This window comes from Undibacterium sp. YM2 (genome assembly GCF_009937975.1).
Taxonomy (GTDB): Bacteria; Pseudomonadota; Gammaproteobacteria; order Burkholderiales; family Burkholderiaceae_D; genus Undibacterium.
In genome coordinates, this window is the sequence record NZ_AP018441.1 from 5,579,447 (window position 1) to 5,636,070 (window position 56,624).

Annotated in this window: 58 protein-coding genes (2 of these 58 running past the window's edge); 23 read left to right on the forward strand and 35 right to left on the reverse strand. The window is 52.0% G+C overall.

The window, feature by feature from the left end:
* The 6 genes from UNDYM_RS25635 to UNDYM_RS25660 all read right to left on the reverse strand — a co-directional run.
* A protein-coding gene (locus tag UNDYM_RS25635) for a glycoside hydrolase family 2 protein (protein WP_162043664.1) crosses the window boundary here: on the reverse strand, positions 1-1,961 show its 5' portion. The gene continues 577 nt to the left of window position 1, outside the view; 1,961 of the gene's 2,538 nt are visible here — the first part of the coding sequence; its start codon is at positions 1,959-1,961; its stop codon lies off the left edge, out of view.
* A gap of 9 nt (positions 1,962-1,970) precedes the next feature.
* Positions 1,971-2,957: a DUF1839 family protein gene (locus UNDYM_RS25640; RefSeq protein WP_162043665.1), complete on the reverse strand. Its 987-nt coding sequence runs from the start codon at positions 2,955-2,957 to the stop codon at positions 1,971-1,973.
* Positions 2,954-3,865, reverse strand: a complete 912-nt coding sequence (locus tag UNDYM_RS25645) for an amino acid--[acyl-carrier-protein] ligase (RefSeq protein WP_162043666.1) — start codon at positions 3,863-3,865, stop codon at positions 2,954-2,956. The genes UNDYM_RS25640 and UNDYM_RS25645 overlap by 4 nt, the downstream gene beginning before the upstream one ends.
* A gap of 10 nt (positions 3,866-3,875) precedes the next feature.
* Complete coding sequence (locus tag UNDYM_RS25650) at positions 3,876-5,045, reverse strand: acyl-CoA dehydrogenase family protein (protein WP_162043667.1); 1,170 nt, start codon at positions 5,043-5,045, stop codon at positions 3,876-3,878.
* 1 nt (position 5,046) lies between these two features.
* Entirely contained in the window at positions 5,047-5,286 is a 240-nt protein-coding gene (locus UNDYM_RS25655) for an acyl carrier protein (protein WP_162043668.1), read from the reverse strand.
* A 344-nt stretch (positions 5,287-5,630) separates the two neighbouring features.
* Entirely contained in the window at positions 5,631-6,839 is a 1,209-nt protein-coding gene (locus UNDYM_RS25660; RefSeq protein WP_162043669.1) for an ABC transporter substrate-binding protein, read from the reverse strand.
* A 183-nt stretch (positions 6,840-7,022) separates the two neighbouring features.
* On the opposite strand from UNDYM_RS25660, the gene UNDYM_RS25665 reads away from it, so the two are divergent.
* On the forward strand, positions 7,023-7,862 hold the full coding sequence (locus UNDYM_RS25665) for a Sir2 family NAD-dependent protein deacetylase (RefSeq protein WP_162043670.1): 840 nt from the start codon (positions 7,023-7,025) through the stop codon (positions 7,860-7,862).
* 2 nt (positions 7,863-7,864) lie between these two features.
* On the opposite strand, the gene UNDYM_RS25670 is transcribed toward UNDYM_RS25665, so the two are convergent.
* Positions 7,865-9,037 carry an alpha-D-ribose 1-methylphosphonate 5-triphosphate diphosphatase gene (locus UNDYM_RS25670; protein WP_162043671.1) on the reverse strand — a complete coding sequence of 391 codons (1,173 nt, stop codon included), beginning with the start codon at positions 9,035-9,037 and terminating at the stop codon, positions 7,865-7,867.
* Positions 9,038-9,317: 280 nt separating this feature from the next.
* On the opposite strand from UNDYM_RS25670, the gene UNDYM_RS25675 reads away from it, so the two are divergent.
* Together UNDYM_RS25675 and UNDYM_RS25680 are read left to right on the forward strand one after the other, a co-directional pair.
* On the forward strand, positions 9,318-10,202 hold the full coding sequence (locus UNDYM_RS25675) for an amino acid ABC transporter substrate-binding protein (protein ID WP_232063594.1): 885 nt from the start codon (positions 9,318-9,320) through the stop codon (positions 10,200-10,202).
* Positions 10,203-10,220: 18 nt separating this feature from the next.
* The gene (locus UNDYM_RS25680) at positions 10,221-10,898 is read left to right on the forward strand and encodes a DUF1045 domain-containing protein (RefSeq protein ID WP_162043673.1); all 678 of its coding nucleotides are present in this window, start codon (positions 10,221-10,223) and stop codon (positions 10,896-10,898) included.
* A gap of 16 nt (positions 10,899-10,914) precedes the next feature.
* Here the strand turns inward: UNDYM_RS25680 and UNDYM_RS25685 are convergent, their stop codons facing one another.
* Entirely contained in the window at positions 10,915-11,796 is an 882-nt protein-coding gene (locus UNDYM_RS25685; RefSeq protein WP_162043674.1) for a LysR family transcriptional regulator, read from the reverse strand.
* A gap of 123 nt (positions 11,797-11,919) precedes the next feature.
* Here UNDYM_RS25685 and UNDYM_RS25690 point away from each other — a divergent pair, with 123 nt between their 5' ends.
* From UNDYM_RS25690 to UNDYM_RS25705, 4 genes are all read left to right on the forward strand, one after another.
* Positions 11,920-12,564 carry an NAD(P)-dependent oxidoreductase gene (locus tag UNDYM_RS25690; RefSeq protein ID WP_162043675.1) on the forward strand — a complete coding sequence of 215 codons (645 nt, stop codon included), beginning with the start codon at positions 11,920-11,922 and terminating at the stop codon, positions 12,562-12,564.
* 20 nt (positions 12,565-12,584) lie between these two features.
* Entirely contained in the window at positions 12,585-13,784 is a 1,200-nt protein-coding gene (locus tag UNDYM_RS25695) for an MFS transporter (protein WP_162043676.1), read from the forward strand.
* A 101-nt stretch (positions 13,785-13,885) separates the two neighbouring features.
* Entirely contained in the window at positions 13,886-14,188 is a 303-nt protein-coding gene (locus UNDYM_RS25700) for a hypothetical protein (RefSeq protein WP_162043677.1), read from the forward strand.
* 20 nt (positions 14,189-14,208) lie between these two features.
* On the forward strand, positions 14,209-14,946 hold the full coding sequence (locus UNDYM_RS25705) for an alpha/beta fold hydrolase (protein ID WP_162043678.1): 738 nt from the start codon (positions 14,209-14,211) through the stop codon (positions 14,944-14,946).
* On the opposite strand, the gene bchE is transcribed toward UNDYM_RS25705, so the two are convergent.
* Positions 14,943-16,520 (reverse strand): magnesium-protoporphyrin IX monomethyl ester anaerobic oxidative cyclase, encoded by a 1,578-nt coding sequence (gene bchE, locus UNDYM_RS25710; protein ID WP_197740955.1) that lies wholly within the window; start codon positions 16,518-16,520, stop codon positions 14,943-14,945. The two genes, UNDYM_RS25705 and bchE, sit on opposite strands and share 4 nt — an antisense overlap.
* Positions 16,521-16,556: 36 nt before the next feature.
* Positions 16,557-17,948, reverse strand: coding sequence for a CoA transferase (locus tag UNDYM_RS25715; RefSeq protein WP_162043679.1), 1,392 nt, complete (start codon positions 17,946-17,948; stop codon positions 16,557-16,559).
* A 119-nt stretch (positions 17,949-18,067) separates the two neighbouring features.
* On the opposite strand from UNDYM_RS25715, the gene UNDYM_RS25720 reads away from it, so the two are divergent.
* Both UNDYM_RS25720 and UNDYM_RS25725 read left to right on the forward strand, forming a co-directional pair.
* On the forward strand, positions 18,068-18,442 hold the full coding sequence (locus tag UNDYM_RS25720) for a helix-turn-helix domain-containing protein (protein ID WP_162043680.1): 375 nt from the start codon (positions 18,068-18,070) through the stop codon (positions 18,440-18,442).
* Positions 18,443-18,558: 116 nt separating this feature from the next.
* Positions 18,559-19,284, forward strand: coding sequence for a citrate synthase (locus tag UNDYM_RS25725; protein ID WP_162043681.1), 726 nt, complete (start codon positions 18,559-18,561; stop codon positions 19,282-19,284).
* A gap of 1 nt (position 19,285) precedes the next feature.
* On the opposite strand, the gene UNDYM_RS25730 is transcribed toward UNDYM_RS25725, so the two are convergent.
* The 9 genes from UNDYM_RS25730 to UNDYM_RS25770 all read right to left on the reverse strand — a co-directional run bounded on the left by UNDYM_RS25730 (position 19,286) and on the right by UNDYM_RS25770 (position 28,656).
* A complete protein-coding gene (locus tag UNDYM_RS25730) occupies positions 19,286-19,519 on the reverse strand; it encodes a helix-turn-helix transcriptional regulator (RefSeq protein WP_162043682.1) in 234 nt (77 codons plus the stop codon).
* A gap of 7 nt (positions 19,520-19,526) precedes the next feature.
* Positions 19,527-20,114: a DUF2975 domain-containing protein gene (locus UNDYM_RS25735; RefSeq protein WP_162043683.1), complete on the reverse strand. Its 588-nt coding sequence runs from the start codon at positions 20,112-20,114 to the stop codon at positions 19,527-19,529.
* A 181-nt stretch (positions 20,115-20,295) separates the two neighbouring features.
* On the reverse strand, positions 20,296-22,689 hold the full coding sequence (locus tag UNDYM_RS25740; protein ID WP_162043684.1) for a TonB-dependent siderophore receptor: 2,394 nt from the start codon (positions 22,687-22,689) through the stop codon (positions 20,296-20,298).
* A 135-nt stretch (positions 22,690-22,824) separates the two neighbouring features.
* Positions 22,825-23,688, reverse strand: coding sequence for an STM4011 family radical SAM protein (locus UNDYM_RS25745; RefSeq protein WP_162043685.1), 864 nt, complete (start codon positions 23,686-23,688; stop codon positions 22,825-22,827).
* On the reverse strand, positions 23,685-25,025 hold the full coding sequence (locus UNDYM_RS25750) for an STM4012 family radical SAM protein (RefSeq protein WP_162043686.1): 1,341 nt from the start codon (positions 25,023-25,025) through the stop codon (positions 23,685-23,687). The genes UNDYM_RS25745 and UNDYM_RS25750 overlap by 4 nt, the downstream gene beginning before the upstream one ends.
* The gene (locus UNDYM_RS25755) at positions 25,022-25,828 is read right to left on the reverse strand and encodes an STM4013/SEN3800 family hydrolase (protein ID WP_162043687.1); all 807 of its coding nucleotides are present in this window, start codon (positions 25,826-25,828) and stop codon (positions 25,022-25,024) included. Before UNDYM_RS25755 ends, UNDYM_RS25750 begins: the two co-directional genes overlap by 4 nt.
* Complete coding sequence (locus tag UNDYM_RS25760; RefSeq protein ID WP_162043688.1) at positions 25,816-26,481, reverse strand: HAD family hydrolase; 666 nt, start codon at positions 26,479-26,481, stop codon at positions 25,816-25,818. Before UNDYM_RS25760 ends, UNDYM_RS25755 begins: the two co-directional genes overlap by 13 nt.
* On the reverse strand, positions 26,474-27,583 hold the full coding sequence (locus tag UNDYM_RS25765) for an STM4014 family protein (protein ID WP_162043689.1): 1,110 nt from the start codon (positions 27,581-27,583) through the stop codon (positions 26,474-26,476). Before UNDYM_RS25765 ends, UNDYM_RS25760 begins: the two co-directional genes overlap by 8 nt.
* A 5-nt stretch (positions 27,584-27,588) precedes the next feature.
* Positions 27,589-28,656, reverse strand: coding sequence for an STM4015 family protein (locus tag UNDYM_RS25770; RefSeq protein WP_162043690.1), 1,068 nt, complete (start codon positions 28,654-28,656; stop codon positions 27,589-27,591).
* A 483-nt stretch (positions 28,657-29,139) separates the two neighbouring features.
* Here UNDYM_RS25770 and UNDYM_RS25775 point away from each other — a divergent pair, with 483 nt between their 5' ends.
* Together UNDYM_RS25775 and UNDYM_RS31180 are read left to right on the forward strand one after the other, a co-directional pair.
* The gene (locus tag UNDYM_RS25775) at positions 29,140-29,352 is read left to right on the forward strand and encodes a cold-shock protein (RefSeq protein WP_162043691.1); all 213 of its coding nucleotides are present in this window, start codon (positions 29,140-29,142) and stop codon (positions 29,350-29,352) included.
* A gap of 417 nt (positions 29,353-29,769) precedes the next feature.
* Positions 29,770-29,901, forward strand: coding sequence for a hypothetical protein (locus tag UNDYM_RS31180; protein ID WP_255456508.1), 132 nt, complete (start codon positions 29,770-29,772; stop codon positions 29,899-29,901).
* A gap of 217 nt (positions 29,902-30,118) precedes the next feature.
* Here UNDYM_RS31180 and UNDYM_RS25780 read toward each other — a convergent pair whose 3' ends face one another.
* The 10 genes from UNDYM_RS25780 to UNDYM_RS25825 all read right to left on the reverse strand — a co-directional run bounded on the left by UNDYM_RS25780 (position 30,119) and on the right by UNDYM_RS25825 (position 40,087).
* Entirely contained in the window at positions 30,119-30,568 is a 450-nt protein-coding gene (locus UNDYM_RS25780) for a TerB family tellurite resistance protein (RefSeq protein ID WP_162043692.1), read from the reverse strand.
* Between the two features lie 26 nt (positions 30,569-30,594).
* Positions 30,595-32,424 (reverse strand): ATP-binding protein, encoded by a 1,830-nt coding sequence (locus UNDYM_RS25785; protein WP_162043693.1) that lies wholly within the window; start codon positions 32,422-32,424, stop codon positions 30,595-30,597.
* A gap of 74 nt (positions 32,425-32,498) precedes the next feature.
* A complete protein-coding gene (locus tag UNDYM_RS25790) occupies positions 32,499-33,215 on the reverse strand; it encodes a PspA/IM30 family protein (protein WP_162043694.1) in 717 nt (238 codons plus the stop codon).
* A 65-nt stretch (positions 33,216-33,280) separates the two neighbouring features.
* Positions 33,281-34,138 carry a hypothetical protein gene (locus UNDYM_RS25795; RefSeq protein WP_162043695.1) on the reverse strand — a complete coding sequence of 286 codons (858 nt, stop codon included), beginning with the start codon at positions 34,136-34,138 and terminating at the stop codon, positions 33,281-33,283.
* Between the two features lie 33 nt (positions 34,139-34,171).
* Positions 34,172-35,065: a hypothetical protein gene (locus UNDYM_RS25800; RefSeq protein ID WP_162043696.1), complete on the reverse strand. Its 894-nt coding sequence runs from the start codon at positions 35,063-35,065 to the stop codon at positions 34,172-34,174.
* 35 nt (positions 35,066-35,100) lie between these two features.
* Positions 35,101-36,018, reverse strand: coding sequence for an ABC transporter ATP-binding protein (locus tag UNDYM_RS25805; protein WP_232063595.1), 918 nt, complete (start codon positions 36,016-36,018; stop codon positions 35,101-35,103).
* Entirely contained in the window at positions 36,000-36,797 is a 798-nt protein-coding gene (locus tag UNDYM_RS25810) for an ABC transporter permease (RefSeq protein WP_162043697.1), read from the reverse strand. Before UNDYM_RS25810 ends, UNDYM_RS25805 begins: the two co-directional genes overlap by 19 nt.
* A 5-nt stretch (positions 36,798-36,802) precedes the next feature.
* Entirely contained in the window at positions 36,803-38,500 is a 1,698-nt protein-coding gene (locus UNDYM_RS25815; protein WP_162043698.1) for a phosphate ABC transporter substrate-binding/OmpA family protein, read from the reverse strand.
* A 70-nt stretch (positions 38,501-38,570) separates the two neighbouring features.
* The gene (locus UNDYM_RS25820) at positions 38,571-39,305 is read right to left on the reverse strand and encodes a hypothetical protein (RefSeq protein WP_162043699.1); all 735 of its coding nucleotides are present in this window, start codon (positions 39,303-39,305) and stop codon (positions 38,571-38,573) included.
* Positions 39,306-39,544: 239 nt separating this feature from the next.
* Entirely contained in the window at positions 39,545-40,087 is a 543-nt protein-coding gene (locus tag UNDYM_RS25825) for a GNAT family N-acetyltransferase (protein ID WP_162043700.1), read from the reverse strand.
* A 99-nt stretch (positions 40,088-40,186) separates the two neighbouring features.
* Between UNDYM_RS25825 and UNDYM_RS25830 the strand changes: the two genes are divergently transcribed.
* The 3 genes from UNDYM_RS25830 to UNDYM_RS25840 are packed head-to-tail and all read left to right on the forward strand — an operon-like array spanning position 40,187 to position 42,212.
* Positions 40,187-40,798: a GyrI-like domain-containing protein gene (locus UNDYM_RS25830; RefSeq protein WP_162043701.1), complete on the forward strand. Its 612-nt coding sequence runs from the start codon at positions 40,187-40,189 to the stop codon at positions 40,796-40,798.
* A gap of 28 nt (positions 40,799-40,826) precedes the next feature.
* Positions 40,827-41,309, forward strand: a complete 483-nt coding sequence (locus UNDYM_RS25835) for a GyrI-like domain-containing protein (RefSeq protein ID WP_162043702.1) — start codon at positions 40,827-40,829, stop codon at positions 41,307-41,309.
* 30 nt (positions 41,310-41,339) lie between these two features.
* The gene (locus UNDYM_RS25840; protein ID WP_162043703.1) at positions 41,340-42,212 is read left to right on the forward strand and encodes a GyrI-like domain-containing protein; all 873 of its coding nucleotides are present in this window, start codon (positions 41,340-41,342) and stop codon (positions 42,210-42,212) included.
* Here the strand turns inward: UNDYM_RS25840 and UNDYM_RS25845 are convergent.
* A complete protein-coding gene (locus tag UNDYM_RS25845) occupies positions 42,209-43,117 on the reverse strand; it encodes a LysR family transcriptional regulator (RefSeq protein ID WP_162043704.1) in 909 nt (302 codons plus the stop codon). The two genes, UNDYM_RS25840 and UNDYM_RS25845, sit on opposite strands and share 4 nt — an antisense overlap.
* A 141-nt stretch (positions 43,118-43,258) precedes the next feature.
* Between UNDYM_RS25845 and UNDYM_RS25850 the strand changes: the two genes are divergently transcribed.
* The 4 genes from UNDYM_RS25850 to UNDYM_RS25865 all read left to right on the forward strand — a co-directional run bounded on the left by UNDYM_RS25850 (position 43,259) and on the right by UNDYM_RS25865 (position 47,035).
* Positions 43,259-43,915 (forward strand): hydrolase, encoded by a 657-nt coding sequence (locus UNDYM_RS25850; protein ID WP_162043705.1) that lies wholly within the window; start codon positions 43,259-43,261, stop codon positions 43,913-43,915.
* A 69-nt stretch (positions 43,916-43,984) separates the two neighbouring features.
* Entirely contained in the window at positions 43,985-45,862 is a 1,878-nt protein-coding gene (locus tag UNDYM_RS25855; RefSeq protein WP_162043706.1) for an amidohydrolase, read from the forward strand.
* Positions 45,859-46,269: a hypothetical protein gene (locus UNDYM_RS25860; RefSeq protein WP_162043707.1), complete on the forward strand. Its 411-nt coding sequence runs from the start codon at positions 45,859-45,861 to the stop codon at positions 46,267-46,269. Before UNDYM_RS25855 ends, UNDYM_RS25860 begins: the two co-directional genes overlap by 4 nt.
* 28 nt (positions 46,270-46,297) lie before the next feature.
* Positions 46,298-47,035, forward strand: coding sequence for a YoaK family protein (locus UNDYM_RS25865; protein WP_232063596.1), 738 nt, complete (start codon positions 46,298-46,300; stop codon positions 47,033-47,035).
* 50 nt (positions 47,036-47,085) lie between these two features.
* On the opposite strand, the gene UNDYM_RS25870 is transcribed toward UNDYM_RS25865, so the two are convergent.
* Together UNDYM_RS25870 and UNDYM_RS25875 are read right to left on the reverse strand one after the other, a co-directional pair.
* Complete coding sequence (locus UNDYM_RS25870; RefSeq protein ID WP_162043708.1) at positions 47,086-47,847, reverse strand: head GIN domain-containing protein; 762 nt, start codon at positions 47,845-47,847, stop codon at positions 47,086-47,088.
* A 66-nt stretch (positions 47,848-47,913) separates the two neighbouring features.
* The gene (locus UNDYM_RS25875; protein ID WP_162043709.1) at positions 47,914-48,117 is read right to left on the reverse strand and encodes a DUF4124 domain-containing protein; all 204 of its coding nucleotides are present in this window, start codon (positions 48,115-48,117) and stop codon (positions 47,914-47,916) included.
* Between the two features lie 186 nt (positions 48,118-48,303).
* Here UNDYM_RS25875 and UNDYM_RS25880 point away from each other — a divergent pair, with 186 nt between their 5' ends.
* Together UNDYM_RS25880 and UNDYM_RS25885 are read left to right on the forward strand one after the other, a co-directional pair.
* A complete protein-coding gene (locus UNDYM_RS25880) occupies positions 48,304-49,098 on the forward strand; it encodes a class I SAM-dependent methyltransferase (RefSeq protein WP_162043710.1) in 795 nt (264 codons plus the stop codon).
* Between the two features lie 75 nt (positions 49,099-49,173).
* Positions 49,174-49,737, forward strand: a complete 564-nt coding sequence (locus UNDYM_RS25885) for a YceI family protein (RefSeq protein WP_162043711.1) — start codon at positions 49,174-49,176, stop codon at positions 49,735-49,737.
* A gap of 5 nt (positions 49,738-49,742) precedes the next feature.
* On the opposite strand, the gene UNDYM_RS25890 is transcribed toward UNDYM_RS25885, so the two are convergent.
* Both UNDYM_RS25890 and UNDYM_RS25895 read right to left on the reverse strand, forming a co-directional pair.
* On the reverse strand, positions 49,743-50,594 hold the full coding sequence (locus UNDYM_RS25890; protein WP_162043712.1) for a DMT family transporter: 852 nt from the start codon (positions 50,592-50,594) through the stop codon (positions 49,743-49,745).
* A gap of 11 nt (positions 50,595-50,605) precedes the next feature.
* A complete protein-coding gene (locus UNDYM_RS25895) occupies positions 50,606-52,063 on the reverse strand; it encodes a hypothetical protein (RefSeq protein ID WP_162043713.1) in 1,458 nt (485 codons plus the stop codon).
* Between the two features lie 236 nt (positions 52,064-52,299).
* On the opposite strand from UNDYM_RS25895, the gene UNDYM_RS25900 reads away from it, so the two are divergent.
* On the forward strand, positions 52,300-52,776 hold the full coding sequence (locus UNDYM_RS25900) for a GNAT family N-acetyltransferase (protein WP_162043714.1): 477 nt from the start codon (positions 52,300-52,302) through the stop codon (positions 52,774-52,776).
* Positions 52,777-52,782: 6 nt separating this feature from the next.
* Here the strand turns inward: UNDYM_RS25900 and UNDYM_RS25905 are convergent, their stop codons facing one another.
* Positions 52,783-54,498 (reverse strand): alkaline phosphatase, encoded by a 1,716-nt coding sequence (locus UNDYM_RS25905; protein ID WP_162043715.1) that lies wholly within the window; start codon positions 54,496-54,498, stop codon positions 52,783-52,785.
* 191 nt (positions 54,499-54,689) lie between these two features.
* On the opposite strand from UNDYM_RS25905, the gene UNDYM_RS25910 reads away from it, so the two are divergent.
* Both UNDYM_RS25910 and UNDYM_RS25915 read left to right on the forward strand, forming a co-directional pair.
* Positions 54,690-55,301, forward strand: coding sequence for a glutathione S-transferase family protein (locus tag UNDYM_RS25910; RefSeq protein WP_162043716.1), 612 nt, complete (start codon positions 54,690-54,692; stop codon positions 55,299-55,301).
* Positions 55,302-55,556: 255 nt separating this feature from the next.
* Positions 55,557-56,624, forward strand: partial view of a reverse transcriptase family protein gene (locus tag UNDYM_RS25915; RefSeq protein ID WP_162043717.1) — the 5' portion only. The gene runs 276 nt beyond the window's last position; only the first 1,068 of its 1,344 coding nucleotides appear in the window; it begins with the start codon at positions 55,557-55,559; the stop codon falls past the right edge of the window.

A 56,624-nucleotide genomic window follows, 5' to 3' on the forward strand; every position in this document is an offset into this window, starting at 1 on the left:
ATGACGTGCAGGCAGAGTCCATTCAAACCTTCGTCAGTGATCAGCACGGTCAGCGCTGCCATGGCGCGCTTCAGATAATAATAGGCCGCCTTGGGTTTGCCATGCGCATCAATGATGCCCCAGCCTGCACCTGGCCGCAGGTCCCGCCAAAACCAGATCAGGGCACCATGACAGGTCGAACCACTGCGACGCCATTCAGCGATAGTTTTCGCCATCACTTCACCGGTCGTACTACGTGCCAGTGACAGATAGCGTTCACGTTCAGCATAGCGCAGGCTGGCTGGATTTACCTTATACAGCTCTGCCATATAGTGATCGCGCACGTCTTCAAAATCCCAGCCCGTGCCATTGTCACGTGGAATGCCTTGCTTCCATGCCGGATGCGGACCTGGTGTTTCGCCATTGTTGAGCATGCTGTCGATCAGATCGTCGTCGGGCATATTCGAAAAACCCAGGCATTCTGAGGTAAAGCGCACTACACTGCGGCGTGCATCATCAAGTGGCCGCAGATAGGCACCAACACCAAAGTAATGAGCAACGCCAGTATCAAGCTGGAAAGGCATCACACCACCACTGGGGCTGGAAGGCCAGTACTGCACATCGGGCCTGTATTGCTCACACAGCGCAGGCAGGGTCTCTGCAAAAAATGCATTACGCCAGAGTTCTGCAGGCTGGCCCAGCATGGCTGCCTGTTGTTCCACTTCGCTATTGCCGCAAACAATGGCAATGCAGGGAGAGTGCTGCGTACGCTGCAGGAATTGTTGCACTTCGCTTGTGATACTTGCTGCAAAGGCCTCATCACTGACCGGGTAATCCATGTTGGCAAACATGCAGTCTTGCCAGACCAGGATGCCGAGTTCATCGCATAGCTGGTAAAACTCTGTGCTCTCATACACCATGGTGCCGACCACACGCAGCATATTCATCCCTGCATCGCGTGCCAGCGTCAGCATGTGACGTAAATCAGCGGCTTCATTTTGCAGGGAGATGATATCAACAGGCGTCCAGCAGGCACCACGACAAAATACAGAAACCTGATTCACATGCAGATGAAAATCGCCATCACGCTGATCCAGCTTTATATGACGGAAACCCGTATGTCCAAGATCAATAACACACTGATGATCAGCAGAATGGATGTGCAATTCCAGTGCATATAAAACCGCATCACCATGCGTATGAGGCCACCATTTTTTAACTTCTGCTATGTGGCACAGGCCAAGAATGCGGTACTGGTTCTGACCCAGACTTTGCCAGTTCAGTGCGTAGTCTTGCCCGCTTATCTTGATGGTACAAGATGACAAGGCTTGCCTGCTTTGCACAAGTAATTCGATTTCCAGTACACCATCTGCACCAGCAATCCTGGAGCTTATATTTTTTTGTGTAAGTTGTATGGCACTTTGCAATTCCAGCAGGATGGGCCGGTATGGGCCGACTGGCGCAACCAGTGGTGACCAGCCCGGCATGCGTCCCAGCAGGCTGGTGCGCATCCAGCGTAATTGCTGTTGTTCGACCAGCCGCGTTTTCCAGCGCGGGCGCGGGCGGCGTTGTGCCAGTTGGGTATTCAAGGCCAGGAAGCGCAGGCTTAAACGACCTTTGCCACTGATGGCATGCGCAGCCAGATCAAGTCTGTGGGCGATGAACATATTCTCGCTACGCAATATCAGGCTGTCATTCCAGTAAACTTCTACATGCGTAGCCAGACCTTCAAAATGCAGGCGGGCAGCATTGTCAGGCAAATCCAGATCGCAGAAATACCAGACATCAACCTCATCGAAATTGTCTTTGCCGTATTCAAACTGCCCCGCAACACGCAATGCGCTGGCAATAGTGCCAGGAACTTGCGCCGGTATTTGCACAAACAATGCAGCAGGCAAAGTGGATGGCGAAATCATGCTGCCGCCAGTCACCTGTACGGCATGCCAGCCAGTATTAAGTGGAATGAATATTTTTTCTGTCATGTATGCAATTCACTGGCCAGCCAAACTGTTATCAAGTGCTGTCATACCCTGTTGCCAATGCACCGCCAGTTGTTCCACCAGCGGTGCCAGGTCCACCGCTTTTTTACCCATGACTGCTCTGGCGGTTTTCAACAGGAGGGTCTTGGTGACTTCGGAAATGGCATCAAATTCTATTGCTGCCTGTTCAAACTGCAAGCCCTGATGTTGCTGCAGCCAGCGCAGGTAATGCGCACCCAGGCTAAAGCCTGCACCGAGTTGACGCAGGCAGGCAAATGCATAGGCATGATAAGCCGCCATGCCCTCTTCTTTCAATTGTTCTACATCGCGGATAAAGACCGGCAGGAACAGGCTGACAGGGTTATTGCGCGGGCGCCTTGCCAGGTATTTGCGCAGGAGTGGCAAAGAAATCGCGGCCAGTTCTGCATCCGTCTTTTTCTGCACCTGATCAAGGCGTACAAACTCGGCAAACAATGGCATGAATGCCGCATCATGCGGCTTGCCTATCCTGAAGGTTTCTACAAAATCTTCGCCCTGTAATTCATGATAGCTGCTGTTATGGAAGTAACCGAGCTTTTGCTGTTCAAGATCGATTTCCTGTATCGCTATCGTGGTCTTGACGTGATTCGTGCGGTAGTCTGTGCCTGCGGTATCCGGCAGGTAAAATGAATCTGTTTCTGTCAGCACCAGGCGGCCACGGTCCAGCTGTACCATGGCATTGCCGAGCAGGCCGCGCCAGACATTGAGTTCCTGCACATCAATGCCATACAGGGCAAACAAGTCTTCATGCGGTGGTTTGTAAAACGTCCACTGATCACCATCAAAATCATTGGCAAATACCATGGGCAGGCATGCCAGCGGGTTCAGTCCCTGCGCATGCAAGACTTCTATCCAGACATCGATATAGCAATTGGTTTCTGCCCAGGCGCGGTCGGCACCATGCAGGGCATGAGGCTGATAGGTACTGGCAATAATCGGCTGTAAAGCGTGCAGGCTCATGACCACAATATGTCGCGAGCAGTTTGGGGCCAGTTCTCTGGCTGCATGCCATGCGTCTTGAACAAGGCCATGACTATGCGTTCCAAGCCAAAACCCAGGCAGGCAGTGTGAGCCAGTTCACCATTCTGCTGATAAATCTCAAACAGTTTGCCGAAATGATCCTGGTGATAATTGAAGGAACATACCGCGGTCGGTTTGGCTTCGGAGATCACTGGCACCAATACTTCAAACTTCAATTGCTGTTCACGCTGGTTTGCTGCCAGCATGCGGCCACCACGGCCAAAAAAAGGATCGGAGGCGACATCTGAATGCGCAGGCAAACCCAGGGATTTTAAAATATCCAGGCCGCGCTGCAACCAGACATCGCGCCAGGCTACGACCATGTCGGGCGTGCCGACACGGACAAATTCACGCACGCGGAAAGACTGCATGCGGGTAGGCTCAGGCGAGGGCTCATTCCTGAATACCCAGTTTTGCATATCCACCAGACGGCCTTCTGCCGGAATAGTGCCGGTGAAGCTTGGATACACCGGGTAGCAGGCAGCGGGCGTCAGGCAGACTGCAGTCATGGTTTGCAAATGCGTCCATGGGCGGCCTTCATGGACGTTTTCCATGAGTTCTTTATGCTGTGCTTCATTGCCGGTAAAACTGAAAATGGTGCCCGCCAGTTGCGGGAAAGAATCCAGGTATTCACTACGTTCCAGCACCTTGCGGTCCAGACAGGGCGGGAAAGAAATTTTGACCGCACCATCATTAGCAGCCACGCGGCTGACATAATCATCAAAACGGTGCAGCACATCTTCAAACACCGGGCCGCGACCAAAAATGCCTTGCACACCGACGGGGATGATATGCCCGGCGGCGACCAGATCATCGGTCAGGCCTTCAGGAGAAAAATCGATAGACATGGTGTCCTTCCTAATCGTCTTTAAGTACCAGCAGCAAGTTGGCATTGGTGGCAAGGATGCGGTCATTGCCGACCATGATGGCGGCTGAATGTGCATCGCGCAGGTGGCGGCTCATGCTGAACTTGCTGTCGTTCTTGTAGCCAAGGATGCCGCAGATGGACAAGGCCTTGGTGACTATATTCGGCAAGGCCTGGGTTGCATCTATCTTCAGGTTATTCATTTTCAGTGAATAACCCATGGAAGTCAGCGTGCCAACCGCCGCGTCATCTGCCACAGACAAAGTTTCATACTCGGTCAGACAGGCCTGTACTGAAGTACGCAGGCTTTGCATCATGCTGACCAGTTCTGCCAGGCGCAGCGCTGTCGGCGGCACTGTGCCTGGATTGGCACGGGCCTGGCCACGTACAAAGGCCCTGGCTTTATTGACTGCGGCTGCGGCACAGCCCATCCAGCAACCACCCCATAGCAGATGCGATACCGGCACCACGGTTTGTGCTGACATGTCACCAAAGGGGACATCGATAATCTGCGCCACATCGCCAACAGAGCTCATGAGGAAGGGCGGGCTGCAAGTGCCGCGCATGCCCATGGTGTCCCAGCCACCTTTTTGTTCCAGCGTGTAATCGGCTTTGCGTACCAATATCAATGATTGATCGCTATGGGCCGCATCGGGATTGCGTCTCGCAGTCACCAGTAAATCATCGGCCTGAGCACCGTAAGAAATCGTGGTCGCATCCTTGACTAGCGTGAAGCTCTGGCCATCCACCTCCACCGCACAATGACTGCGGCGCATTTCACCACCGACACCAACTTCTGAAGTCACAGAAGCAATCAGATACTGATGCTGCACCAGTTCGCGCAAATAATTCTGGTACCAGGGATTATCCAGCGCATGACGGACTATGCTGATCACCTGTATCTGGTGCATGGCATAGATCATCGCTGTCGATGCACATTCACGCGCGAGGGTTTCAACGATTTCTACCAGTTCACTCAGGCTCGATCCGGCACCACCCAGCGCCACCGGTACATAGGCGCTCAGTAATTTCTCTCGCTTGAGGGCAGTCACCGCCTCCAGCGGGAAGCGCGCGTCCTGATCAACTGCATTGGCATGGGGGGCGGCAAATTCTTTGGCGACCAGTCTGGCCGCCAGTATCATGGGAGTGGCCGGGGTATCCATATCATGCCGTCAATTCTTGTATCGCTGCGTGGATGGCGTTGATGCTTTCAAACACGCTGCGCTTGAGCATGCGGTCGGGGAATTCGAGATCAAAAGCATCTTCCAGTGCCAGCATGACATTCACGCTGGCATGTGATGTCATTCCTGCTTCATACAGGTCGGCATCCTCTGCGAGGGCATCAATATCGGCAGAAAATTTGCCATGCTCTTTTAATACCTGGCGTATCTGTTCTTTGCTCATGGTGACCTTTCTTATCTTTTTTTAGCGAACAAATTTTTTCGAAATTAATTCGAAAATAACTCGCAAACGCGCTTGAACGGCACACCTGTCACAGGAAAAGAACTGAAGGAAAACATTCTCATCCATGGTCGCAATGAGACAGCAGCGGGCATGCCTTAAAGTTAACAGGATAGCCGAATGCCTATACAACCGAAGTTAAATTTGGTTACGTTTTACTTGCCACAAAGAAAGAGAAAATACAGGAAACTCTGTACTGAAAATTGTCCACCCCACCTGCACCTGCAGGGGGCGGACAAAGAAAAACTTGAGGTCGGTATGTAGAATAAAACTGAAGAAAAAGCGATTTATTTGGTGCGCAGGATCAGGCTGTTATTGGCGTCTTCCTTGTATGCATACGAGACCTTGCCGCGCCTGATTTCCCCTATGAAAAGCATGTTCCTGGCGACTGCTTCATGATCGTTTTTCGAGAAGGGCTTTTTATAGCGCGAGATGACGGTGGAAGTAGTGTCGTACTTCATGTCTTCGAGTGCCATTTTGATCTTGTCACCATCCGTAGAATTTGCTTGCATGAGTGCCAGGGTCAGCATTCTCAGGGCATCATAAGTCTGTGCGGCTGATACAGCAGACGGGATGGATTTAACATTATTTATACGGAAGTAGTTGAGGACAAATTCATTACTGCGGCTGCTGGCGTCATTTTCTATGAAGGTCACCGGCATGCGCGCACCTTCGGCATTATTACCAGCGAGTTCAACAAAGCTACGTTGCGACAGGGTCCAGGAACCTGTCAGCGGCACATTGAACTTGATCTTGCTCATGCCATTGGCAACCATGGCAGCCTCAGAACTCAGGCAGTACAGCATGACCACTTGCGCACCAGCCTGCTTGGCCTTGGCCAGTTGTGCACTCATGTCCTGGTCACCGACCTTGAAACTCTCGACCGCGACGGGTGTGATTTTACGATTCTGCAATTCAGCCATCAGGTTTTCCTTGCCAAAACTGCCGTAAGGGCTGTCATCATGCAGGATGGCGATCTGGGTCAGCTTGCGCTTGTCGATGACGTCGGCCAGTATCACTGATGGCTGCAGATTATCACTGCCAGCGAGACGGAATACATAACTGTCAGGGATGGCTGGTGGCATGAATTGCTTGGTCACGGCAGCACCGGTGGCGGCGCTGATGATCAGCGGCTTTTTACTTTCCTGGAAAACCTTGGCCGCCTGCAGCACCACGCCGGTATTGGCATAGCCGACGACAGCGACGACCTTTTCCTTGTCTATCAGTTCTTTTGCCATGGCGGCACCGATGTCAGGCTTGGCCTGGTCATCACGCTCGACCAGTTCTATGCGCCGTCCCATGACACCACCTATCTGGTTGATGTCTTGCAGGAACACCCTGGCACCACCGCGTATGCTTTCACCCATATCGGTAGAAGATTTACCGGTAAACGGGCCTATGATGCCTATGCGTATAGGCGCTTCTTCAGCATGAGAAGTCGCTGGCAAGGCCAGTGTCAGAAAAAGTCCAGCTATGAGTGCAGAAGTAATACGCATACCTGAGTCTCCAAAATAATTGTCTGTTTGCAATAGTTTGCATCAACTTGGCCTGTTAAGTATGAGATTTTCATGCTTGCTTACAATTTTCAGACAGACTTGCCTGAAATTGAGAGAAATGGCACATTACACAGGCAAGCTTGGCTTATTCGTCCATTGAAGCACCTTTCCCCAAAATTCATCATGCATCCAGCCCATCTGATACACCAGGCAGCAGAGCTCATCACCCAGGCAGACAGCCTGGTGATTGCGGCTGGTGCAGGCATGGGTGTCGATTCCGGCCTGCCTGATTTTCGCGGCAGCGAAGGCTTCTGGAAAGCCTATCCGGCGCTGGGCCAGGAAGCCATCCCCTTCTATGAAATTGCCAACCCGGCAGCTTTTCGCCGCCGTCCTCTGCAAGCCTGGGGCTTTTATGGTCACCGGCTGGCGCTCTACCGCCAGATCCGGCCCCATGCGGGCTTTGACCTGCTCAGGCAATGGGGAGCCAGCAAACCCCACGGACAAAGCGTGTATACCAGCAATGTAGATGGGCATTTCCAGCAAGCCGGGATGGACAATGCGTTGATCCATGAATGCCATGGCTCCATCCATTATCTGCAATGCCTGCTACCTTGCCGTGACAGCATCTGGCAAGCAGACCAGTTTATGCCAGAAGTCGATGAAGTCAATTGCCAGCTCATGAATACTGCGCCGGTCTGCCCGCATTGTGGCGGCATGGCCAGGCCGAATATCCTGATGTTTGACGATGCCGACTGGAATTCACAAAGGCAGCAGCAACAGGCAGAGCGGCAATCAAACTGGCTAAGCAAGGTCAAACGTCCTCTGGTCATAGAAATCGGGGCAGGCACGGCTGTGCCCAGCGTGCGCAATTTCAGCCAGCGCATGCAAGCCCATTTTGGCTGCCGCCTGCTGCGTATCAACCTGCGCGAACCGCAAGTACAGTATGCCCAGGATGTAGGCCTGGCCATGGGTGCGCTGGAAGCACTCAGTGCGATACAGGCGGTGCTGCAGCAAGAAGAATAAACTCAGGCGATTTGCCTGCCGTCACGCCATGCAGCGATGACAACGGGCAAGTTATCCAGCATGCGCACGCGGATAAAATCTGCCTTCAACCCCACTGCGATCTCGCCCCTGTCATGCAAGCCCAGTGCCCGCGCAGGGGCACGGCTGACGGTGGCAATTGCCTTGGGTAAAGCATAGCCATCTTCCTGCAACATGAAAGCTGCCTGCAACAGACTGGCCGGTACATAGTCGGAAGACAGGATATCGAGCAAATCATGCCTGGCCAGTTCGCCAGCCGAGACATTGCCTGAATGCGAGCCACCGCGCACGCGGTTGGGTGCACCCATGACGATGGCAAGGCCTTGCTGCCGCGCCATCTGCGCCGCCAGCAGGCTGGTCGGGAATTCTGAAATACTGACACCGTCAGCCACGCCTTCATGCACATGCTCTGCGGTCGTATCATCATGTGAAGCCAGCGGGATAGGTTGCGCATGTTGCTGGCATCGTTGTATGACGAGCTGGCGGTTTTCTGCCACATGACGCTGCTGGCGTTCCAGCAATATGCCCAGCATCTTGTCGACTTTCTGTTCACTCCAGCCGCGCTTGCCAGTCACATAAGTACGGTAATGCGCGAGGTCTGTCCATTGACGCTGGCCAGGCGTATGGTCCATCAGCGATACCAGTTTGAGCCTGTCATCCTGCAGGAAGGGAGAGAAAAGGTCCAAGAGATCCGGCTCTGCCAATTCCAGCCGCATGTGCAAAAAATGCTGAGCACGCAATAAGCCAGCCTGTTCTGCAAGCCGCAAGCCTTCTACACAGGGTTTCAGGGTTTGCATGCGCACACTGTCAGGGTCGATGTCACCTACCGCTATTGCGTCAAGCACGGTAGTAATACCTGAGGCTGCGATTTGCGCATCATGCGCGAGTATCGCGGGCATCACGGGCCAGTGCACCTTGGGGCGTGGCATCAGGTGCTTTTCCATATTGTCGGTATGCACTTCGACCAGGCCGGGCAACAGATAATCGCCCTGCCAGTCTTCACCTGCCAGACCTGCTGCACCATCCGCCAGTTCACTGATCTTGCCATGATGGACGAGCATGGAGCCACTAAACATATTATCGGCGGTGACGATGCGCGCGTTGCGTATTGTTAACATTGCGGTGGAAATGAGACTGGAATCAGGGGAAGAATTCATGGTGATAATGAGCTGTCGGTATGCCGTCACATTAGCATGATTTTGCCCATGAGCCAGCAAGGCCAGACACAATTACAGGCTGTTCAGCAATCCATATCAAGAAAACATCTTGTTAGCTTAATCATCACATTTAAGCAATATAATTTTACTTTTTTTACTAAATCTTGTTTAGCTGATGCGCCTCAATTTCATACTTTGTCTTGTACCATGACTGTTAGAGTTAATTTGCAAGATGCGTAGACTCTCGATGTTGATCACATAATAACGGGTGGAAAATATGATGCGAAAAGCAATTGGTGGCATGACCGCCATGATGTGCCTGGCCCTGCCCCTGCTGGCACAAGCAGGCGATACCTTAGGCAAAATACGCAAAACCCAGACCCTGGTGATAGGTATACGTGAAACTGCACCATTTTCCTATACGGATGAAAACAAGCAGCCTCTCGGCTACTCTGTCGATCTTTGCATGAAGGTCGCAGATGCCATCAAAAAAGAACTCAAGATGCCAGCGATGAAAATACAGTTTTACTCTGTAGATTCAACGACACGCTTCAGCGCCCTGCTGGAAGACAAGATAGACCTGGAATGTGGCAGCACGACCAATAATGCAGAAAGACGCAAGAAAGTCGCATTTACGATTCCACATTTCTTTTCCAGCGTACGCGCTCTGGTGAAAGCCGACAGCGGCATCAAGAACTGGCCGCAATTACGCAACCGCACTGTAGTCACGACCAAGAGCACCACCACCGTCAAACTGCTCAATGACAGGAACGACACCAGCTCACTGAACATCAAGCTGGTAGAAGGCAATAGCGACCAGGATTCATTCAGGATGGTAGAAGAAGGCAAGGCCGATGCCTTCCCCATGGATGATGTCTTGCTGTACAGCCTGCGCGCTGAATCCAAGGCACCAGCATCCTTCGCCATTGTCGGCGACCCTCTGTCTATCGAGCCTTACTCCATCATGATGCGCAAGGATGATCCTGCTTTCAAGAAAATCGTCGATAACGAGATGCTGAGGCTCATCCATGAAAATGAAATCTACCGCATCTATGAAAAATGGTTTACCAAACCGATCCCACCGAAGAACATCAACATGAATATGTCCATGGGCTTCTTGCTCAGGGATTCTTTGCGCTTCCCTACGGATCAGGTTGCTGACTGATCTACGGTAAACATAGGCATGACAAGATATGCCCTGTATTTTGCCCCGGAAGCCAGATGGTGGCAGCAAGGCAGTAACTGGCTGGGGCGCGATGCCGCCAGCGGCCAGTTACTGGCCCAGCCCATTATTGTCGGCCTGGATGCAGGCTTGCAACGACAACTGAGCAGCGACGCACGTCGCTATGGTTTTCATGCCACGCTGAAAGCACCTTTCCAGCTTGCAGAAGCTTTGACAGAAGCAAACTTGCGCCAGGCCCTGCAAGAATTTTGCGCTCAGCAAAGCATCATCCAGATAAATGCGCCACAGGTGCAATGGATGGGCAAATTCCTGGCTTTGCGAGCTACTGGCGACCAGACCGTGCTGAACGATTTTGCCTTTGCCTGCGTCCGCCACTTCGATCATTTTCGTGCGCCCATGAGTGCGGCTGAACTGGCACGCCGTCAGAAAATGCCATTGAGCGCCCGACAAAATGAATTGCTGCTGGAATGGGGCTATCCGTATACTGCAGAAGAATTCCGCTTCCACATGACGCTGACGGACAGGCTGGATGCAGGGGCAATTGCAGACAGTCTGCATACTGCTGCGATCCAGCATTTCAGTCTGTCAGAACCCCTGGTCATTGATGGTATTGCCCTGTTTATAGAGCATGAGGCTGGTGCAGATTTTGAGCTGCTGGCGCGCTTTCCATTTGGATGAATCGCGAATATCCCCCTCACATTGCGTATCTGGCGACATGCTCAGCCAATAAGGCCAGCGCATGGCGCACCTTGGCAGGCTGCTCATCACGACGTGGCGTAATTGCATGCATCACCAGGTCAGGCAATTTCCAGTCCGGCAAAACCGCTACCAGGCTGCCATTCGCCAAAGCCTGGTGGTCATCTTCACTGACTGCAATGCTGATCCCCCAGCCAGCTACACATAGCGCATGCAAGGCAGTGACCTGGGTAGCCCTGATCCTGACTGGCAGCTTCATTTCAATGTTGGCCCTGTCTGGGCCTGACAACTGCAAATGACGGCTAGATGCGCCACCGAGCCAGACATGTTGCTCCAGGTCCTGAGGATGCTGCGGCCAGCCATGTTCATTCAAATAGGAAGGCGCTGCGCATAACTGGGCAGGCATGCTGCCCAGCTTGCGTGCCACCAGACTGGAATCGGGCAAATTGCCTACCCGCAGCGCAATGTCTATACGTTCATCAATCAGGTCAACCACGGCATCATCCACCAGCAGGCACAAACTCAGCTTCGGGTATTTTTGCAGCGGTGCCAGCGCTTGCGCCAGCATGCCACCAAAGCCTATCGGTGCGGCGATACGCAATTCACCCTGCGGCTCATCCCTGTGGCGGGCCAGCGCCTGCTCGGCAGAACGGGCAGCGGCCACCATGGCGGCACAACCTTCAAAATAGCGCGCACCGGCTTCTGTCAGTGTCAGTTTGCGGGTTGAACGATGTAACAAGGACAAGCCCAGGTCAGCTTCCAGCGCCCGCAAATGCTGGCTGACTGCAGACGGCGTCATGCCCAGCTTGCGGGCTGCACTGGTCAATGAACCCGCGCTAACCACTTCGGCAAACAGAGCCATGCGTTTGTACTGTTCCATATTTACTCCACACAAATCATCAATTTATTAGCACAGCTTCACAGTGTTAGTGATTTTTACCATCTATTCAATAAATCATGAAGCATTCAAACTATAAAGCATATACACACAAAGGAGTTTCAAATGAAAATCGCATTAATTGGCGGCACCGGTTTTGTAGGCACACCCGTTTTGGCAGAATTGCTGAGCCGTGGACATGAAGTCACCCTGCTGGTACGTAACCCATCCAAAGTAGCAGCGCAAGCCGGTCTTAGCGTGGTAAAGGCAGATGTACTCGATGCAGCACAGGTCACACAGGCGGTAGCCGGGCAAGATGCCGTGGTCAGCGCCTACAACCCTGGCTGGGGTGAAGCGCAAATCCATGATCTGTTCTTGCAGGGTACACAAGCCATCTTTACCGGCATCAAACAGGCTGGCGTCAAACGTTTGCTTGTGGTTGGTGGCGCAGGCAGCCTGTTCGTCGCACCTGGCGTGCAACTGGTGGATACACCTGAATTCCCGGCAGAATACAAACAAGGCGCACTGGCCGCACGAGAAGCCCTGAATCTCATCAAGAAAGAAGATTCACTGGAATGGAGCTTCCTGTCGCCACCGATAGGCCTGGCACCCGGCGAGCGTAGCGGCCAATACCGGGTAGGTGCAGACAATCTGCTGCCCGGCGTTGCTGATGCACCTGCGGGTATATCTGTACAGGATCTGGCTGTTGCTATCGTGGATGAACTGGAAACGCCGAAACACATTCAGAAGCGCTTCACCGTCGCCAATTAATTTTCTTCTGATTACCTATCATGCCCAATGCAATTTCGACTACACCAGCATCAGTGAGTGCCAAAGCTGATGAAAATACTCAGCGCAAATTTTTATATGCCGTCACTGCACTGGGTTTGGGTGCATTTGCGATAGGCACAGGTGAATTCGCCATGATGGGCTTGCTGCCTGAAGTAGCCAAAGACCTGGCGGTATCCATACCAGAGGCTGGCCACGTCGTCAGTGCCTATGCCTTTGGTGTGGTCATCGGTGCTCCCTTGTTTGCCGTGCTAACAGCCGGTTGGCCACGCAGGACTTTGTTGATCGCGCTCATATTGCTATTCGCTGCCAGCAATTTTGCAGGGACGCTGACTACCGATTTCCTCTCACTGAATATCGTTCGCTTTATTGCTGGCCTGCCGCACGGTGCCTACTTTGGTGTCGCCACGCTGGTCGCTGCCAATATGGTAGCACCACAAAAACGCGCCACGGCGGTCGGCTTGGTCATCCTGGGCCTGACCAGTTCCACCCTGCTTGGCGTACCAGCAGCAACCTGGCTGGGGCAGACTTGGGGCTGGCAGGCTGCTTATGTTTTTGTCGCCTCGCTGGCGGTAATCAGTAGTGTCGCAGTGTATTTCGCCGTACCAGATGTGCTAGCAGCAAAAAATGCAAATCCCGGAAGCGAGCTCACTGCGCTGGCCAACAAACAGGTCTGGTTGACGCTGGGCATAGGCGCGGTCGGATTTGGTGGCATGTTTGCCGTGTTCAGCTATATCAAACCCATACTTACGGAAGTAACGAAACTGTCTGCTGACGTCATCCCTTTGATACTGTCACTGTTTGGAGTAGGCATGGTGGTGGGCAGCATGCTGGGTGCGCGTCTGGCAGACAAAAATCTGTTGCATGCCATTGCTGGCCTGTTGCTGTGGAATGCTGTGGTTTTAGGTGGTGCCTCTATCGCGATGGCATATACAATATCAGCAATCATCTGGGTATTTCTACTCGGCACCCTGGTCGCTATCGGCCCAGCCTTGCAGATACGCTTGATGGACGTGGCAGGTGATGCGCAAACCCTGGCCGCTGCCCTGAATCATTCTGCTTTCAATGTCGCCAATGCACTCGGTGCCTGGCTGGGTGGCGTGGTCATCACGATGGGATATGGCTGGACCTCAACTGGCTGGCTGGGCGCATTGTTGGCACTGGGTGGGCTGGCTGTCTTTGGACTGTCGATTAGAAAATAAGGTTAGAAATAAGGTCAGTATTCAGTCACCTCAAAAGCAGTCTACAATGAGAACAGAGAAATGGAATAAAGTCCGGCTCGCTATTGTCAAGGAGAGTGCACATGTCCATCACACCAGAGCAACTGCAAGAACTGATGAAAGAAGTGGAGCAGGAAGACCCGATAGATTTTGCTGACCTGCCCTTTGAAGAAGATGAGCTGCGCGCCATCACTGCCCAACATCTGTGCGACATGGCAGATGCGATGAAAAACTTCAGCAATGAAGACAGGCAGGTCACCTTGCTGGCAGTCGCAGCAAAGCTGGTGCTGGAAAATCTGGTCCTGCATGTGCAGTTATTGCGCCAGCATGACATCCCACTGAGTCAGCAAGTCAGCAGCCTTTTGCAAAACATCAAAAAGAAATAAATCATTCACCATTAAACCGCATGCCTGAATCCACACTCGCTGATACCAGACCAGCACGCCAGTTCCTGCTCATCCCCGGCTTCATGTGTGATGCCAGTTTATGGAAATTCATGTTGCCCGGGCTGGAGCAACTGGGGCAAGTGCATTTCGCTGATCTGAATGAGGGAAACAGCATAGAAGACATGGCAACACGCCTGCTCCCGGTATTGCCTGACAAGGCCATCATCATCGGTTTTTCTCTGGGTGGCTATGTAGCGCGCCATCTGACATGGTTGGCGCTTCAGCAAGGAAAGTCGATAAATGGCCTGGTTTTGCTGAACACCTCAGCACGCGCCAGCACAGCAGATGAAGACAATAAAAACCGTCAGCAAATCAAGCTGCTCGAACATTATCCCTACAAGGGCCAGACCATGACAGCCCTGCGCCGCGCCCTGCATCCTGAGCGCCAGTATGATGCTGTCATGCTGGCACATTTGCAGGCCATGTCACTGGCACTCGGCAAACAAGTCTTCTTGCAGCAACTGTCCATCGTACGTGCCGATGGTCATCATGAACTGCCTGAAATTACTTGCACTGCGCTGGTCGTCGCCAGCAGGAATGACCAGATGCGCACATTGGCAGAATCAGAAAAACTGGCCAGCGGTTTGCCATATTCCAGCCTGCATATCGTTGAAGATTGCGGTCACATGTCGCCCTTGGAAAAAGCACCGGAGCTGATAACTGTGCTGGACAACTGGCTCAAGCGCAGCAGACTTTAACTCACCGAACTGGCCTTGATCGCAATCACCTTCTTCTTTTTCTTTGCCAATGCTTCTTCATTTTCATGCAAGGATGCTCCCCAGAACTTTGCGAGGCTGGGACCATTCCTGATTTGCCTTGTTTTAAACAGGTATTCAGCAATTTCATGGAACCAGACGCGCCTGCCCATCCTGGTATACCAGCGCATGGCATGGGCAAATGCCGGGTCGCGGCCACTGAGTATGCGCCAGATTGCTTTTGGCCTGGCCTGCATGATGACTTCCATGGTTTTTACCCACAGTATCACGCGCCAGGGCGGTACTTTATTAGTGGCCAGTACCTGATGCTTGTAATCCCATTTGCGGGTATCGGTCTGTATGACGCGACGGTTTTCCACGGTAGGGAAATAAGACGTCCAGCGATGTGGTGTCACGTACAGCATCTGTATCTGGTCAGGATCGTAGCGCAATAAATGTTTTAATGAACGCCAATAGTCAGCATCGGTTTCTTCTTCAAAACCCACCACATAAGTCGCCATGGAGACTATGCCATGCTGGCGCAGCAGGCGTATGGCTTCCTGGTCTTCGCTGGTGGTGCCACCTTTCCTGATATTTTTCAGTACTGCCTCGTCATAGCTTTCTATACCAAGCAAGAAGCGTATGACACCTGCTTTTTTGTACAAATGCAGGATATCGGCATCCCGTACGATGTCACCCGTGCGGGTCGAGCCTACCAGGGTCAGTGGTACGTTCTCGGCAATCAGGGCTTCCAGAAAAGCCTTCCAGGCTTTGCGGGAACCAGTCGGTAATTCATCGGCGAAATTGATCAGCTCTACCCCATGTTCGCGATAGAGGCGTGCCAGTTCCTGGGCAAACTTGACAGGATCACGGTGACGCCATTGCGTCCAGAAACCACGCTGTCCGCAGTAGCTGCACAGATAGGGGCAACCACGGGAAAACTGCACGACCACGGCGCGCATATTACCCCAATAGGAATAACGACTATGGTCTATGAGTTCCCAGCCGACGCGATAAGCATCAAGCTTTTCTATCATGGCCGCAGCGGGCGTGGCAAAGGGCAGGCCATCAACGCGCAGGGCAATGCCATCGACTGCCTGCACGTCAGCGCCTGCGCTGAGGGCTTGCACCAGCAAAGTAGTCGTCCGCTCCCCCTCACCCTTGACGATATAGTCGATAGCGGCACACTCATTGAGTACGTCTTCCCAGTGATAGGTAGGAAAAACACCACCATAAATCAGGCTGATATGTGGCATGCGCTGCTTCAGCATGCCTGCCAGTTCAACGATAGTGACATGCACGGAAGTAGAGCCGGAATGTCCCATCATGATGATATCTGGCTGCGCAGCCACCGCATGAGCCAGGATAGCTGGCAAAGGCATGGGGCCAAATTCAGCATCCAGCAATTCCACCTCAAAGCCAGCATCTATCAAAGGCCCACCGACGCTAAGCAAGCCTAGCGGCGGCAATTGCTCACGCGGTATGCGGCTGCCTATGGCAGTATGCGGAGGATTGATCAGCAGTAACTTCTTTGCTGGCTGCTGTCTGGCTTTGAATGGCAATATATTGTTGTTCACCGTGATGTCTGTAGCTGAGTGGTCTTGCGCTACATTCTACATCCACACTGCCTGGTGCTGCCCCAATACTGGTGCAGGCAATGCAAAATGCGCGGGTGTCACGCTCATTTTTTCTACCGGCGCAATCGCCTGCACTTCTCCAAAACCTGAGCTTGATGTCTGTAAAAAACCGGCGATTTCATCTTCTCGCAACTCTGCAGCATTTTCATGCAAACCACATCTATGCATGGCTTGCAACCAACGCCCTGTCTGCGCCAGCGATACCCTGACTTGCCAGCTACCGCCTTCTACAGCACGTTTTTGCAGGGCCAGCATGGTTGCATAAGCCAGCAAATAACCTGTTGCATGATCAAGTGCCTGGAAAGGCAGCTTGCCTGGCGCTGCATTGCCAGCCGCCCGCCCTTCGGCATCGGCAATGCCACTGACAGATTGCACGAGGCTGTCAAAGCCACGCCGGCTTGCCCAGGGGCCGACATGGCCATACGCCGACAGGCTGACGTGTATCAAGCCCGGATTCAATGCGCATAATTCTTCCGCAGAATAACCAAGACCAGCGATAGCGCCAGGGCGGTAAGCCTGCATGAAGACATCCGCACCGCGTATCAGTTCATGTAGTTTCTGCCGTGCATCAGCGTTTCGCAAATCCAGTTGTGCTGAACGCTTGCCTCGGCCAGTATCGAGCACCAGCGGCATGATATTTGGCAGATGTGCTGCGCTGATGGCCAATACATCAGCACCATGTTGTGCCAGTGTACGCGCACCTACGGGAGCGGCAATCACTCTCGACAAGTCCAGCACACGCACACCACTCAGAGGGCGCTGCCCGCCTTGCTGACCTATAGCTACGACGGGGCCATCAGCTATCCTCCTGACTTCAAACAATGGCAATTCAGCGATAGCCTGTGCCTGCGGATGTGCCTGCCACTCTTGCTCTGTACGTATCATGGCGGCACACATGTCTGCATCAGCAAGCACCTGCTCCAGCTCAGCTGCTTTCCAGCCTTCAATGGCTTTGGCGACTGCGGCGCGCTCTTCGGCACATTCTAGGATCGCCAGCACACCATCACGATGATGCGGAAAATTGGTGTGCAATTGTATCCAGCGGCCATCTCCGGCCTGGTAATAACCGGCAATCTTGCTCCATGGGTCATCAGCAGGTTTGCCATTGATGCTGAGATAGCGGTCGCTCTTGAACATGGCCAGGGCGTGCCTTCTGTCTATCGTGATTTTTTGCGCAGTACCACCACGTGCCTGCCATAGTTGCGCAGCCATCAGGGCTTGTACGGCTATGCTGGCAGCGGACACATCACCGACCGGAAAAATTGAGGGCAGTTGCGCGCTATCACCACTGAATGTTACCTGCTGCAAAGCCTCAGACTCACCACCGCCCATTTCCCACAAGGATGCCAATAATGCTGCTGCCGACATGATGCTCTCCCCAATAAAATCAAATTAGCGCACAATGCGATAAACCGTCCATGCAGGCAGTCTAGGATCTGTGTGTGGACATGGTCAATCTTGATTCTGCCTATCAATATAAATTAATCGTGGATAACACTCTTACTGCCAGACAAGCCGCCGAATTGCTCGGCATCAGCCTGCCGACCTTGTATTCCTATGTCAGCCGCGGTTTGCTGCAATCGCACCAATACCAGGGACAAAGAGCGAAACGCTACTTAAAGGAGGAAGTCTTGCGCCTGCTGGCCCGCACCACTGATAGCAAGCGCGCAGGCGGTGCAGCAGAATCAGCGATAGACTGGGGGGTGCCTGTCCTTGAATCCAGAATCACGCAGGTGACTCATGGCAAGCTGTATTACCGTGGTCACGCAGTTGATGACCTGGCAAGCACACATACGCTGGAACAAGTCGCACTGATTTTGTGGGACAGCAACATCCGCCCGATCTCCCTCAAACTTGTTTGAATGATCTGACTACGCTATGGCCCAAACTGCTGGACTTGACGCCGCACCTTCCACCCTACGAAAGAGCCATCTGCATCTTGCCTCTGCTGACTAACACAGTAGAGGAAATGCCAGGCATGCATACTCACCAAAAGGCCATGTTATGGATGCACCTGACCGCAGCAGCACTATTGGGTATCGCACCTGACTATCAGGCATTTCATCAAAAACTTGCGGCAGCATGGCAGTTGAATGAGGATCAAACAGAACTGGTACGCGCGGCCCTGGTTGTTAGTGCAGACCATGAATTGAATGTATCGACGTTTACCGTGCGTTGCGTTGCCTCTGCGGGTGCGAATATGGGCATGGCATTGGTGGCAGGGTTGGCTGCGCTCTCGGGCCCCAAGCACGGTGGTGAAAGTCTGCGCGTCAGCCGCATGTTGCGTGCGGCAATGGCGACACCGCCAAGTGACATAAGCAGCTTCTTGTCAAAACGCCTGAGTAAGCATGATGCGCATGAGCATTTCTCACCCAGGCTGCCGGGTTTTTCTCATCCGCTTTACCCTGATGGCGATCCACGCGGTGCCCTGCTGATGAAAATGCTGGACAGGAACAGGCATGCAGGCTTGTTTGCCATTGCTGACATGGCAGATGACCTGACAGGGCAAAAACTGAATATAGACTTTGGCCTTGTTGCAATTGAAATTGCTTGCCAGTTACCACCAGGTGCCGCGCAAATCCTGTTTGCACTGGGCCGCACGGCAGGCTGGATAGCCCACGCGATGGAGCAGATAGAAACCGGCCAACTGATACGCCCGCGTGCCAGGTATGTGGGCAAGTTTCCTGACATTGGTGCCGTATAGATCAGGGTTCTGTAGCAGGTAGATTGGGCTCATCTGGCGTATACGCCAATATATCGCCAGGCTGGCATGCCAGCACTTCACAAATTTTTTCCAGGGTATCAAAGCGTATCGCCTTGGCCTTGCCAGTCTTTAATACGGACAGGTTTTGTGGCGTGATATCGACGAGCTCAGCCAGGGTATTCAAACGCATCTTGCGCTGGGCGAGCACGACATCCAGATTAACAGTAATAGGCATCGCGTCCTCAGATAGTCAGTTCAGCTTCTTCATTGAGATCAACACCTATTTCAAGTGACCATAGCAAGAGCAGGCAGGCACCCAGCCAGATAAGTTGGTCAAATGATTTGCCCAAAAAATAAGTAAAGCTGCCAGTGGCTTCGTGACCTGGATAGACATAGCTCAATGCTATCGCAATCAACTCCACCACGAACATGATAGCAACCAGTACCAGGTTAATGTTGAACGCTCTTTTTGCATGGAACACTGCCTTCTTGTTGAAAATTTCCCCCTCATGAAAACAGGTCAGCAACTGATTGATATGTATCAGTACCAGTTCTATCATGCCAAAGAAAAACAGTGAGGCCAGTACGGCTACTACTTTCAATTCTGTACTCAGGCCTTCCCGCAATTGAGAGAAAAAACCATTTTCGACGACGACCGCTTTGGAAAGATAGCCCATCACCGTCAAGTCACCCGAAGATGCCAGCATGACGATAATTGGCAAGGCAATAGCCCCTATTCCGACAACGATCATGGTCAGCACGTTGAGGAATAAAAAATACCTGCTCAACTTGCGAATATTGCTAATCCTGGCATGTTTCTGAACTTGCATTTCGAACTCCTGATTGAATTAATGATGAGAATTCTACGCCAACAAATTCGAAATACAAGATTTATTTATCGTTTGTCGATAAATAAATGCCGAAATATAATAAATCACAAGAATCAGAGAGACAAAAGAAAAAGGGCTGCATGAAGCAGCCCTTAGCAAAAACCAAGTTCAAATCACATCATTACCAGGCGTAAGCAGCCTTCGCATAGTAGTAACGGCCATTGAAACCATAAGGCGAGAATGTGGAATAAGGCAGGGTTCCACCAGAATTCAAATTACCTGCCGATGTCACCTGGTCAGGATATTTGTCAGTCAGGTTATCGACACCAGCACTGATAGTCCATTTACCCAGTTTGACGCTGGCGGCCAGGTCCAGCACTGTATTGGCGCTGTATGTCTGGTCCAGTGCGACACTATTTTGTGGTGAGACAAAGCTACCGTAGCGGGTGACCAGGCCATGGATATTCCAGTTGGCAAAGGCATAGTCAGCAGAGATGCTGAATTTGTCTTTTGGTGTTGCCTCAGTTGCGCGGTTAATGGTTTGCCTGTCTATCAGCAAGAGATTGTTTTGCGTCAAAATCGCCGGATTGGCGGCAACATTTTTGACCGTTGTGTCATTGTGATTGTAGGCCACGGTAAAGCCCAGCTTGTCTGTGCCAGACAAGGGGATCTGATAAGAGCCAACGATATCAACACCACGGGTCTTGGTATCAAGCGCATTGGTGAAATAACGCGCTGCACCTACCAATACACCTTGCTGCGCCAGTACACTTTGCAAAGCCGCAGGCAAGACCAGGTTACCAGAATACAGGATACGATTATCAATATCGATCTGGTAAGCATCTATGCTCAGTGTCGCATTCTTGCTTGGTTGCAGGACTGCACCAAGGCTGTAGTTACGTGATTTTTCTGCTTGCAGCGGTACTGCACCCAGGGCCTTGGCAGCAGCCGTGGCAACGCCAAAAGTACCGGTATCCACCAGTTGCGATGTACCGTTGATGGTGATCAGGTTAGTCGTGGATATCGTGTAATTCTGTTGCGCCAGTGAAGGCGCGCGGAAACCATTTGACGCCGCAGCACGCAAGGCAAATTCTTTGGTGAATTCAAAACGTCCAGACAATTTTCCAGAAGTGACGCTGCCAAAATCACTGTAGTTTTCATGACGCAAAGCCAGCGATGCACTCAGTTGCTTGCTCAGTTCAGCTTCGATATTGGCATAGATGGATGCGCTGTGGCGGCTGAAGCTTCCTGCATTCGAAGGCTGGAAACCAGAGAAGCCCTGGGCACCACTACCGAAATAAGAATTCGCCTCACCCGCACCAATTTCATATTGGTCGCGGCGGTATTCTGCGCCAACGGCCAGCGTCAGAGGATTCGCCAGGCCGGCAAATTCAAATTCTTTCGCTGCATCAAAGTTTGCCAGGGTCTGGGTATTTTTCAGCTTGCCTGCATAAAACTTCGTAGGGCTGGTGGCACCCAGACTCAGGTTGACGGTATTGTTGACGTCGAGACTGAATTCGCTGGAACCATAATTGACGCTGGCATCCCAGCGCCAGCCATCAGTACGGCCCTTGATACCACCGACAACAGACACGTCAGTATTCGTGCCCGCTTCATTCGGCAAGAAGCCATTTGGGTACAGCGGGGTGCGCAAAGTCGTGCCTGTGGTGTAGGCTGTGCGCCAGGTCGCGGCGGCATCTGTGCTGCGGCGGCTGTAGTTGGCAAAGCCGTACAATTCCAAGTCTGTTGCCAGTGCCAACGAGGCATTTGCACCCAGATTGGTTTGTTGCAGTTTGGGGTCGCCCTGTACCTGATTGACTCTGCCATACAGAGGTTCCAGCGGATTACGGAAATCAGCACCAGCGCGGTTGGTTTCATTCTGGTTGCGCTGTTCTGCGGTAAAACGCGCCCAGCCCTTGTCGCCCAGTGCCGTGCCAAAGTTGGCGCTCAAACTGCCCTGAGTACCATCACGCTTGCTGTACTGACCGCCACCAAACTGCACTTCGCCACCATTCGCCCCTTTTTTGAGGATGATGTTGATGACACCGGCAATCGCATCTGAACCATATTGTGCTGCTGCACCATCACGCAAGACTTCTATCTTTTCAATCGAACTGATAGGGATAGTATTCAAATCAGCCGGTGAAGAACCGCGCCCCGCCGTGCCATTCACATTCACCACAGCCGAGGTATGCCAGCGCTTGCCATTCACCAGCACCAGAGTCTGATCAGGTGACAAGCCGCGCAATTGTGCCGGACGGCTGGCAGAAGTGCCATCTGCCACAGCAGGACGCGGGAAGTTCAGGGAAGGCAGCAAACGGCTCAATACCGCGGCCAGTTCACCGGAACCAGTCGATTGCAAGTCTTTGGAAGTTAATATATCAACCGGCGCTTCAGAGTCAGACACTGTTCGCTTGATGCTGCGCGTGCCAGTCACAATCACGGTGTCTGATTGTGGCGGGATAATTTCTTGTGCCTGTGCAGACATGGCAGATAAGGCAGCCAACAAGGCTGTTACCAGCAAGGCATTTCGTCGCTGCGGCAAGTCTAAGGTTGAATTTGAAGTTACTTTCATACAGGATCACTTTCTATGCTAATGAGCTTTAGGTTGAACCGATATTACTTCCTTGTGTATAGACGACAAACGATTGTTTTCAGCTAAAAACATGAAAAAATCATATAAGGCAAAACACTTTATCTTATTTCCCACTCATGCTGCAAAGCGCACAGGTATTCTTTCCAGCAAGCCGCTGCCATATACCTCATGCGATTGCATGGCATCCAGATGGATATAACCTATGTGGCAGTGACAAGTCGCTTTGCTACAGGTTTCTTTCTTGAGCATGCTGGCCAGTGGATCAGTGAAAATATTGCCTTTACGGGTCTTGATGAAATGGCAGCGGAACAGGTCGCCATTCCCCTCTATGGACACCACCTCACTGCCAGCCTTGCAGTCTTTGCCCATGCTTTCATACCAGGGCAGGTTCAACCTGAACAGATAATCGATGTCTTCAAGAAAAGCGATTTCTTCTTCCGAGTAATAATCCACTTCACGTTTATAGGCATTGATCCACATATACACATCCTGCGGCAGGCGCTGGCGCAGAGAAGTAATTTGTGGGAAGTGTTGTTTTAGTCCCACTACACCGACGCTATGGCGTATCTGCAAGGCAGCCAGTTCATTACATTTCCCGATGAATTTTTCTTCGGTCACAAAATCGGGGTGATAGGTAGTCCATAAAGCCGTGGTCTGTTTATTGCAACGTGACAGCCATTGCGTATTCCAGGCCAGATTAGTTTGCGCCGCCACCTTGCTGACATGCGGCAGATGCGACAAACGTATCACTGCTTCCTGATACCATTTACGCACCAGGGCTTCACCGTAGGGTGTAATAAACACTTCCATGGGCTGGTCTGCACTGCTGTTTTGCTCTACCCAATCGACAAATCTGTCCAGGTCTTTTTTATCCAGCGCCTGCAGTTCACGGCTGTTTTTTTCTTTGGCAAAGGGACAGTATTCGCAACTGTAATTGCAATCTGTCAGGTGGCCGCGATAAATAATTTTCAGGCTCATTTGCTGACGTACTCCTGCATCTTTTGTTTGACGGCTGGCGAAATAAACCAGTGGCCGATGAGATCAGAATAAGCCATGCCTTCGCCTTGCAGTTGCATGCGACCGGCATTCTCTTGCGCCAGATTCATTTCCAGCAGAGCCTGCAATTCAGGAAAATCCGCATACACATCCGTACCATAAATACCTTGGTAATGCGCAGCATCCAGCCCTTGCGCTTTAAGCAAAGACTTGATCAGGTAACGACGCTTCCTGTCATCCTCAGACAGGCGTATGCCATAGCTGGCTGCCATGAAGTCGGCGCGCTCCTTCGCAACATAGTCATCGATGATCGCTGCTACATTGGGTTTGGAGACGGCATATTCTGTCGAGTAATGCACATCTGTTGTGTAAGACCTCGCATTCGTACCCAAGCCTATCATGCCATCTTCCTGGCATGAATATTCTGAACTTTCACGCAAACCAGCTACCTGCTTGCGAAACAGGCGCATGGAATCCTGCGCGTAACCGTTGGCCTGCAAAAAGTCACGCCCTATGCGGTATAGCGTGCTGCGTATGTCTTGGTTTTGTATGCTGATATGCTTCTTGAATAGCGAAGTCAGGGGGCGCACATACAAGGGGTACAGGAAGATTTCCGTCGGTTGAAACTGCACTGCTTTTTGCAGCGATGCCAGCCAGGTTTCCACCGTTTGCCCTGGGATGCCATAAATCAAATCAAGATTAAATACCGGGAACTGGTAGCTGCTGATTTTCTCTAGCAGCGGTTCCATCACGGTTTCTGGCTGCACCCGCCCTACCGAACGCGCTTCAGCTTCGATAAAACTTTGTATGCCTATGCTGAGTCTTTGCACACCATGTTGCGACAGAAAAGTCAGCTTTTCATCATTGATGGTATCAGGTGAAATCTCAAAGGAACCTGGTGTGTTTTTCAAGTCTAGGCCCAGGGTATCGATGTAAATAGTAAACAATTGCTCAAGTTGGCTGATGTCCAGATGACTGGGTGTACCACCACCGATGGCATAACCGGCAAAGTTGAAATCACCCAGGCTATCCCTTACGACTTCAGCTTCCAGCTGTATCTTTTTAAGGTATAGATTAACCAGATCTTCCTTGGGATGCGACACCGTAAACAAATTACAGAATGAGCATTTCATGCGGCAAAAAGGAATATGCGTGTAGAGATACAGCGCATGCTTTTTCTCTGTTGCCCACAATGTTTTCAAATCCAGTTTTTCTTCAAACGTCCTGTACGCAGTCTTGTGCGGGTATGAATACAGATAACTTTGAAAACGGTTGGTTTCTTCCAGATAACGACGAAATGTATGAGCTATCTCTGTCATGCCAGGCTCCCTCGCCTCAAATGAAAATCTGCATAGGGAATAATCCAGACTTTTTCATGCCCCAGCCTATGCCCTGTATAACCGTCTTCACCGTAGGTTGTGCCGTGATCAGAACTGATAATCACAAAGGTATCACCCATCTGATTGAGCGCTTGAAACAAGGGAGGTAACTGGCTGTCTATATAACGCAATGCCGCAGCATGACTGGCCAGGCTGTCGCCAACTGAACCGGGCAGGTAATGACAATTGGGTTGGTGTAGTGCAGATAAATTCATAAATAAAAAAACTTTTTGATCAGGTTTTTGTTCCAGCAACTCTATGGAAAATTCAACTTGATGCCTGGTTGATTCAGGATCGGTCACACCAAACTCTGGCTGCCAGTAACTTTCCTGAAACAGATTGGGCAGGACACAGGACAAGGGATTTTGTTTTTTGAAAAAGCCGACTCCGCCTATGCAGATAGTGCGGTAACCGATGTCAGCAAAGCCGCTGACTATGTCTGGCGTATCGAAACAATAGCTGGATGTACCCGTGGTTTCACTGCCCGCGAACTTCAATGAAAATAAACGCTCATGCACGCCCGGCCTGGCAGGTGTGGGGAGAAAACCAGCAAAAAAAGCACAGTGCGATGCGTAGGTAAAAGAACCGGGTGCATGGCGCTCTTCCCAGCCCGCAGGCAATATACTGGCAAGAAAAGGGGTGCGACCTGTCGCAAGCTCTTGTTGTGCGACGTCATAGCGCAGGGTATCAAGCGTAATGATGAGGACATTGCTCTTGCCCACTATCTGGTTCATATCATGCATGCCAGAGCCTCCTCAAGGTCATGGATACCTGATAACACACGGTCTGGTCTGACTGCCACGGTTTCGTTTTCAGGGCTGACGAAAACTGTTTTTAATTGCATGGCCATGGCTGGCTGCATATCATTGATGTAGTCGTCCCCTATCATGACTACACTGGCATGGTAAGCGTAACTCAAAGCATGTGAAAACAAGCGAGTATCAGGTTTGGCATAACCCACCTCAGCAGAAATAAAGATATGCTCAAAATAATCTGTCAGACCTGCACTCTGTAATTTGCGACGCTGCACATGTGCTGAACCATTGGAAATAATCATGAGCTGGTAATCAAGAGACAAACGTTCCAGCATCTCACTAAGCACACTATCTGGCTTCACAAAATCTGGCAGTGACATATGATCTTCCCACAAGCTTTCTGCGGTGTAAGGAAGTCTTGGGAAACGCTGCAGTAATTCCTGGCAAAAGAGTTTACGGTCTTTTCTGCCATGGCAGTCCAGTGCAATCATTTCTGCTTGTAGCAGCGACATATCTTCACCAGAAAATGCAGCCTGATTCCTGCTGATGAAATTCTGTATATAAGCATTGAAGGCCGCGTCCCTGTCTACCAGGGTATTGTCGATATCAAACAGCAGGCTGGCTTTGTTTGCACTAAGCATAGGCCAGCCTCTGTCTTTCCAGCACTGCATTGATTTCTGCCAGGTAGGTATTCTCGCCATTGTGCAGCAAATTAGGCAGCAAATCGCCAAAGGCATTGGCTTCCAGCAGCACGGGGGATGTATCATTTCTGGGTAACAGGATATCCAGTCCGGCATATAGCGAGCGCGGAAATGCATGCATGGTTTTTTCCACCAGGGTATCGATCTCTTGCCAGGTCGATGACGACAATTCCAGCTCATCGACAGCGCAGCGCTGGTTACCCAGATGCAGATTGGTCATGGGGCCGCGACTGAGTCTGGCAATTGCATGCCTGCGCTGACCTGCTATGCCCACTACCCGCAGATCGTAAGAACTGTCTTCATGCTTTGCCTTGGGCATCCAGCTTTCTACCATGGCACCCTGGGCGAACAAGAAATCGAGAATGTTCTGTATCTTGTTTCGCGCAGTATATTTTTTTATTTTCAGCGAATTGTAATAACGGTCACCATCAATACCATGCACGATCTCTACCGTAGAGTAAGCCTGTTCTTTACCGTTTCTTTTATTGTATTCATAAGCGACGATGCCCGATGCAGAAGAGCTGGAATTCAGTTTGATAAAAAAGCGGCTGTACGCCTGCGTTTCTGCGTAAGCGAAAAATTCATCGTAGCTGGAAAATACTGGCAGACTGGGTAGCGTATGGTCAGCCAATATTTGCTTGCACACGGGCTTGTTAAACATGCTGACGATATCATCAGGGTGATTGAAGCAGTTCAGCCCCGCTATCTGCTGTGCTATTGTTTCCATCAATTGAGAAAATCCCCGGAACCATAGTCGCGGATGATAAATCCTGCCACGTTCATCTTCCAGCCCGCTGGCATTTTCCAGACCACCAAGGGCGAGTATTTTCTTTTCCACAGCAAAATTTTCACCGGGTGATTCAATCCTTACCGTGTCGCCATCCCTGAGTACATCAGGCAGTTTGCACTCACCATTCAAAATGCTCAGGTAGGGGATGACCAGGGCAGTATCCTGCCCTGCTTGTTGCAATGCTTCCTGAAAAAAATGCACGCGGCGGTTTTCAGGATTGCCTAACAGTACAAAACGGGATTTCTGTTGCATCTGTCTTATTCTGTGACCGCAGGATAACGCCATTCATCTTCAGTGTCTTGCTGGTCAGTGACATCCACCAGAATAGACAATTTTTTGAATTCCTTGATCATGTCATTCGACAAATAATGATAGTGCAAGTCCAGTTTTTTAAGCCCGGCTATCTTGCTGCTGTCCAGCAAGGCGCGACCACCTTCGTCACTAAGTGTGCCCATGGACAAGTCCAGGGTTTCCAGTTGCTCCAGCACGGATGCCTGTGCTATCTCAGCTGCAATCTCATTGGCGATTTCACTATCTACCAGGCCCAGGTGTTTCAGTTTGGGGAACAGGTCTTTTTGCATGAAAGGACGCAAATCATCAAGCTTGCCATCAAAGCCATATTCATCGACACCGATATACAGTTGCAGGTATTCGAGATTGGGCAAGTGGGCAGTCGCAATTTTTTCTATGACCTCTTTGGGCAGGCCACCACATTCTATGGTCAATGCTTTGAGATGCTCATGCTTTAGCGGCTGGGAAGATAAGACCAGGTCTTTCGAACCCTTGATGTGCAAGCGTTCCAGCGCGGGAAAGGCTGCAAACAGTTGAGTGTAATCGGCCTGGGTGATCCAGGAGATTTCGCACTCTTCAGAATCCATGTCACCGACAAACAACTCTTTCAATTGCGGCAGTTTGCCTGGATTGGCGATCAGCAAGTCCAGGGATGCTTGCGGCCCTTCTTCATATGCTTCTTCCCAGGCGGCGATCACCAGTGACTCAACATCTGTTGCCTGGCTACTGTCCAGAAAAGCGGTGACTTTTTCCAGCAAGGTCTTGCCTTCTTCAGCTTCGTCGTAACTTACGCCTATACGTCGCGCTACTTTCTTGGCGCTGGCACCGGTTTTTTCTACATAGCCTTTTTTGGTTTTTTCACTGATCAGCTTTTCCATTTCCTTTTGCGCTTTTTCTGGCGTATCGAAGCTGCTGATTTTTTCCTGACCTGTGGTACCTATCTTGCCGTACTTCACATTCAGGGTATTCGCTTCAATTTCAATCTGCCAAAACTTGTAAGACTTGGAATCCTGGTATTCAAAATAATGTTTCATTGCCTGACGCCTTTAAAATGTGCGGTTGGTCTCACGAAAGAATGATCAGCAACTCATTTTTCGCGTTGGGGAACTGCAAAATATCTTGTCTTTCACACCAGATAATCGGGTTCACATTGCGCCTTGTCAAGCAAGAAAATCAATTGTTACATTGCATGTTTTGAGCATTTGTTTTCCTGTGAAGATGAGTCAATTTCTGAGACACAAGCTCCTGCAGAGGCTGCTTTATTCAAGCTGTAATGGCAAAGCAATTAGTTGCCGCTATTCACTGCCCATCAAAAATATTTTTAAAAAAAATTAGGCACTTTTAAAGTAAACGTGTATATTCCGTCCTGTACTTGCATCAAGTCCTTAATTTGTTGGTCCCAATTCCGCATAGCTTTATCTCTCTGGCTGTTCTGTCTTTTTTCCACTGGTTTTATCACTTGCTTACAAGTCCATATCGGGCAATTTTGCCTATGGTTTTATCAAAAGGAAAAAAACATGAGTACTCAAACAGGTATAGTTAAATGGTTCAACGATGCCAAGGGCTTCGGCTTTATCGCTCCTGATGCAGGTGGTGCAGATTTGTTCGCCCACTTCCAGGACATACAGTCCAGCGGCTTCAAAAGCCTGAGCGAAAACCAGCGTGTGTCTTTCGAGCGCACAGCCGGTCCTAAAGGCGACAAAGCCAGCAACATCCAGGTTCTGTCCTAATATCAGACCAAGGTCTTTATTGACCTTGTCGGGTGAATTCAATTTGCCCGGTCGCAGCGCTTTTGACTAATTTAGTAATACCGGCCAGTGACACCACGCAGATAGCATGGGTTGCTGGGAATTAGTCAATCGCATGGCGACACCCTTCATCTGTCAGTGTTCATGTCTCGTACAAAATGCTGATGCGCAGAATGATACTTACCGGCTCTTGGTACCACGCAGATAGCATGGATCAAGAGAAAATGGTATTGTCGTTAAAGGATGCATAGTGCATCCTGTGAACAAGACCGCAGAGTAAGCTCAGCCTACTCCAAAGCGCCTTCATTCTCACCGGCTGGATTTGCATGTCTATGTATATGCGAACCGGGAAATGGTGTAGTGAAGTGTTGAAGGATCTCATTCGTGGTAAATCCTGTCATGGACCGAACTATAGCGGACCAGCAGGAACAGGCAAACACCCCCACATTACACCGCGCAGATAGCACGGGTGATACACCAATCAATGACACCATGCAGATAGCATGGGTTGTTGTCAGTTTGCCGGAATGAATGGAATGCCCACCTTTGGTGGGCTTTTTGCGTTTACGCCTATGCGCTTACTTCGGGTGTAAGCTCATACATCCAGCCCTCAGTTTTGTGCATGGAGATGGGCTTCGATCAATTGAAGGCAATGAAATTGCTACGAATACCCATCACCATTCCAAGCTTTCTGTGGAGGGACTTTAAACGCAGAATGCAACAGCAGGCATGCGATACAAAAAAATAATCAGCCCAATTCTTTTGCCACTACAGCCACTGATCCGGCATCCGGCAAATGGGATAATTGTGCCAGCATGTGGTCTTTGATGGCTTCATTGATTTCATCAAAACGAGCGGGTACAACATTCAAACTGGCAGCAATGGCGCGCACTGTCGCTGTTTCAGCATCACTGAATGTACCATCGGCAAAGCCTGTCATGACACTCAATGCCACGACCATTTCACGTTCTTGCTCATTGGAAAAATCTGTAGCTGCCAGTGTGTAATCTGCAGATGCGGCCAATACTTCATCGAAAGAAGGGTGGCTTGCCGCACTGATGCTGCCTTCATAAAAACTCTTGATCAAGGCAACTTCTGCTGGATGGATGCCATCTGTTCTTGCGACCTGCAACATGATTTTGCTGGCTGCGATAATGGCGCTATCACTCAGGGATTGCGGTGCGAAAAATGGAAACATGGTTTTCTCCTGGATATGGATAAAATTTAAATAGCGTTGCGCAGGACTTGCAATTGCTGCTGCACTTCCTGCGGTGTCATATTCTTGAAGCGGTCAGGCAACATGGAGCGGCGTGAAGTTTCAAACACGGCCAGCATTTCCATGAAGGCGATCATTTGTGTTTCTTGCGGTGGCATGAAGTCGGCCACTGCCATCTCAAAGATGGCCGACGTAATTTCACCATCGCCACGCTTGGCAAATTCCAGCGCCAGCAAGGCTACTGCTTCCAGATCGGCATTCGAATAACCGCGCAAGACGTCAAACACCGGCAAGGTATTGGCCCAGTCTATCGAACATTTGACGTCGTAACGACTGAGTATCGCCTTGACGATGTCGGCGCGTTCAGTGGCAGTGTCGGCGTAAAAGAAAGGGATTTTCCTGTCCAGGCGGCCGGGGCGTTTGATGTCGGTATCAAGCTTGTCCGGGCGGTTGGTCATGAGGATGAACAAGACCTTGCCACGGTTCTCGGTATCAGACATGAACTCCTTGAGGCGCGCAATCACACGTGAGCTGGTGCCGCCGTCAGAGTCATCGCCCTGCTTGCCAAAGCTGCGGTCGCCTTCATCAATGACCACGGCGATAGGGCCCATGGCCTTGACTGCGTTCAGCACACGCTCAAGATTGGCCTCTGTCGAGCCCACCCATTTCGAACGGAAATTTTTCAGGCTTACGCCTGACAAGCCAGCCTCTTTCAAGAAAGCCTTGATGACAAAAGTCTTGCCCGCACCCATCGCCCCCACTGCCAGCAAACCCATGGGTGATCTTGCCTTGTCGCCGGACTTAATGGCCTTGGCAATTTCCATCAACTCTGTCTTGATGTTTTCATTACCACCTACGGCGCTGAGATCATGCTTGGGTTCGATGAATTCGATGAGGCCAGCGCATTCTTTTTCTATCAGTTCACGCTTGCGCTTGCGTACTATTTCCATCATTTCGGAATAGGGGTCGACATCGACATCTACAGCCAGGGTCTTGCCCGGGTCTATCAAATGGGCGATTTCTTCCGGTGTCATGCCAGCCGTGATGGCGGATAGTTTTGCGGCACGGTCTTCTGCATTGGCCTGGCCTTGCAAAAGACTGGCGATGAGCTTGGTGCGTTCTGCTTCACGCAAACCTTGCGGGCCTTCTGCCGCGACGATGCTGCTCAGTTGTATCACGCGCAGACCCGCAGTTTGCTTGGCCAGCAATTTGACTTGCTGCTCTTCCATCCTGGGGGCGTAATGCCTGACTGCTATTTCACGTTCAGCTTCTTGCGGTATCGGCACTTCTACTGCCGCCACCTTGGGATTGGACATGATGGCCTGATTGATCTCGGCCAGCGATTCACACAGCAGAATAACGACATTGTCTTTTTGCGCCAGCGCGTCATCGAGTGACCAGCGATGCAGGGTGGTGAAGGCGATGCGGTCTTCCAGCGACATCATTTGCGGATCGCCATTCGGGAAGATCGTGCCCGCATAAGGGAAGATCACGGCATTCGACGCATGTTCACGCATGCGGCGTTCTACCGATTCAAAGATGCCCGGCAAACCCTTGTCAGCCAGATAGCCGTACAAGACTTCTTTCTCTTCTGTCGTTGCGCCTTGCAGGAAACGTACGCCACGGTCAAGGCTGATTTCCATGATGCGGTTCTTGTTTTCCTTCAGCAGGACCTGGGACAGGAACTCAGTCATGCCATGGGCGACGCCATCGACCAGATAGCGGTCAAAGACATTGCCATACAAGACGAAGACCGAGGCTTCGCCTGCCAGATATTTCTGTCTCAGCTGTTCTGCCCAGACGGGCAGCGTGCGCTTGCTAGTGCCAGTTTCGCTCATGGATGTTTGCTCTGTCTCTTCGCTTTAATTATTCACTGGTGTTGCCGGATGTGGACAAGCCTTGCCAAAACCAATTACATGGTCTTGCCCCCGCTGTTCGCTTCTGCCTGGCCAGCACGGGCTTTTTTCATGTCTTCGAGTTGCTGCTTGGCTGTCACTGCACCACTGCTCTGGCGCAGTTTGGCCAAACGTACGTCGAGATCAGAGCTGCGCAATTCCTGACCCAGGTTGGCTTCAGCCACGGTGTTCTTGATATGGTCACGCACATTGCTGAGCGCCTTGACTTCGGCATCGACAGACAGGCCTTCGAGCTGGTTCTGTATCGACACCCGAGCTTGTGCACTGTGCATTTGCGCCAGCATGCGGTCTTTTTCTGCCTTGAGTTTATCGATCTCACCTTTGACTTGCAGCAGCGAATCCTTGGCATCGTCTGCATCGGTCTGGGCGATTTTCATGTCTTCCTGCAGAGCAGCGACGCTGGCATCGAGGGCATTTTTCTTTTGTATCAGCACGACTGCCAGATCATCCTGGTTGGTGGCGATTGCACCTTCCAGATCGGCAGTGATGGATGCCAGTTCTGCCTGCTCCGCCTTCAGGCGCGCTTCTACATCCTGCCTGCGGCGTATGATGGCTGCAGTCGCGGCCTTGAGTTTGGTGTACTTGCTGATCATGGAATCGATGGAATTCTGGTAGGCGATTTCCGGGTGGCGTTTTTCCACATCGGTAATCCACAATGAGACGAAGCCTGACCAAAGATTGGATAAGCGGGCGATGAAATTACTGTCAGACATGTTGATCCTCTTTTAGGTAAATAAATGACCTGAATTGACTATAAGTTGAATATGAGTTGATAGTGTTATCGAACTATCGCTTCGAAAAAAGTTTTGTGATGCTTGGCAAAAGTCTGGAAGCCATGATCCAGGCTGGCACGCATGGCTGCATGTTCTTTTTTGGGGCTATAAGTAAAGGCCAGTTCGGCACCTTTGGTGGCCCATGCAAAATGGTCAGCCTCGGCTGCGCCGCCATGACCACTATGTATCTGCAACCATTGATAACATGGATGGTTTTGACCGGCGATTTCCTGCTTGGCCTTTTTCAGGAAACGGGTGACTTCTTTTTGTTCCTTGCGCAGGTATTCATCTATCATGGAGAACTCGCGGTCAGCCAGAATTTCTGAGCCCAGATGGTAGCCTATCGCTGCCATGATGGCGTCCCTGCTGTCTTCACTGCCGTTGCCATAACCCTGCGCAACCTTGGCATTCAGGGTCTTTAACCAGGCGGGTTCGTTGAGCATTTTATTCAGCTCCGCAGTGGAAGCGGCATAGCCTTGCTGACGTGCATAACGCAATAAGCCAGCCAGGGTTGCCTGCGCCAGGCAACGGTGGGTATCGCGGTATTCGGTATCGCGGTCATCGAATTCATCACGTGCAGCATCAAAGAAAAAACTCGCGATAAAAACACTGCGGTCATTCAGCAAGCGTTCTGCCACGGTCTGATCGACAAACATGGTGCGCGAGCGGCCTATCTTGCCGGACAATGAAGCCACGCCGGAACCAAAGAAACCATTCCAGCTGGTATAACGGGCAAAGAAACGCAGCAAGCCTACCGCACCTTCTGCGCCAGCGAGATTCAGCGCATTTTTTACCCTAGCCTGTGCCAGCTCGAAATCTGCCAGGCCCTGTAAATCTTCCTGCGTGATGATGCTGTATTCCATGATCTTCGCTTTCCAGTGTTTACTGAATATTTTTTACTGCGTATTTTTCTGTGCCTGCGGCTGTACTTTTACCCCAGCTGCAATGCGGCTTTGCTTGCGGTTTTCCAGCTCTTGCGAAATCACCGGCATGGTATCGCGCAAGGCGCCTTCGAGTTCCGCCTCCAGGTCTTCTTCCAGCCCCAGCTTGGCTATCGATTCTGCGAGTTTGGAATCAACGTCGGATGAAGTCGGCGCGGTCATGATGGTCTGGTAAATCTCATCCATCTGGTCGGGCATGGAAATGATGGCGGCTTCTATCGCCGCCTTGCGACTCAGCATGCGGCGCTGGCGTGTGATGAGCGAAAGATAATCATTACGCGCTTTTTGCAATTGCAACTGGTCCATGCCCGGTTTGATATCCTGTAAATCCTGATCGATGCGTTCCAGACGTGTTTCCACTTCTTTCATGTTGACGGAATTGGCCCGCTCTTCTATGACCGTCAACGCCAGCCACATGCTCAGGTAATCTAGCGTAGCATCATCAAGTTTTTCCACATCATTCATGGACAAACTGGTGCGGCTGTCGCTGGCATATTGGTAAAGTGAAGCAACATGCTGCAGCATGCGTTGATAAGCATCCATGGAACCAAATACCTTGAAGGCGATGCCTTCGCGTTTGTGGATTTCTTCTAGGAAGTGCTGTCTGGAAGCGGCCCTCTCCTGCTCGCGGTATTTCTTGTCGACGGTGGCGCGAAAATTTTCTGAATACGGGATAAACATGGCAGCGATGGTTTCCCCGGCCACCAGACCTATTAGGGGTATCAGCGCGGCATTGAAGCCGTAAGGTATGGATATCAAGACGCTGGCGGCGACCGTGCCCAGCACGGCAAACACATTGCCCTGGCTGTACAGCATTTCCTTAACGTATGAAACTTGTTTGATCTGCACGTTTTTATTTCAATTCTTTATTTCAATTCTTTATTTCAAATGGTGACTCTGAGCGTACCGCGTCCGGGACTGAGTTTGTGTAGTTGTGTCAGTACACGTTCCTGCATGTTGACTGCTTCGGTAGAACGCTGCCATACGGCTGAACGCGGGCGGCTCTCGGTAATTTCAAAGTCGTCAGCAATCTTGGCGGGCTGGGTAGAAAGCACGATGACACGGTCACCCAGCAACAAGGCCTCAGTCACATCATGCGTAACGAAGACGATCAGGCAGGGGCTGGTCTTGTGCAGGGTAATCAGCAGTTGCTGCATTTCTTCACGGGTTTGTGCATCGAGTGCGCCGAAAGGCTCATCCATGAGCAGGATACGTGGTCGCAATACCAGCGCCCGCGCCAGTGCCACGCGCTGGTTTTGGCCGCCGGATAATTGTGCAGACGACAGGTTTTTTTTATCTGCCAGGCCGACGGCTTCGAGCATGTCATCTACCCGCTTTTTCCATTCAGCTTCGGGAAATTTTTTCTTCCACAAACCGAGGCGAAACGGGAACGCGACATTTTCATAAACAGTCAGGTCTGGCCGGTTGGCGTAGCGCTGGAATACCATGACGGCATCATCATGCGGCCCGTCACATGCTTCGCCATTGATATGCACGGAACCAGATGTGGGTGACTGCACACCAAAAGGACGCACCCCACCCATCATGTGCAGCAAGGTACTTTTGCCGCAGCCTGAGGGGCCCAGCAACATATTGATGGTGGGCTTGTCGAAAGACAGGCTGATGCCATCAATCACACGGGTCACAGGGCCATCTGCATTGGCATATTCCTGCACGATTTCATTGAGTTGCAGGCTGATGTCGGTGCTGGTCGTCATTGTGCTGGTCGTCATTGTGCTTGCAGGGCTGGTGTCTGCCATAGTATCAGTCTTGGTATCCATATTCACTGCGAAGTTTCCCATGGATAGAGTTTTCTTTTCAACAGGCGCATCAACTGGTAAGTCACCAGTGCCAACGCGATGATGACGATGATGCCGGCAAACACCTGATCCATGGCGCTGAAGCGGCGCGCGTTCTGTATCAGTTGGCCCAGGCCTTCGCGGGCATTGACGTATTCAGCGACGGTAATATAAGTCCACATGACCGAGATACTGACGACGACAGCGTCAGCAATACGCGGCATGGCCATGGGCAATACGGCTTTTTGTATGCATTCCCACGGTGTGGCACCGAGGTCACGGGCGCTGATGTAATAGCTTTGTGGCACGGCCTGTATGGCATCGCGCACCATGGGCACCAGGTACACCACGGCACCGATGAACAGGAAGGCGATCTTCATGACCTCACCTATGCCCAGCCACATGACGAGAATGGGCAGCAAGGCAACCACAGGCGCAGAACGGAAAGGATCGATCAGTGGCGACAGCAAGGCATTTAAACGCGGTGCTGCACCCATCACGACACCCACTGGTATGCCTATGGCGATGACCAGCAGGCCAGCGGCCAATACCCTCCCAGCCGACCACAGGGTGGCATTGAACAACATGCTGTTACCCTCATTCCATGACAGGTAGAGCATGGCTTGTGCCACGGCCCAGGGCGATGGCAGCCTGGTCGGGCTGACCATGCCTGATGCAGCAATGACTGCCCACAGTACCAGTACCGTGGCCACTGATGCTATGCCGAGCTGACGCCGCAAGCCAGGCGACATGACGGCATAGGGATTCCAGAATGTCGTCATGATGCTTAACGTGCGAATACGCCGATGCGGGTTGTACGGTTCAGGGCGCGGCAATCTTCCAGTGCCAGGCCATCCGCTGCCGGATTGCCTTCATTACACAAAGGTTTATCCGGGCCATTACCAACGATCTTGAAACGTGCTTTAGGGAATTCCCATTGCTCATTCAAATACTTCACCACGGCCGCAGCACGGGCTTGCGACAGACGCAGGTTGGAGTCACGTGCACCAACACCGTCGCTGTTACCGCTGACTTCAAAATAGGCGCTGCCATTGTTTTCTATGAAGGGCACCATTTCTGTATCAACGACGCGCTGGGCTTTCTTCGTCAGTTCGGCACTGCCGGTAGCAAAACCGACGGTGACTGGCTTGGTGACGCTGGCGGCCTGTTGAGTAGCCACTTTTTGCGCAGTCTCTGTAAACTGGTATTGCGGTTTGGCTGCTGCTGTTTCCACTGCCGTATTCTTGGCCAGCATGGCTTTGATGAAGCGGTAGTCAAAACTCTCTTGTGGATTGACGACGGGCGATTTTGGATTCGCCAATGCACCTGCAGCACGGTAGATGCCATCAAAACGACGGTATACGCGGTCATAGTGATTGGTGCCGCCAACCAGGCCCAGGATACGGGCATTGTCTTCCAGGCCTGTCCATACCAGGTTGTTGAACAGGGACTTGATGAAAGGCTTGCCTTCCTGCTTGGCCAACAGTTTAAAAAATTCTTCCGTATTCACCAGGGCATCGACGGCATTGTCAGGTTTTGCTCTTGCCTGTGTCACGCCTTCCATCCAGCCTTCCACAAATTTCTGGATGACAGGGATGTTTTCTTCTTTTGCCAGTACGCGGCTGTCACACACCATGATGTCAAAAATCAGGTTGGTAGCAGTCTTGGTCGAATACACGACATGGCCACCTTTGACATTGCGCAGTGCCAGTGACAAATCAGGGTCCCACAGCGCGGCGGCATCGACGTTGCCGGATTCCAGTGCAGCGCGTACACCCGCAGTACCCTCATCAGCATTGATGAAGACAAACTTGACGCTTTCTTTCTTGCGCGCAGTCATCGAAGAATTTTCTATCGCATCAATCAGCATGCCATGCGAAGGAGTGAACTGCAGTACGGCGACCGAATGACCAGCGAGGTCTTCAATAGTGCGTATGCCACCGTCTTTGGCGATGACAGCATCGGCACCCTGGGTATTATCAACCACCATCACGGCACGCGCATCCAGACCCGCATTGCGCAGATTAGGTTGTTCCTGCGCCCAGGAGTCAGACGTACGCCACGCGCATTGCGCAGCGCCAGACTCAAACACGGTTGCCAGCGCCGGGATGTCATCCTGAATGACGAATTGCATATTCACGCCCTTGGCTGCATATACAGAATTGGGCTGGGTAGTCAGGCTGTTGCCATTGGCAACCAGCGCAGGTGCATAACCATGGAAGCTGACGATACTGACCTTCAAGGGATTGCCACTAGAACCGAGTGGCCCGCTGCCCGATACTGGCGCAGGAGCAGGCTTGCCAGAAGGCGTCACGCCATTGGCTTTGCCGCTTGCAGGTGCACTGGCGGAAATTGTCGTACCGGATTTTGCATCAGCCCGGTTGGCCCACCAGTCCTTGAGTGCCAGATTCCAGGCCGCAGAGCCTGCGGCTCCTAGGATAATCACTGCAATAAGTCCTTTAGCAAGAGGGCTAGCTGTAGCCATGGTCATTCCTTGATGATGTGTTGTTAGTCAGTGTGAGGTCGGTGTAAGTTCGGTCTGGATTGTTCTGAACTCAGTGTGAAAATTGCGCAGGGATTTCGCGCAATCTTTCTACTTCTGCCTGCAGGCGCTTCACTTCGCGCTCACAGTTTTCCTGCGCAGCTTTTTGACCACCTTCCAGATTGGTGATCTGTTCTGCGGTTTTTTGTATCTCGCGTGCCAGCAGTCTTTCCATTTCAGCGATCTGCTTGCGGATTTCTGTAACGGCTCTTTCTTCTGCCGCCTTCAAATCAGCGACTTCAGCAATCACCTGCTGCTGGTTGGCGGTGAGCTGCGATTCAAGTGCTTTTTGATAGTCTTCCAGTGCGGCGATTTTTCTTTGCGCATCAATGATGGAATCGTCGATAGTCCAGTTATCGTCAGCCGCATCCATGGCATGCACTGCTGCCTTGCGGGTGGCTTCATCCATGGCGCGCAAGCCGTCAAGCAGCCTGAGCAGGCGTTCAGCCGGGAAAGGGGAATCTGGTATCTGGGCGCTTTTGAAGATATCTTCAAAAGATTTACCACCGGCGACATCAGCCGCCGCGTAGGCGATGGGTGGATTGATGGGTGGAGCCAAGGAAGTACCAGCGTCACTGGTGTCCGGCAACGGCGGCGGATTGGTGCCCGCAGTTTCATCGGTAAATTCGCTGGCAGCCTGGTTTATCAGGAGTTCGTCGCCCGGCGCCACACCATGCAATTTCAATTTTTCTTCATCAGATAACTCGACCAGCTTGGCAGCAGCCAGAAACTTCAGGATACCTTTCACGCGAATTACCTCTTCAGAAAAATCTATGTGTGCAACAAGATACAACAGGCTGGCATAAATTGCCACTTTGATTGCATGTGCCGGTCGCTTGAAAACCAGCTATTTGTCTCTGGGAGAACACAGTATCATCTGTCCATTGTGCGAGTAGTGCACCATGTATGGGATTGCACCGGAAATTCAATAGCTATTTCACAATATACTTTTCTACAGGCCATTTTAATTTCCCAATGGCAAGTAAGCTAAAACAGTTGCTTGCGCATGCGACTTAATGGTGCAACTACGCCGCCAGGCAAATCCAGATTGAAGCGCTCAAATACAGTAAAACCACAAGCCAGGTAAAGCGGTTCACCCGGCATGGTGGCGGCAAGCTCCAATACCCTGAATCCCGCCGCCTGTGCCTGGGTGCTGCAATGTTCGAGCAAAAGACTGCCCAGGCCACGGCGCGCTGCCTTGGGCTCGACAAAAAAAGCCCGTATGCGTGCAGCATCGGTCGCCGGATCAAGCAAGTTATCCACACCCTGCTTGGCCTGGTCACCGCCAAACAGGGTCTTGCGCTTGCTCCAGCCACCGCAAGCCAGCATGCTGCCCTGCTCTTCGATGACAAAATAAGTCTGGTCATGGATGAGCTGGCTATCGACACCAAACACATGCGTGAGCAAGGCCTGCGCCTGCTCAGGCGTATAAAAGGATGCGCTAAGCTGTATTGCCGAGCGGGCGATCAGGGCCTGCATGGCGATGATGTCGGCTTCCGTAGCGCAGCGTATCTTCACATTGTCATTCATCACTCTTCCTTTTCCAGACCTGACAATGCAAGTCCGCAAGATTTGTCAAATCCCTTCATGTTAAGGTGAGCACCTCGCTGACTAGTGCATTTCTTAATCATGGATAAGCTGGATTTGAAGAAGCAATTTAAATCTGTATATCAGGCATCTGCCACTGCGGTGGCTGAAGTGGATGTGCCTGACTTTCATTTTCTCATGATAGATGGCCAGGGTGATCCAAATTCATCCAGTCATTATGCGGCAGCTGTGGAAGCCCTGTTCACAGTAGCTTACACCCTGAAGTTCATGGTCAGAAAGAGCAGCGCGGCAATTGATTATGCCGTCATGCCGCTGGAAGGCCTGTGGTGGGCCGAGGACATGGCAGCTTTTGTGGCGGACCGCAAAAGCGAATGGCAATGGACCATGATGATCATGCAGCCCGGATTTATCAGCGCAGAGATGGTAGCAGCCGCCATCGTTGCAGCAGACAAGAAAAAAACTCTGCCAGCATTGCAGAATTTACGTTTTGAAAGTTTCAATGAAGGGCATTGCGCACAAATCCTGCACAAAGGCCCTTTTAGCGAAGAAGGGCCGACTATAGACCGCCTGCATCAGTACATCAATACCAACGGCAAGCTGACAGGCAAGCATCATGAGATTTACCTGAGTGACATACGTAAGGCCGCACCGGCAAACTGGAAGACCATCATACGTCAACCGCTCAACAAATAAGACCCGCTAACAAGGAGCAGGAAAAACCATGCAAACAAAAATCACCGATAAAGTTGTGGAAAAAGTTGTGGAAATAAGTGGCTTCCAGATCAGTGGCCTGCAAGTACGCACCCGCAATGCCGATGAAGCTGATAATGCCACCGGCAAGATAGGACCCCTGTGGGGCCAATTCTTTGCCAGAAATTTGCCAGAGACCTTGCCAGCCAAAACCGGCGATGGAAAAATCTATGGCGTGTATTCAAATTATGAAAGTGATGCGAATGGCTGGTTTAACGTAACAGCCGGTGTCGCGGTCATGGCGGCTTCAGCAGAGCTGGCCAATGTCAGCATCGCTGCCGGTCGCTATATGGTATTCAATTGCGAAGGTGAAATGCCTGCTGCCATCATCAAAGGCTGGGGTGAGGTGTGGTCTTATTTTTCGGGTCAGTCAGAATACCAGCGCAGCTACCTGACTGACTTTGAAGAATATCAGGGACCTGCACAAGCGGCGATCTACATCGGTATAAAATAAGCACCAACCACATTTCTTTACAAGGCCAGCATGTCCGCATTGTCCACCAATCCAGCCCTGCAAGTCAGTTATGAACGCCGTCTTTCCCGCGTCACCAATTACCTGCATGCGCATCTGGATGAAGACCTGGATTTGAACAAGCTGGCCGACATCGCCTGCATGTCGCCTTATCACTGGCACCGTATCTATCGCGCCATTCATGGCGAGAGCGTGGTGGCGACGGTCAAGCGCCTGCGCCTGCAAAGAGCCGCCACCCTGCTGGCGCGCAGCGACATGGCGATAGATAAAATCGCAGAATTTTCTGGCTACCCCAACCTGCAATCTTTCACCCGTATTTTTGCATCTGTGTATGGGCAACCACCGGCGCGTTACCGCAAGGAGGGCAGCCACCAGCAATTCCCTCTGCCGGATGAACTCAGTGCTGACCTGCATTTCCCGGTCAGTATCACCAGCATAGCCCCGGTGCAATTGCTGGGCATAGATAATCTTGGCAACTACATGGGCATCAGCAAGACCTTTGATATTCTCACCGGTTGTGCCGCATCAAGGCAATTGTTCAGGGAAGATACCCGCTGGATAGGGATTTACTACGATGATGCAATGACGGTGGAAGAAGACAAGCTGCGCTCAAAAGCCTGCATCAGCGCACCGCAGCCTTTGCCGGAACAGGCATTGCAAGAACCCCTGTCTTTGACAGAGCTGCGCGGTGGCAAATATGCCGTGCTGACTTACAAGGGGCCTTACTCTGACATGCAGCCGGTGTATCGCTGGTTCTTTGGCGTCTGGCTGCCTGCATCCGGTGAAGAGATAGACGATGCGCCGCCGTTTGAAGAATACCTGAACAACCCGCGTGATACTGCACCCGCAGATTTACTGACAAATATCTACATGCCCTTGCGTTAAGCGAATGGAGATAGCGCTTCATCATTGAATTCCCTGACCAGGAAATCAATGAAGGCCCTGGCCGCCATGGGCAACCTGCTGGACGGCACGTACAGGGCATACAGGCTGATCAATGGAGCCTCCTGCCACTCACCGAGTATCTGGACCAACTCACCCCGTGCCACCCATTGTTGGGTGATGAAATCCGGCTGCAAGATTATGCCCAGACCATCGGCGGCGGCTTGCGTCAGCATCTCGCCATTATTCGAACACAGGGCACCGCCTACGCGTACGCGTTTTTCACTGCGGCCATCACTGAGCAGCCATTCCGCCCCGGTCAGGTTGTGTCCATAATTCAGGCACCTGTGCTGGGCAAGGTGTGCTGGCTCTCCGGGTATGCCATGCTGCTCCAGATAAGCTGGGCTGGCATACAGCGACCGTTTAACGGCACAGATGCGGCGTGCTGCCAGATTGGAATCACTCACATGGGCGATGCGCAGGCTCAGGTCAAAACCCATTTCTATGGGATTGAGCATGCGGTCGTTCAGGTCCATGCGTAACTCAACACGCGGATGCTGTTTCAAAAACTGACTCATGCGCGGTGCCAGCATGATGGTGCCAAAACTCATGGGTGCATTTACCACCAGCTTGCCAACAGCCTGGGTACGTCTTTCAGTCAGGGCCAGGCTTACTTCATCTGACAGTGCCAGGATAGAGCGCACGTATTCATGCAGTTCTGCACCTGCGCTGGTCAATGACAAAGCGCGGCTGGTACGGTTCAGGAGCTTGACGTTATAAGTTGCCTCGAGCGAGGCCACCAGCTTGCTGACCTGTGAGCGCGTCACATCCATTTCTCGTGCAGCCGCAGCAAAGCTGCCATGCTGCCAGGAAAGGGCAAAAGCGCGAAAGGCATCGAGTCTGTCCATGCAATGTTTCCAATCTGGATACTTAATGAAGACATTTTACTATCTAGTGCACATTATGGAAACAATCTACAGTACACATGTCTGGACACAAACCAGCAAGCCCCTAAAAACCCAGCATTTCAAATTAACGGAGTACACATCATGAGCAACCCAAAACTGGATTTACTGACAGCCTCCAACCACAGCCTGATCCTGATTGATCATCAGCCGCAAATGACCTTCGGCGTTGCCAGCGGCATAGACCGCCAACTGCTGAAAAACAATGTGATAGGCCTGGCCAAGTCTGCCAAGGTATTCCGGGTACCGACCGTGCTGACTTCAGTAGAGACTGCCGGTTTCTCCGGTGAAATCTGGCCTGAACTGCTGGCCGAGCTGCCAGACAACAAGATTTTTGAACGTACCTCGATGAATACCTGGGATGATGAAGCAGTCAAAGCCGAGTTGAAAAAATTTGGCCGCAAAAAACTGGTGTTTGCGGCATTGTGGACTGAAGTCTGCCTGACCTTCCCGGTGCTGGAAGCCATGCGAGATGGCTATGAAGTGTATTTCGTTGAAGATGCCTCTGGCGGCACCTCAGCCGCTGCCCATAACATGGCCTTGCAACGCATGATACAGGCAGGTGCGGTGCCCATGACCTGGCAGCAGTATCTGCTGGAACTGCAACGCGACTGGGCTAAAAAGGATACCTACGAAGGCACGACAGGCGTGGTGGTTGAACATAGCGGCGCCTATGGTTCTGGCATAGATTATGCAATCACCCATGTACACAAAATGGCTGCACGCAAAGTCACGCATTGAATCACAATGAGTGACAATGAGTAGTACCCGAAATGCAGCCTATGATCAATCTTAACGACAACTGACATCATGATCGCTATCGCCGACACACTGTACCTGAATGGCCGTTTCACTACCCTGGACAAACAAAACCCTCAGGCAAACGCGGTAGCGATTACCGATGGCAAATTCATCGCCGTCGGTGATGCCGCAGAAGTGCGCCGTCACATGGGGTCGAACACCAAGGTCATCGACCTCAAAGGCCGCGCCGCCATTCCCGGCTTGCACGACAGCCACACCCACCTGATACGGGCAGGCTTGAACTACACCATGGAATTGCGCTGGGATGGCGTGCCCTCCCTGGCAGACGCCATGCGTATGCTCAAGGAACAGGTGGCCCGTACCCCGGCCCCACAATGGGTGCGGGTGGTTGGCGGCTTCACTGAGCATCAGTTCGCAGAAAAAAGGTTGCCAACGCTGGCAGAAATCAATGCTGCCGCACCTGATACGCCTGTGTTTATCCTGCACCTGTATGACCGTGCGCTGCTCAATGGCGCAGCCCTGCGTGCAGTCGGCTATACCAAAGACACACCTAGTCCGCCGGGTGGTGAAATCGAGCGTGACAAACAGGGCAACCCGACCGGGCTTTTGCTGGCCAAACCGAATGCCATGATCCTGTATGCAACCCTGGCAAAGGGACCCAAACTGGACCCGGATGCGCAAGAGATTTCTACCCGGCTGTTCATGCGCGAGTTGAACCGGCTCGGCATTACCTCAGTCATTGATGCGGGTGGCGGTTTTCAGAATTACCCGGATGACTACCGCATCATAGAAAAACTGCAGAAGGCAGACGAGCTGACTGTACGCATCGCCTACAACCTGTTTACCCAGAGACCTAAGCAGGAAGTAGAAGATTTCCAGACCTGGAGTGATTTGCTGCCGCCCCTGTCCGGCGATGCGATGTACCGTCACAATGGTGCGGGTGAAATGCTGGTATTTTCAGCGGCTGACTTTGAAGATTTTCGCGAGCCGCGCCCAACTCCTGTCGATAGCATGGAAGATGAGCTGGAGCGCGTAGTACGCCTGCTGGTGGAAAAGCGTTGGCCTTTCCGCCTGCATGCGACTTATGACGAAACCATCAGCCGGGCACTCGATACCTTTGAGCGTGTGAACCGCGATATTCCATTCAATAATCTGCACTGGTTCTTTGATCATGCAGAAACCATCAGCCCGCAAAACATAGACCGCGTCAGGGCCCTGGGTGGCGGTATCGCGATACAGCACCGCATGGCCTATCAAGGCGAGTATTTCATCGAGCGCTATGGTAGCCAGAAGGCAGCGCATTCACCCCCGGTGCGGCGCATGCTTGATGCCGGCATTCCAGTCGGCGGCGGTACTGATGCCACCCGCGTTGCCAGTTACAACCCCTGGGTCAGCCTGGCATGGATGATCACTGGCAGGACCGTCGGTGGTACTAAGCTGTATCAGTCAGATAATCTGTTGGACCGTGAAACCGCCTTGCGTCTGTGGACCACAGGCAGTGCATGGTTTGCCAATGCAGATGGCAGACAGGGGCAGATCAAGGCCGGACAACTGGCGGACTTCATCGTGCCCTCAGCCGATCTGTTTGCCATTCCTGAAATGGACATCGCCAGCCTGGTGTCGCACCTGACCGTTGTTGGCGGCAAGGTCGTGCATGGTGACGATGTGTTTTCTGACCTCGCACCACCGATGCCACGGGCAGCCAATGACTGGGCACCAACCAATGTCTTTGGTGGCTACTGGCGCGAACCGCTGGTGCAAAAAAACAAAACCGGTCATCTGCAAAAACCTGTACAGCATGCCAACTGCTGTGCGAAACCCTGCCAGGTTCATGGGCATGGCCACACGTCCAGTTGGCTCAATCCCGTACCGGTATCGGATGAAAAAAGTTTTTGGGGCGCACTGGGTTGTGGGTGCTGGCTATGACACTGCCCTCTTCGATGCAGACACTGGCCCTGGCTATGCTGGCCAGTGTGTTTGCCTGGAGTGCCGCTGACAAATTGTTGCACTGGCAAGACGGGCTTGCTGAAGTCCGTGCGCAACTGCCTTTTGCTCCTGTGATTTTATTATGCGGCACCGTGTTCTTGCAGACTGCTGGCGGTTTGTGCCTGCTGGCAGCAGCCTTCTTTCCCGAGCAACCCCTGCTGCGTTATCTGGGCGGCTGGTCAGCGCTTGCCCTGGCTGGTTTCACCGGTATGGCAACGCTGCTGTTTCATGCATTCTGGCGCGAGAAAAATGCGAAGGAAGCAAGACGCATACTGACCGTGTTTCTGGAGCATCTTGCTTTGGCAGGTGGCCTGTTGCTGGCAGCCACGCTCTTGCTGAGCGCCTGAGTCACCCTACTGAAAACGGACAAACAATATGCCCAACAACACCTCTCCTGCAACACCAGCGAGTAACCCTGCACCGGCATTTAATGCGTGGATGGCACCCCTGCTCGCCCTGGTCGCTGCCTATGTGGATACCCTGGGTTTCATTGCCCTGTTCGGGCTATTCACTGCCCATGTCACGGGCAACTTTGTCCTGATAGGTGCAGCGTTCGTGCATGGTGGCAGCGGCATGACTTTAAAGTTCCTGGCATTCCCGGCCTTCATCGCCGGTGTCTTGGTGGCCAAATGGACACACGGCTTTTTGAGCGCACGTGGCAGCACGAGGGTATTAAAAACCTTGCTGGCGCTGGAAGCCCTGTTCCTGTTCGCGTTTGCCATGACAGGTATTTTGCTGCGGCCTGACCTGGATGCCAACCCCGGATACACCGCCATCGCCACCGGCATGCTGGGTGCGCTGGCCATGGGCTTGCAGAATGGCACCAGCCGCCTGAGCCTGTCCAGCCTGGTACCTACCACGGTCATGACCGGCAATGTGACACAGATCGTGATTGACCTCGTCGATGCCGCATCAGGTAACATTATAGCGCGCGAACGCATACGCCGCTTCATACCTGCGGTTGCGGGTTTTGTAGTGGGTGCGGTCGGCGGTGCTCTTGCTTACGCCGGCCTGGGCTTTATTGCCGTCCTGCCTGTCATTGCGGTGTTGCTGGTACTGATTTATATTGCAGACCCGATTATTAAGCCAATTATTACAGGCCCGCGCCAGTAATCCGCAAGGACGATATCCAAGTGCAGATTGCAGACTACGGGCCGCATTGCCTAGCCAGGCACGTCGCCCTTGCGCGTTACTTTGCCAGAACCACCTATGGACTTGCTGATTTTTGGATCGCCATAATAACTGACGTCACCGGAGCCGCCTATGCTGACATCCAGTTTGTCCCTGGCCCAGACCTGAGCTGTGCCCGAGCCGCCTATCTTGATCTTGACGTTGCGCGCTTCCAGTTTGCCCAGCTTGATATCGCCAGAGCCACCGATAGTGCCAGCCACATCATTGACATTGCCGGCAGCCACGAAATTGCCGCTGCCGCCTATGACCACACTCAGGCTATCTGCCTGCAGGGCCTTGATCTGTACATCACCTGAGCCACCTATCTTGGTCTGCAATTCTTTGCTGGCCAGCTTGTCGGTCCAGACCTTGCCTGAACCACTGACAGCGATTTTTTCAAGGTTCTTGCAATACACCACGATATTCATGGTCCTGGTTTTAGGGTAGGTGTTTTTGTCGGCATTGCGGATTTTCAGATAACCACTCTCAACCACAGTTTCTACCAGCGACTGCAGATTGTCGTCAGTCTCTACCTGTACACCTTCTTTATCGCCCTGGCGCAATTCCAGTCTGGCGGGCAAAGCCAGGTCTATGCCAGAGAAACCCGTGACGGTGCGGTCTTGTTTCTGGATATTGCCTGAACCTTCTACGGCCTTTCCTTTGAACCAGCCATCTGACCAGTCAGCGGCAGCGGGCAGGCTGGCCAATGCCAGCAAGGCCCCCAGGATGTAGCGGCGGGAAATCGGATTTTTCATCATAGTCTCCTTAATAATTGTTGCCTTGAGACTATCACTAATGAGCGAAGTTCCTGAAAAGGAAACTTATTTAGGCTGTGGCTTGGGTGCGCTATCGTTTTTTGCAGGCTGGGTTTTCAGGGGTTTGATGGTCACTACCTTGCCCTTGCTTTTGCATGGGTTGTCTGACCAGACCACACGGCCATCAACTTCACAACGAAATACCGGTGTTTGTGCTAAAGACAGGACAGGAAACAACAGGGGCAATACCAGGAGGAGAGATTTTTTCATGAAACACTTAGAGAAGAAATGCATGCACGATTATACCCTGTATTCTGTTTTCTTTTTTACATCTCCGTGACATTTACCGCAGCTTCTTGAAAACCGCTTATGATGCGCTGCACGAAGAACAATTGCTACGCCATGGAACGTTTATCCGGCGTGGCGGTCACAACACTTTTCCTCAGGAGACTTTGTATGAAACAATTTCTGCTCGCCATGAGCCTGATCACAGGTTTGGCATCCAGCCAGGCAGTGCTGGCCGATGATGCCTTGAAGGCTGCCATTGCCGGACAACAACGCACGCCAGCCAATGCCTTACGTGACGGCGCGCGTCATCCGTATGAAACCCTGACTTTCTTTGGCATCAAACCAAATATGACTGTGGTTGAACTGTCCCCCGGTGGTGGCTGGTACACAGAAATTCTGGCACCGTATTTGCGCGACAATGGCAAGATGATTGCGGCGCTGGGCGACCCGGCCGTCAGCAAGGGTGCTGCCAGTTTCAAGCAAAAAATGGATGCCAACCCAGCCATTTATGGCAAAGTACAGTTGGGTCTGTTTGCGCCTCCCGCCAAACTGGAATATGCGGCCAAGGGCAGCGTCGATATGATACTGACTTTCAGGAATATCCATAACTGGATAGGCAATGGCGAACCAGCGATGAAAGCCCTGTTCCAGAATGCCTATGACAGCCTGAAACCAGGCGGTGTATTTGGTGTGGTTGAGCATCGTCTGCCAGCCAGCAAGGTGCAGGATGAGAAAGCCAGCACGGGCTATGTGCATGAAAGCTATGTCATCAAACTGGCTGAAAGCGTGGGCTTCAAACTGGCTGCAAAATCTGAAGTCAATGCCAACCCTAAAGACAATGCCGACCATGAAAATGGTGTCTGGGCTTTGCCACCTACCTATGCCAACAAGGAAAAAGATAAGGCTCAGTATGAAGCAATCGGCGAAAGCGACAGGATGACACTGAAGTTCGTCAAATCTTAAGACGCCAAGCTCAACTGGCAAGTCTGGCGGTAACAGCTTATGATAGCTGTTACCGCCTTTTTTCTGGGAACCGCCATGTTCAGAAAATGCCTGCTGCTGATATTGTGCTGTACTGGCATGAGCGGATATGCCGCAGACAAATACATCGTTGATCAGGAACACACATACAGCAATTTTGAATACAAGCACTGGGGCCTGTCCCTGCAGCGCGGCCGTTTCGACAGAAATAGCGGTAGCATAGAACTGGACATGGAGAACAAGACCGGTAGCCTGCAGATTGCCATAGAGGCAGACTCCATCAATACTGGTTCAGATACATTCAATAATATCCTGCGTTCAACCAGTTTTTTCAATGCAGAGAAATACCCAAAAATCTTTTTTCAGTCGAACAAGCTGGTCTTTAATGAAGACAAACTGGTGCAGGTGGAGGGTGACCTGACCATCAAGGATGTCACCCGCAAGGTAACGGTAGATATCACCCAGTTTGATTGCCGCTTCATGATCATCTACCTCAAGCGTGCCTGCGGCGCGAACGGTTACACCAAAATACTGCGCAGCGATTATGGTGTAGGCCGCTACGTCCCCTTTGTCAGTGATGAAGTGACTTTGTCATTCAGTGTTGAGGCGATCAAAGAGTAGGTCTGTCAGGTATAGCGGATGACGATGGCACCCGCTACCGCCAGCAAAATAGCCGTCAACCGCCTGGCTGAGATTTTTTCATGCAAAACCCAGGCCGCAATCGCGGTGGCAAACAGTATCGAGGTTTCACGCAGGGCAGCAATGGCGGCCACAGGTGCCAGGGTCATGGCCCACAATGCCAGCCCGTATGAAGCGACTGAAGCAGTGCCACCTGCCACACCAAGAAAATATTTACCTCTGATGTATGCAAAAAATGCCTGCCTGTCCCTGAGCAGGACAATAGCCAGCAAGACCAATGCAGTCAGCAAAAAAATCCACATGGTATAGGCAGCGGGCGCACCAGACTTGCGCACACCTATGCCATCAACAACGGTATATCCGGCAATGAAACAGGCATTCAGCAAGGCAAAACCACGGCTTGCCAATGCCTGGGATTTGTCCCCATTGCTGGTCTGGCCAGACAGACTTAAGCCCAGTATGCCCAGCACCAGCATGCCCAAGCCCAGCCAGCGCAAGGTGGGTACAGCTTCACCGATCACACTGGCACTGACCAGGGCCACCAGCAAAGGTGCAGTGCCACGCATCATAGGGTAGGCCTGGCTCATGTCGCCATGCCGGTAGGCGGCAGCCAGCAAATAAAAATACGCCACTTGCAAGACCACCGAAGCCAGCATGAATGTCCAGCTTTCAAATGCGGGTTGCCGCACAAAGGGCAGGACTGCTGCACAAACCAGACCGGCGCCAGAGGTCACCAATACTGTATTAAAGTATTTGTTTGTGCCAATTTTTATTGCCGCATTCCATGCTGCATGCAAAAAAGCAGCAAATAGGACCACCAGCACCACAAAACCAGACATGCAACTCCAGCTCAAATCATGGGAATGACATATATTTTGCCACCATCAGGATTGCCTGTGTCTTTTTCATGTCCGGCAAACTGCAATTGCCGTTTGCTGGCATCCCATATCATCGCTGAACCATCATGGGGGTTGCGGTAAGCCTGGTGCGCATTCGCTACAAACCGGGAAATATCAGCTTCAGGAATTTTTTTCTCAAGTATCTCCAGTTGCAGCGCCACCAGCCGCATATAGCCTACCGTATCTATACTCTTTTCCAGGTAAGGGGTGTAAAAGCCTGGTATGCCTGCCTGCACCAGCATTTTCCCTGTCGGGTTATAGACATAATGGTGGAATGAGAATATGCCCGACCCCAGACGGTGCGTCTCCAATTCTGCCAGTTGTTTTTTCATGGCAGCCATATCGGGGGTCTGCTGTTTTGCGGTATTGATGAGTATGTCCCAATACTGCGCCAAAAGATTATTGGTCGCATTCGGCTGATAGCTGTATTTGAGCGAGGAGTGCACAGGCCAGCTTACGTCCCCGGCATCGGCCACTTGTGCGGATTGATTACTATCACGCAAATCCAGGTTAAAGTGCATGCCCGCCAGCGCTTCGTGTGCAAATGCTGCCGACAGGCTGCGCTCTGCATCAGACATGGGGCTGGCCAGTTGCTTCATGCGTTCAGGATATTGTGCAAGCAGTGCAGGGTACAGTGTCGCCAGTTCACTCACGGTGCGCACCTGTTTGCGCAAGCCTGTCATCGCTACCATTTTGGAATACATCAGATAGCTGTTCTTCAACACCAGTCTGGCATAGCGTTGATTATTTTCCAGCACTTGCAATCCAGTTTCCAGCTTGCCGTCAGCAATATCAAACACGGCCTGGGCTGTTTGCATTTCCATGGCTTTCAACAATAAACCGTACAAGGGAAAATCAGCATTGATGCTTGGCAGCAGACGCTCTTCAAAGCCGCCCATAGTTTGCATCTGCTCATAGCGCTGTAGCAGCAAATGATTGTTCTTCATTTGTTCTGACAGCTCGCCCCTGTGTGCCAGAGTATCCTGCACACAGTTGACGGCACGCTGACAATTTCTTTGATCCCAGCTGAATTTTATGCCTTGTTGCGGCGTGGTATTTTGTAAGGACTGGTAAGTCGCGCGGTTTTTCAGGTACAGGGCACGCTCGGCATTCGTCTTCTCTACACCGGCCTTGAACACATCTGTGTCTGCAGGTGCATCCATCATTTTCAGGATATAAAAACCATTCTGCGCATCCGGTAATTGCACTGTTCTTTCCTGCAATAAAACCTGGGCCTGATCTGTGAGGGTTTCATCTTTCCAGTTAATAACGAGGAATAAACCTGTCAGCACGAGCACGATAAGCAGCAACAAGAGCAAGGCCCTGATGCTCCAGCGACCCAACATTTTCAGTTTATTGCCATGAACAGGATGAACAGGTCCGGTGTTACCAGCTAGTAAGTTTGGCATAGATGATTTTTCAATTGGTTAATCTGGATTTCATCATGAGTGAGTAGCAACAACTGAGATTTGCCATTGCTACCCGCAGCGCTTGTGAGCCGCGTATGGATTATCAATATCCGGCCATGTACAGTCCACGGTTAAATTGCCATAAAAATACCGCTTTATTTGCAAAATTGACATGCATTGCGGCGGCGTGAGGAGCAGGCTATGCTGGCAATTCACTGTATCCACTTATTCTGAACATGTCTCTGCGCTTACGTCCTGCACAAATGATTGACTATGCCGTCATCGCGACCTGGATAGGGGATAGTAAGGCTTGCGCCCGCTGGGCCGGGCCAATGCTGGCATTTCCCTTCGAGACCGCCAGCTTGCCAGCGCTGCTGGCCAAACCGGATTCACACAGTCTGGTCCTCGTGGATAATGCAGAGCTTGTCCTCGGTTTTGCACAATTCTGGAAGCGGGATGCGCAGCGGGCGCACCTGGGCCGTATCATCGTTGATCCGGCAACACGCGGTTTGGGATATGGCGCCGTCTTGTGCGGACAATTGATGCAGCAGGCCCTTGTGACGACTGGCCTGCCTGTGCTGAGCCTGCGGGTCTATCGCGATAACCCGGGCGCACTGCATCTGTATCAGCGCCTGGGATTTATGACAGTGGAGGCTGATTCAGATGAAGAAGTACTGGCGATGGAATACCGGGGCGACCGCCCCGGTACCTGATTCACATCAGCCAAAGTAGCTGAAAGCATCCACACTGGTGGTATAGCTGGAACTGGTGACGGTACTGACATACACATATTCACCCTTGGCCTGCGCCGGTGTCACCGTAATGAGCATATAGCCGCGACGGTAGGTGTCGATATAAGTGATGTCATCGACCAGTGCCTTGATAGTACCTGCAAGTGTCGCGGGCGGCACCACTGCTGGCGGAAACACACTCTCAAAACCACCTGAAGTCACCGACATGCCAGCGAATTCTGCGCCAACCAGTGTGCCATCTGTCAGTGTCAGTTTGTTGAACCAGGCATTATGACTGTCACCTGACAGGACCAGGAATTTCTTGCCCGCAGTTTTCTGTTTTGCAGCCATGCTGAAGACCCTGTCGCGGGCATTCGGATAACCTTCCCAGTTATCGAAGTTATAGGATATCTTGGGGTTCTTCAAAGGATCAAGCAAGTCTTTTTGTGCCTGGGTCTGCGCCGCTACCTGGGTGGCCTTGGCCGTCAGGTAAGCTGTCACTGAGTCAGCACTGAGATTCGTCATCAATACGGATGCAGGCAATTGCACGCGGCCCATGACGGTCTGGTTACCCAGTACCTGCCAGGTGGCTTTGGACGATGTCATTTGCGTATCCAGCCAGGCTTCCTGGGTAGCGCCGAGCAATTGCTTGTTCTTGTTGAAGGCATAAGGCAGGAACTTGGGATCTTCTACATCGCGGCCCTGGGCATCGAGCATGCGGTCTGGTGCCTGCTCACGGCCTATCATGCGGGTATCAAGCATGTGCAGCGACAACAGATTACCAAAATCAAACGAGCGGTAAATCTTCAGCAGATTGCTGGTGTCTGGCGAGCGTATAGGCATCCATTCATGATAGACCTGACTGGCCGCTGCCTTGCGTGCAGCCCATGTACCCTGGGTCGCAGGATTGTGATTTTCTGCACTATCCATCCAGGCATTATTGGCAAACTCATGATCATCCCAGATGGCGATCATGGGCATGCGTGCATGCAGGGCTTTGAGGTAAGGATCGGCCTTGTGCAGGGCATGGCGGGCGCGGTAATCGGCAACGGTGACAATCTCACTCGCTGGAGCAGAAATACGGCCTGCAACTTGTGCCGTGGCTGGTGGGAAAACACCATCCTTGTATTCATAAATGTAGTCCCCCAGGTGCAGGGCAAACTGCGCACCAGATGACACGGCACTGTCATAGGCATTGAAATAACCGGCAGGATAGTCACTGCAAGAGAACACCGCCAGCTTGACCTGATCGACATTGCCAACCGGCAGGGTACGGGTGCGGCCTACCGGCGAGATGCTGTTATTCGGTGCGACAAAGCGATAGTAATATTCAGTATTCGCAGCCAGGCCGCTGGCATCAACCTTGGCAGTAAAACCGGTGGCAGAACTTGCTGTCACCCGGCCAGAAAACAGTACGCTGGCAAAACTCGCATCTGCCGCCATCTGCCAGGCCAGGTCAACACTGGCATCGGTCGATATTTTTGCGTGTGTCCACAAGATGACGCGGTCGGCCAGCGGGTCGCCACTGGCCACGCCATAATTAAAGGCTGCCATCTCGCCATTCAATACCGTCGATGAACCACCGCAGGCTGTCAACACACCGCCCGATGCCATGACGGCAGCGACGGAAGACATCTTGATGACAAAGCTGCGCCTGCCTGTGTTTTTGGGTAATTGCAGGTCTTTTTTCTGATCGTTTTGCATCTGGCTACTCCCCTGGAAAATGGAAGATAGTAGGGTGGCCTTGTGTCAGGGATATGACGCAGACGACGATTCCTTGAAGAAAGTCTAGAGCGTACACTCTAGCGAATTAAACAATGCCGGCGCAGGCTTTGTAAAAACTGGGCATAATGGGTTTTCCCGATTTTCTAATTTCCCCACACCATGAGGCTGCCATGATAGAAGTCCACCACTTAAAAGAATCACGCTCACGCCGCATTACCTGGTTGCTCGAAGAACTGGGGCTGGATTACACCGTCATCTCTTACGACCGTGATCCCAAGACACGTCTGGCACCGCCGGAACTGCAAAAGATACACCCGCTGGGCAAGGCACCTGTCGTACGCGACAAGGATCAGACCCTGATCGAATCCGGTGCCATCATCGACTACCTGATACGCACTTATGGCAATGGCCACCTGGCCCCTGCCGTCGGCGCTTCTGACTACAACCGCTACGTGCAGTTCCTGCACTATGCCGAGGGTTCAGCGATGTTGCCGCTACTGTTGAAGTTGTATGTGAGCCGCCTCGGTGAAGCTGGTGCCCCCTTGCACCCACGTATCAACGGCGAAATCGCCAACCATTTCGGCTACCTGAATGCTGAACTCGAAGGCCGTGATTATTTCGTCGGCGACAGCCTGACGGGCGCAGACATACAACTGTCTTTCGCTGTACAGTCAGCCGTGCGCGGTGCTGGCCGTGAAGCCTTCCCCAACCTGACCGGCTTTGTCGATATGGTAGCGGCTCGTCCTGCCTATCAAAAAGCAGTAGAGAAATATAGCGAGTAATAGCTATGACTTGGCAAGCGAGGATTGACAGGCAAGCTTGCTTACTCTATCTTCGCATTGCGGCGGACCCTGCAAGCTGGCGCTCAGACGCAAGTCCATAGTGCCTCTGCGGGGTTACCCCGCGGGATAAATTTACCTGGTATTTCATCGCGTGAGCCTGCCTGCATTCCATGCAGGACAGCTCACACTACACGAGACTGGTTGCAGGCTCTCCGCCGCCCCGCTGCCGACGATCATACGCTACTGCCTTCACTCATGGACATTCCCAAACAGGTCGCTTTAGCCATAGCAGACGCCTTACTGGCAGGTGAATGCAGCCATATCGCCTTGATGAAAAACATGAGCTGGGTATTGGGCAGGAAATGGCCGTGGATACCATCGCTGTGTCAAAAAATTGAACAGCATGCTGGCCCGCATTTTTATCATTACAGCCGCCATGAAATGGCAGCCTTGATACTGGACGACCATGGCTACTCCAGTGCCTGGCGCGACGGGGAAAAACCGCAAATCAAACAGTATTGCCTGCTGCCAGCGATCGCCCCAGAAAAACCGGCATGGCTGCAAGCCCTGGTCTTGCCTGAATTTAATAACTCCGCTGATCTGGCCAGACACCTGAACCTGACTGTCAATGAACTGGCCTGGTTTGCTGATCAATGGCGACAGGATGCGCAGGCAGCACCACAACTCGGACACTATCATTACCGCTGGCTGGAAAAAGCAAGCGGCGGCTGGCGCTTGCTGGAAATACCCAAGTCGCGCCTGCGCCATATACAAAGAAAAATCCTGCAACAGATATTGAACAAGGTGCCGCCACATGCGGCAGCGCAGGCATTTCAACATGGCCGCTCGAGCATCAGCCATGCGACACAACACACGGGGAAACGTGTCGTGGTCAGGCTGGATGTGAAGGATTTTTTTACGAGCATCCCAGGTTCACGCCTGCATGCCCTGTTCACCAAACTGGGCTATCCAGAAAAAGTGGCGGGTACGCTGGCACGCCTGTGCTGCAACCGCACACCCACTGCTATCGTCAAAGACAAAACCCGCTGCCCATTTGCTCAAGTCAGCTCTGCTCATCTATTGCGCAGTCCACATCTGCCACAAGGTGCACCGACCTCCCCTGCCCTCGCCAATCTCTGTGCCTACCGTCTTGACATGCGCCTGCAAGCTTTGGCGGATAGCATGCAGGCCAGTTATAGTCGCTATGCAGATGACCTGACATTTTCTGGTGATGAAGAATTTGAGCAATGCCTGCAACGCTTCATCCCGCAAGTGGCGACCATCGTACTGGAAGAAGGTTTTGTATTGAATTACAAAAAGACC

Excerpts from the sequence above, each read along its gene's own strand:
- UNDYM_RS25640 (WP_162043665.1), bottom strand. The coding sequence starts at position 2,957 with ATGAGCCTGCACGCTTTACAGCCGATTATTGCCAGTACCTATCAGCCT.
- UNDYM_RS25645 (WP_162043666.1), bottom strand. The coding sequence starts at position 3,865 with ATGTCTATCGATTTTTCTCCTGAAGGCCTGACCGATGATCTGGTCGCC.
- UNDYM_RS25650 (WP_162043667.1), bottom strand. The coding sequence starts at position 5,045 with ATGGATACCCCGGCCACTCCCATGATACTGGCGGCCAGACTGGTCGCC.
- UNDYM_RS25655 (WP_162043668.1), bottom strand. The coding sequence starts at position 5,286 with ATGAGCAAAGAACAGATACGCCAGGTATTAAAAGAGCATGGCAAATTT.
- UNDYM_RS25660 (WP_162043669.1), bottom strand. The coding sequence starts at position 6,839 with ATGCGTATTACTTCTGCACTCATAGCTGGACTTTTTCTGACACTGGCC.
- UNDYM_RS25665 (WP_162043670.1), top strand. The coding sequence starts at position 7,023 with ATGCATCCAGCCCATCTGATACACCAGGCAGCAGAGCTCATCACCCAG.
- UNDYM_RS25670 (WP_162043671.1), bottom strand. The coding sequence starts at position 9,037 with ATGAATTCTTCCCCTGATTCCAGTCTCATTTCCACCGCAATGTTAACA.
- UNDYM_RS25675 (WP_232063594.1), top strand. The coding sequence starts at position 9,318 with ATGCGAAAAGCAATTGGTGGCATGACCGCCATGATGTGCCTGGCCCTG.
- UNDYM_RS25680 (WP_162043673.1), top strand. The coding sequence starts at position 10,221 with ATGACAAGATATGCCCTGTATTTTGCCCCGGAAGCCAGATGGTGGCAG.
- UNDYM_RS25685 (WP_162043674.1), bottom strand. The coding sequence starts at position 11,796 with ATGGAACAGTACAAACGCATGGCTCTGTTTGCCGAAGTGGTTAGCGCG.
- UNDYM_RS25690 (WP_162043675.1), top strand. The coding sequence starts at position 11,920 with ATGAAAATCGCATTAATTGGCGGCACCGGTTTTGTAGGCACACCCGTT.
- UNDYM_RS25695 (WP_162043676.1), top strand. The coding sequence starts at position 12,585 with ATGCCCAATGCAATTTCGACTACACCAGCATCAGTGAGTGCCAAAGCT.
- UNDYM_RS25700 (WP_162043677.1), top strand. The coding sequence starts at position 13,886 with ATGTCCATCACACCAGAGCAACTGCAAGAACTGATGAAAGAAGTGGAG.
- UNDYM_RS25705 (WP_162043678.1), top strand. The coding sequence starts at position 14,209 with ATGCCTGAATCCACACTCGCTGATACCAGACCAGCACGCCAGTTCCTG.
- UNDYM_RS25715 (WP_162043679.1), bottom strand. The coding sequence starts at position 17,948 with ATGTCGGCAGCAGCATTATTGGCATCCTTGTGGGAAATGGGCGGTGGT.
- UNDYM_RS25725 (WP_162043681.1), top strand. The coding sequence starts at position 18,559 with ATGCATACTCACCAAAAGGCCATGTTATGGATGCACCTGACCGCAGCA.
- UNDYM_RS25730 (WP_162043682.1), bottom strand. The coding sequence starts at position 19,519 with ATGCCTATTACTGTTAATCTGGATGTCGTGCTCGCCCAGCGCAAGATG.
- UNDYM_RS25735 (WP_162043683.1), bottom strand. The coding sequence starts at position 20,114 with ATGCAAGTTCAGAAACATGCCAGGATTAGCAATATTCGCAAGTTGAGC.
- UNDYM_RS25740 (WP_162043684.1), bottom strand. The coding sequence starts at position 22,689 with ATGAAAGTAACTTCAAATTCAACCTTAGACTTGCCGCAGCGACGAAAT.
- UNDYM_RS25745 (WP_162043685.1), bottom strand. The coding sequence starts at position 23,688 with ATGAGCCTGAAAATTATTTATCGCGGCCACCTGACAGATTGCAATTAC.
- UNDYM_RS25750 (WP_162043686.1), bottom strand. The coding sequence starts at position 25,025 with ATGACAGAGATAGCTCATACATTTCGTCGTTATCTGGAAGAAACCAAC.
- UNDYM_RS25755 (WP_162043687.1), bottom strand. The coding sequence starts at position 25,828 with ATGCATGATATGAACCAGATAGTGGGCAAGAGCAATGTCCTCATCATT.
- UNDYM_RS25760 (WP_162043688.1), bottom strand. The coding sequence starts at position 26,481 with ATGCTTAGTGCAAACAAAGCCAGCCTGCTGTTTGATATCGACAATACC.
- UNDYM_RS25765 (WP_162043689.1), bottom strand. The coding sequence starts at position 27,583 with ATGCAACAGAAATCCCGTTTTGTACTGTTAGGCAATCCTGAAAACCGC.
- UNDYM_RS25770 (WP_162043690.1), bottom strand. The coding sequence starts at position 28,656 with ATGAAACATTATTTTGAATACCAGGATTCCAAGTCTTACAAGTTTTGG.
- UNDYM_RS25775 (WP_162043691.1), top strand. The coding sequence starts at position 29,140 with ATGAGTACTCAAACAGGTATAGTTAAATGGTTCAACGATGCCAAGGGC.
- UNDYM_RS31180 (WP_255456508.1), top strand. The coding sequence starts at position 29,770 with ATGGACCGAACTATAGCGGACCAGCAGGAACAGGCAAACACCCCCACA.
- UNDYM_RS25780 (WP_162043692.1), bottom strand. The coding sequence starts at position 30,568 with ATGTTTCCATTTTTCGCACCGCAATCCCTGAGTGATAGCGCCATTATC.
- UNDYM_RS25785 (WP_162043693.1), bottom strand. The coding sequence starts at position 32,424 with ATGAGCGAAACTGGCACTAGCAAGCGCACGCTGCCCGTCTGGGCAGAA.
- UNDYM_RS25790 (WP_162043694.1), bottom strand. The coding sequence starts at position 33,215 with ATGTCTGACAGTAATTTCATCGCCCGCTTATCCAATCTTTGGTCAGGC.
- UNDYM_RS25795 (WP_162043695.1), bottom strand. The coding sequence starts at position 34,138 with ATGGAATACAGCATCATCACGCAGGAAGATTTACAGGGCCTGGCAGAT.
- UNDYM_RS25805 (WP_232063595.1), bottom strand. The coding sequence starts at position 36,018 with ATGGGAAACTTCGCAGTGAATATGGATACCAAGACTGATACTATGGCA.
- UNDYM_RS25810 (WP_162043697.1), bottom strand. The coding sequence starts at position 36,797 with ATGACGACATTCTGGAATCCCTATGCCGTCATGTCGCCTGGCTTGCGG.
- UNDYM_RS25815 (WP_162043698.1), bottom strand. The coding sequence starts at position 38,500 with ATGGCTACAGCTAGCCCTCTTGCTAAAGGACTTATTGCAGTGATTATC.
- UNDYM_RS25825 (WP_162043700.1), bottom strand. The coding sequence starts at position 40,087 with ATGAATGACAATGTGAAGATACGCTGCGCTACGGAAGCCGACATCATC.
- UNDYM_RS25830 (WP_162043701.1), top strand. The coding sequence starts at position 40,187 with ATGGATAAGCTGGATTTGAAGAAGCAATTTAAATCTGTATATCAGGCA.
- UNDYM_RS25835 (WP_162043702.1), top strand. The coding sequence starts at position 40,827 with ATGCAAACAAAAATCACCGATAAAGTTGTGGAAAAAGTTGTGGAAATA.
- UNDYM_RS25840 (WP_162043703.1), top strand. The coding sequence starts at position 41,340 with ATGTCCGCATTGTCCACCAATCCAGCCCTGCAAGTCAGTTATGAACGC.
- UNDYM_RS25845 (WP_162043704.1), bottom strand. The coding sequence starts at position 43,117 with ATGGACAGACTCGATGCCTTTCGCGCTTTTGCCCTTTCCTGGCAGCAT.
- UNDYM_RS25850 (WP_162043705.1), top strand. The coding sequence starts at position 43,259 with ATGAGCAACCCAAAACTGGATTTACTGACAGCCTCCAACCACAGCCTG.
- UNDYM_RS25855 (WP_162043706.1), top strand. The coding sequence starts at position 43,985 with ATGATCGCTATCGCCGACACACTGTACCTGAATGGCCGTTTCACTACC.
- UNDYM_RS25860 (WP_162043707.1), top strand. The coding sequence starts at position 45,859 with ATGACACTGCCCTCTTCGATGCAGACACTGGCCCTGGCTATGCTGGCC.
- UNDYM_RS25865 (WP_232063596.1), top strand. The coding sequence starts at position 46,298 with ATGCCCAACAACACCTCTCCTGCAACACCAGCGAGTAACCCTGCACCG.
- UNDYM_RS25870 (WP_162043708.1), bottom strand. The coding sequence starts at position 47,847 with ATGAAAAATCCGATTTCCCGCCGCTACATCCTGGGGGCCTTGCTGGCA.
- UNDYM_RS25875 (WP_162043709.1), bottom strand. The coding sequence starts at position 48,117 with ATGAAAAAATCTCTCCTCCTGGTATTGCCCCTGTTGTTTCCTGTCCTG.
- UNDYM_RS25880 (WP_162043710.1), top strand. The coding sequence starts at position 48,304 with ATGAAACAATTTCTGCTCGCCATGAGCCTGATCACAGGTTTGGCATCC.
- UNDYM_RS25885 (WP_162043711.1), top strand. The coding sequence starts at position 49,174 with ATGTTCAGAAAATGCCTGCTGCTGATATTGTGCTGTACTGGCATGAGC.
- UNDYM_RS25890 (WP_162043712.1), bottom strand. The coding sequence starts at position 50,594 with ATGTCTGGTTTTGTGGTGCTGGTGGTCCTATTTGCTGCTTTTTTGCAT.
- UNDYM_RS25895 (WP_162043713.1), bottom strand. The coding sequence starts at position 52,063 with ATGCCAAACTTACTAGCTGGTAACACCGGACCTGTTCATCCTGTTCAT.
- UNDYM_RS25900 (WP_162043714.1), top strand. The coding sequence starts at position 52,300 with ATGTCTCTGCGCTTACGTCCTGCACAAATGATTGACTATGCCGTCATC.
- UNDYM_RS25905 (WP_162043715.1), bottom strand. The coding sequence starts at position 54,498 with ATGCAAAACGATCAGAAAAAAGACCTGCAATTACCCAAAAACACAGGC.
- UNDYM_RS25910 (WP_162043716.1), top strand. The coding sequence starts at position 54,690 with ATGATAGAAGTCCACCACTTAAAAGAATCACGCTCACGCCGCATTACC.